Consider the following 56979-nt stretch of genomic DNA (forward strand, 5'->3'; position numbering starts at 1 on the left):
GGGAGGGACTTGGGAAAGCCTGTACTGGCAGGCATGTGCGGGCTTCGCGCTCCTGCTGGGGGTGGTCACGACGCTTGCCACACACCGGGTGTGGGGTGTCTGCGCCGCGGCCGGATACACCAGTGCGGCGGTGCTGGCCCGTCGGGCGCCGAACGCGTGGGGCCGGGGCAGCGCCATGGCCGCAGTGGCGGGAACGGTACTCGTGCCGCTGGCGCTGCTGATGCTGCTGAGGACAGCCCAGTCCGAAGTCGGCGTCGTAGAACGCTCCGCCGACCTGCTGCTGAGCAACGGCACACCCTACGCCTCGAATCCCGCCGACGTGGACGACTTCAATCCATATCTGCCCGGGATGGCAGTCTTCGGCTTGCCACGGGCGTTGTTGGGCGACATCCCGCTCGCCGATGCCCGGCTCTGGTTCGCTGCGGTCTTCCTCACGGCCATGGCCTTGGCCGCCCGGTACGTGAGGGACGTTCCCGAGAAACACCCGCGGGAGGGCCTCGGCCCGACGCCGTCGGGCAGCGCCGCGCTGCTGCTCGCGGGGTTCCCGGCCGTGGCTCTGCCCCTTGTGGTGGGCGGTGTCGATCTGCCGGTGATCGGACTGATGTGCCTGGGGCTGGCGCTCGCCGGCCGGGCCGGATCGGGGGCGGCGGCCGGGGCGGCCATGGGGGCCGCAGCGGCGCTGAAGTGGACCGCTTGGCCGCTGCTCGCAGTGGGTCTGGCCTTGATCATGGCAACGTCAGGTCGCCGGGCAGCGCTGCGGGCCGCCGGTACGGCCCTGCTCGTGTCCGCCGTCGCAGTGGTGCCCTCCATGCTCGTGGACCCGCGCGCATTCGTCGAGCACGTGCTGCTCTTTCCGCTCGGCGCGGCTGGTACCGGCTCCCCGGCGACCAGCCCGCTGCCCGGATACCTGCTCGCTACCTACGTGCCGGGAGGGCGGGGCATCGCCGTCGGGGCGCTGGTGGCGAGCGCCGTCGCCCTGGCAGTCTCACTGCAGGTGCGACCTCCGCGCACTGTCACAGCTGCCGCCGACCGGCTGGCGCTCGGCCTCGGCCTGGCCATGTGCCTGATGCCCGCCACCCGCTTCGGCTACCTCGTCTACCCCCTGGTGTTCGTCGCATGGTTCCGCCAAGGGCGGGGGGCACGCGTCGCAGGCCCCGGCCGAGCCGCAGAAGCAACCGGACAAAAGGAGAGAACCGACGATGTCCCAGTCGACGGAGCGCGAGGCGTGGCCGTGTGCGCGGACGGGCGCTGCACGTGCGAACAGGCACCTTGCCGTAGTTGCCGCGCTGGCTGCTGCTGCGCTGATCGCAGCACAATTCCTTGCCGCGGGCCAGGAATGTCCGCGGACCACAGGGCCGCAGCGATCAGCGGCAATCGAGGAACAAACCGGTCCGTAGCGGACCCTTTCCGCGCCATGGCCGTTCCTCTGCCCCGCGAGCTGGACAGGGGCGGTCGAGTATGAGGACCGGCGTGGTTCGCGTCGTCATCGTCGACGACCAGGACTTGGTGCGCTCGGGCTTCGCCGCGCTGCTGTCCGCGGAGAGTGACATAGACGTGGTGGGGGAGGCACCTGACGGCAAGCGAGGCATCGAGGTGTCCCGCAGCACGCACCCCGACGTGGTGCTGATGGACATACGGATGCCCGGGATGAACGGGCTTGAGGCCGCCCGGCAGCTGCTCGCTCCGCCGCCGGGAGTGGTGCACCGTCCGAAGGTGCTCATGCTCACCACCTTCGACCTCGACGACTACGTCTACGAAGCGCTGGACGCCGGAGTCAGCGGATTCCTCCTCAAGGACGCCCCGGTCGCCGAACTCCGCCAGGCGATCCGGGTGATCGCCGCCGGTCACGCACAGCTCGCCCCTTCCGTCACCCGCCGTCTCATCGAGGAGGTCACCCGACGCCGCCCCAGCCGACGCCCGGACGCCCGACTGCGGATCAACGGTCTCACTCCGCGGGAGACGGAGGTCCTGCGACTGGTCGCGCGGGGCCTGTCGAACACCGAGATCGCCGAGTCACTTGTCGTGACGGAACAGACCATCAAGTCGCACATGACCCGCGTCCTGGCAAAACTGTGCGCCCGGGACCGAGCCCAACTGGTCATCGCGGCTTACGAGTCGGGGCTCGTCAGATCCGACGGGCAGTTCTGACCGGACGGCGCACAGCACAGCTCCACCCAACTCGGTGCAGTCCGGAGCCCTCCACCGATTCCGGAGGTTCGGCTCTTCAAGCGTGCAGTGTGCGGCGGGTGAGAAGACCGCGGTGATCGCGAAGGACCTGCGGGTGAGTGTGGGGTCGGTGGAGCGCCGGCGTCGGCGTGGGACGGAGCGCGGCCGGGTCCCGGGCGCGGGCCCCGTGCCAAGCTCACCGACGCCGACCGCGTCATGGCCACCGTCCTCTACCTGCGCGAACTCTGCACCCAAGCCGCCCTCGGCGAACTGTTCGCCGTGGACCGAGGAACGATGACCAGGACCATGCAAGGAGCCCCGCCCCCTCCCTCGCCTTCCTGGCCAGGAAAACCGAAGCACCGACAGAGAACAACCCAGCGTGTTGATCCTTTGCGAGCCCGTAGTTGATGAAGAACTCGCGAGGACACTACTCACTCTCGCTCAGGGCTTCTTGACGATACGTCAGCGAAATCTGACGGACCTCATGCCTGCTTCGACGCCAGCTCCACCACCGTGATGTCCGACGGTGCCCCGACCCGCACCGGTGGTCCCCACGCGCCCGCGCCACGGCTGACGTAGAGCTGGGTGTCGCCGTAGCGCTCCAGGCCCGCGAGAGTGGGGTTGGTTGCGTCGGCGACGTACGTCATCGGCCACAGCTGGCCGCCGTGGGTGTGGCCGGAGAGCTGGAGGTCGACGCCGTAGTCGACGGCTTCGTGGATCTGGACGGGCTGGTGGGCCATGAGCACCACGGTCCGCGAGGTGTCCCGGTCCCCGAGCGCCTTGGCGTAGTCAGGGCCCTGGCCCTCGTCCTCACCGTCGAGGTCGTTCACACCGGCAAGGTCGAAATACGGCAGCTCGCGGCGGTCGTTCTCCAGCGGGGTCAGGCCCAGCCGCCGTACCTCCTCGACCCACTGCTCGGCTCCGGAGATGTACTCGTGGTTGCCGGTGACGAAGTAGCTGCCGTGGCGCGCCTTCAGTCCGGCGAGCGGCGCCGCCGCCGGACCGAGGTCGTCCACGTCGCCGTCGACCAGGTCGCCGACCACCGCGATCAGGTCGGGCTGCGTCGAGTTGATCGTGTCGACGACCTTCTGCGCGAAGCCCCGGCCCAGCAGCGGCGAGAGGTGGATGTCGCTGACCACCGCGATCCGGAAACCGTGGGCCGCGCGCGGGAGCTTCGCCAGCGGCACGGTGACCCGCTTGATTTTTGGCCCGCGTACGACGCCGTAGGTGCCGTAGCCGACGGTCCCTACAGCGGCGGCGGCGACTGCGCCGCCGACGACACGGGAGACGAAGAGGCGGCGGGTGGGGTCGGCCGGTGCGGGCGAGGAGGGGGGCTCCGTCGCCGCGGGCGGAGCCGGCTGTCCGGGCTCGGCGGAAGCCGGCTCGGTGGCCGCGGCCGGAGCGGTCGTGGGCTCGGCGGGCTCGGCGGACTCCGCGGACTGTGCGCCCGCCGGGACCGTCTCCGGTTCGAGCTCGCGCACCACCGGCACCGGCCGCTCCGCGGGAGCAGGGGCGGCGCGCCGCGCCACCAGGCGGCGTACGAGTGGCCGTACGAGCTCCCCCGCCAGCAGGGCCAGCAGCAGGTACAGCGAGAGGGCGAGCCACATGAAGCCCGGCCAGGTCAGGGTCTGCTGCAGCCAGAAGGGGGCGCTGGCGAGCTCGGCCGCGAAACCGGCGACCATCAACACCGGCCCGGCGATGAGCACCGCCGTGCCCACGCGTCTGGCGAGGCCCGGCCCGCGTGTCGTGTCGCGCACCAGGCGACGCCAGGCGTACCAGTGCAGAGCCCCGATGGCGCCCAGCACCAGCAGGGCGACAAGGGCGAAGACAATGATCATCACGTTGTACTCCCGATCACACGGTCCGGCGAAGTGCGCGCACTCCGCGCACCCCTATGACCCCGATGGCCGTCCCCAGAGCAAAGGAGACGACGGTGAGCGTCAGACGCACCCAGAAGTACGCCGTCGGATCGCCCGCGTCGTCGAACGCGAGCCCGCTGCCGTCCTGCCACAGGTTCAAGGGGCGGCTGAGCTTCATGCGCTCAGTATCGCCGCCGCCGGCAGTGTCCTCGCACCGGGGTGCGACCCGGCCGGCTCCAGCTACGGATGGGAGACCTCATCCAGGTCGAGAAGTCAGCCACGCTGCGGCAGAACCACAGCGAACTTGGCTGCCGGTGAACCTCTTTCATCCTGTCTTCCCGGGGTGAACGAGGCTGCTCAGGGTGGTGTGATGTGACGAAGCCCCTCGTCGTTGGTGTGGCGATCTCAGTCAACACGCCGACGGCCGGGGGGGCTTCGTTGGTTTCGTATCCTTCCACGCTCGATGTATCGCACGAACTGGTTGAGCACGTTTCCCGGCTCATTTACACGCGAAGGCGTGAACAGGGCGCCCGGCGGAGGAAGTTGGGCTGTTTCCAGCAGGCTCTGCTCGCCCTGGTCCACCTGCGCAGGAACGCGACCCGGGCCCAGCTCGGCGCCGGCTTCGGCGTCTCGGAAGCAACGGCCTGGCGGTACGTGGACGAGACCATCAGCGTTCTCGCAGCCTGGGCACCAGGCCTGCGGGATGGCCTGGCCGGTCGGGGCGAGGACGACTTCGTGGTCGTGGACGGCGCCCTCATCTCCACCGACCGCGTCGCGGCCGACGAGCCGTACCACTCCTGGGCATGCCTCGCGCCCGGGTGTACACCCCGAAGTTGGCACCTGGGTGTGACGTGCCGTCCCGTCCACGCGCCCTACCGTCACCGCGCACTGACCAACCAGAACCGGTTTCGCACGGAGCGCGCATGTACCAGACCATCGACATCGACCACATCATTCACCTGTACCGCACCTACGCCCACGACCTGGACCGGGTCCGGGAGAAGCAGCGGAAGCTGCTCGGCCCGCCGACCTCGCTGAAGGCCCAACTCGACGACATCGAGGCGGAGATCACCTATCTTCTGCTGCGTGACACACGGCCGGAGACGGTGGTGGAGATCGGCACCTTCCACGGCTGGTCCACCACCTGGATCCTCCAGGCTCTTCAGGACAACGACACCGGGCATCTGTACTCGTACGACATCGTGGACCACGTCGTCCGCAACGTCCCCGAGCGACTGTCGACCGGGCGGTGGACGTTCACGCAGGGGGACGCGCGGGAGAACCTGGAGAAGATCCCGGACACCGCGGACTTCCTCTTCATCGACGCGGCGCACTCTGCGAGTTTCGCCCGCTGGTACATCGGCGAGGTGTTCCCGCGCATGCGGCCGGGCATACCGGTGTGCGTCCACGACGTCTTCCACGGCAGCAGGCCGCTGCCGTTCACCGAGGGCGCGGTCGTCCTGCGCTGGCTCGCCGACCGGGAGAACGCCTGCTTCACGGCCTCCCTGGCCCGCGCACCCCAGATTCACGAGCGTCTGAACGACGTGAAACGCACCCTCGCCGTGGGCCACCCTCTGCGTGACAGCAGGGACAATCCCATGATCTTCTTCGCCCTGCGCTGACGTCGTCGGGTGCGCGCGGCCGCCGCAGCACACTGCGGGCCCAGCTCGGCCAGTGGTCGCACGGCCTGTGCGGCGAAGCCTCCAGCCCCTGGGACGTGGCGCTCGGACGCGGCGAGATGATCACCGCCCTCGGCAGCGTCGAGCACCCGGAGGGAGTACCTGGGCCGGTGCCGACGCCAAGGTTTCTGCTCGCGGAGGACCTGGACGCCTTCCTCCGTGACATCGAGCCATACACCAGGCGGATGGTCCCAGTCGGGCCCGCCCGCTTGGGCGCACGGGGCGGCCCAGGACTGCAACGGGGGAGTGTCAGGCGAGGCAGCCTGAGACTGTCGGTGGGGGATGTCGTCGGCCGGGGGCCGAGTCCGGATCCGGGGGAACTGGTCAGTAGTCCATCGCGGGCACTGAGAAATCGGGGAGGCACCCTGATCGCCAGCCCGTCGGCAGGCGCGCCCCGAAGACCTCGCGCTCGATCGGCGGCGGCGGATGTCCCACGTAAGCGGAGAACAGGCGCTGCAGGAGCCGTACGGACAGGCCCTCGGCGCGCGCGAAGTCGGTGACGCGGCGGATGGTGCGGTCGGTACGGATCCGGGTGACCAGGGCCATGGCGAGGTCCGCCTGGGGGTCGGGCTCCATGCGCTGGTCGTACTCCGCCGCTGCCGCCAGACCCATCGCGGACGATGAGGTAAGGGTCAGGTCGACGGAGAGGCCTGAGTGAACCAGCGGAACGTCTTTTCTTCGACGAGGCGGCGCACGGCGGCCTCGTAAGAGCCGACGAACCCCAATGGCGATGATGACCGAGCCGAAGCCGATAGCGCCGAAGACGGCCTTGCGGCCTCTCGTCCAAATCACGCGACGACGGCCGGGCCTCTGATCGCGCTTGGCCACTCGCAGGAGCCGCTGCTCGGCCGGATGTCATGGACGTGTTCCTCCGTCGAGCCTGTGAGCGCGTATCGCGCCGATCTCCTGGCCACGCTCGACTCCAGCTCGGTCGAGGGAGGACCGGAGGAGCGCCTCACCGCGCCGGAGCGGTTCGACTCGTGGGCGACGCCCGAGGTCTGGCCCGGCGGCTACATCGCCTCCTTGGACGTCCGCCTGGTCGCGCACCGCCGCGACCGCGCCGTACGACCGCCTGGGTCCCACACCGCTCGGTCTCGTGGTCGGCGTCCCAGCCAGCCCGCTCGCGTCGTATCTCGCCCTCGTCGACCCCGTCAACAGGATCGCCGTCCGGCAGCTGCCCAGCGCGTGGGTGTTCCCCAGCGTCGATCTGACCGTCCATCTTCACCGACCGCCGCGCGGTCCGTGGACGGGACTGGACACCACCGTCACCGTCGGGCCCTCCGGGCAGGGGCTGACCAGCACCGTCCTGCTGGCGTGTCGACGGGCGCGTCGACACGCCAGCAGACCCTCATGGTTCGGCCGCGACCGGGCCGATACCGGGGCTGGAGGTGTGGGTCGCTTCGGTCGCTGCCTCGGCAGGGCGGCGCGGGTGAGAGTGAGGGGTGTGCTTGATCGGGCCGACGTCGGCGTAGCGGTCGATGAGCGCGGACACCAGGGCCCCGATCAGGCACACGGGGATGGCGGCTACGGAGGCGGCCAGCGCCCACACGATCCAGGCGGGCGGGCCACTCACTTCGGCCGCCGTACGGTCAGGGCGGCCACGAACTGCGTCACGACGGGCGTTCCACCGCGCGGATCGTCGCCGTGACCCGTTACTCGAAGGAACCTGCCCGGCCACGGGCCCTTGACCTCGCGGACGGTGGCCGTACCGGAGCGCGCCGTTGCCCACTGGCGGCCGTACTGGCGGACGCGGGTACCGACGGGGTACGGGTGCTCGGCCACGGTCAGCCCTCCTTCGGCTGCTGTGTCTCGGTGGCGCGGGGCCAGTCGGCAGGGTGAGTGAGCGGAACGAACCCGTCGCCGGCGTCGGCGCACGTGCACCCGGCCGGGCATTCGCGTCCCGCAGAAACAGTGCTCGCCTTCCTCGTGAGAATCGGGCTTCGGGGACTGGTTCAGTCGTAGAGGGCCACTCTGGGTGCGACCGTGCTCTTGGCGTGTGGGGTGGCGACGGTGAGGCGGTAGACCTCGGTCAGGGTCTGGCCCGGGTGCAGGGTGCGTCGGGCGGTCGAGAGGTCGGTGAACAGGGTGCCGGTCTGGGTGCCGACCTCGACGGCTTCCCAGCAGCCGTCCGTCTGGCGATGCTCCAGAGTGATGTCCGAGGGGGACAGGAACGGGCCCGTGTCCGGCGAGACCACCAGGAGCTGTGGGGCTACCGTCCGGTCCGTGGCGGCGTCGTTGCGGTAGGTGACCGTGAATGTGTGCTGCCTGGTGTCGGCCGGGAGGGGTCTCGTACGCAGGTCGACGAAGCCGGTGGGTGAGACGGGCGGCTGCACCTGCACCTGTGTCCGCGTCTGCGTCTGCGTCTGCGTCTGCGAAGAGACTGACGCGGCCGCGGCCGCGGGCGCTGGCTGGGGGGTCGCCGTGGCGGCCCCTGAGGTGGCCAGGCCGGAGATCCCTACGAGGAGAGTCACGGAGGCGAGCTTGCGACAAGTGCTCTTCGACGGCACGATCGTTGATCCTTCGGGTTCGCTGGGGCAAAGCTGTGCAGCATAGGAGTCGGCGGATCGCCCGACCCTTCCGCACGCCAGGGCGGAGGTATGCGGGCTCCTGCTGGGTAACAGAGTCGCCGCGGGGGCCGACGCGATGCCATCGGTGGTTTTACGGATCCGCTTACGGATCCCCTGACCCGGCGGCTTACCGGTCGCCGAGCCTCATCTCGTCATCGTCGTGCATACCCGCAGACCGTGCGGGCGGCCTCCCTCCTCACCGCATGACGTCCGAGACTCAGATGCCGGGCTGGGGTACGTCGAGGATCTGTTCCGCCCAGATGGTCTTCCCGCCGTCGGCGTGGCGGGTGCCCCACCTGCGGGTCATCTGGGCTACCAGCAGCAGGCCGCGGCCGCCCTCGTCGTAGGTGTGGGCCCGGCGCAGGTGGGGGGCGGTGTTGCTGGCGTCGGAGACCTCGCAGATGAGGTGGTGGTCGTAGATCAGCCGTAGCTTGATGGGCGGGGCGGCGTGACGGATGGCGTTGGTGACCAGTTCGCTGACCACGACTTCGGTGACGAATGATGCCTCCGTCAGGGCCCAGGCGGCGAGCTGGGCGGCGACGAGCTGGCGGGCCTGGGCCACGATTGCCGGATCGGCGGGCAGGTCCCAGGCGGCGACGTGCCGGGCGTCGAGAGCGTGGGTGCGGGCGAGGAGCAGGGCTATGTCGTCAGCACGGTCCTCGGGCGGCAACGCGCCGATCACTGTGTCGCAAAGGACGTCCAGGTCGGCCGCAGGACGGCCGAGTGCTTTGCGCAGCCGTGCCAGCCCCTGGTCGATGTCCAGGTGGCGGGATCCGATCAGGCCGTCGGTGTAGAGAGCGAGGATGCTTCCTTCGGGCAGCGCGATCGAGGTGGCCTCGAACGGCAGGCCGCCCAGGCCCAGCGGAGGGCCGACGGGCGCCTCCAGCAGGTCCACGGTGTGGCCTCGGATCAGGGCGGGCAGGGGATGACCGGCGCTGGCCAGTACGCACGTTCGTGAGACCGGGTCGTAGACGGCGTACAGGCAGGTGGCGCCGAACCCCCCAGCGGTCTCGACGGCCGGGTCGGTCTGCGACATGCTGCCGGTGCCCGCCTCTGCCGCCAGCCGGATGACGAGATCGTCGAGGCGGGTGAGCAGTTCGTCGGGCGCCAGGTCGACATCGGCCAGCGTGCGCACGGCGGTGCGCAACCGGCCCATGGCGGCCGCCGCTTGGATGCCGTGCCCGACCACGTCGCCGACGACCAGGGCGACCCGTGCGCTCGACAACTCGATGACGTCGAACCAGTCGCCGCCCACTCCGGCGAGTGCACTGGCAGGCAGGTACCGGGAGGCGACCTCCACGGCCTGCTGCCGCGGCAGCTGTTGCGGCAGCAGGGTCTGCTGGAGTGCTGCCGCCATGTCGCGCTCGTGCGTGTACCGGCGGGCGTTGTCGATGAACACGGCGGCCCGGCCGGTGATCTCCTCGGCAAGCAGCAGATCGTCCTCGCTGAAGGACTCCTGCCGCTGATGGCGGACGAAAACGGCGATGCCGAAAGTGGTGCCGCGCGCACGCAGAGGCACGGCCATGACGGAGTGCATTCGCAGCGCGCGTACCGCGGCTTCTCGGCGCGGGTGCCCCACCGACCAGTCGATGTCCGACGGATCGAACTTCGCATGGAGCACGGCCCGGCCTGTGGCGAGGCACTCGGCAGTCGGGGAGTCGGCGGCGTAGACGTCCACCTCGCCGAGGGGGACGACCGCCTCAGGAGTGCCCGGGAGTACGGACTGGTGGGCCACACGGCGCAGGCGGACAGCGCCCGGTCTGGCGGATGCGGGCACCGGGCCGGGGGCTGGATCGGGGAGCAGATCAACGGTGGCGAAGTCGGCGAACTCCGGCACGGCCACCTCAGCCAGCTCTTGCGCTGTGCGCGCCACATCGAGGCTGCTGCTGATCCGGGCGGTGGCGTCGTTGAGCAGCTGCAGCCGCTTGCGCGCCCAGTACTGCTCCGTTATGTCGTGGCTGGCCAACGCCATGCCGCATACGGCGCCGCCCTCGTCCCGCACCGGATACGCGACGTGGGACCAGGCATGCTCCCGGCTCTCGCCGGGGGTCTTCGCGTAGGTCTCCACATGCTGCGGCTCCTGGCTTTCCAGCGCCAGGCGCACGGCCCGCTCCAGCCGTGCGACTTCCGAATGGAGGTCGCACTCCGAGAACCGCAACCCGCGCATCTCGGTCTCGGTGAGGCCCAGCGCGTTCTCCGCGAAGTTGCTGGCCCCGCGCACGCGCAGACGCGTGTCGAACACAATCGTCGCGCAGCTGGGCGACTGCTTGTGCATCCACTCCTCGAGCGCCTTGTCCTGCGGGGTCGCGGCCCCGGCTAGGGAACAGATCACAAGCCGGTCCCGGCCCGTATCCGTCATCGCCCGACGGTGAACGAGCAGACCGGCCTCCACCGGATGCCCGTCCCGGTGGCGCAGCCGCACCCGGCCGCTCCACCTCCACAGTGCCTGGATCTCGTGCAGCGTCTCCGAGGGGAGTTCTTCATCGAGCAGACGTGCGGCGGGCGTGCCGACGATGTCGTCCGGCGGATAGCCCAGCAACTGGCGGGCGCCTTCGTTCCAACCCGTCACGATGCCCCGCCCATCGACTACGGCCCGCGCCGAGCCACCGTCGCCGAACGCGTCGGCAGGCAGGTCCGGGTGTTCGGCGCTGCGAGTCCATCGCTGTTCCATCGCCGCCTCACTTGCACCTGGGGCGTAGGGGCCTTCGGCCGGGCGGAGCACCGCGCGTCGCCCCACCGGATATCCATTATTGCTACGCCGCCCACCGACGGCATCCAGTGAGCGCGGGAGAGGCTCCCACTGACGGTCGTATGAAGCCGAGTCCGGGCGTGCCGACCCTGTCCCGGGACAGGTCGAGGACTGCACGGGCCGGCCGGCCTGATGTGCACCGTTGCCGTGTCGGGAAGGGCCCAAGCCTGGCGAGCGCGGTGGTGACCGTTCCGTGCAGGGCCAGTGGTCTGGCAGATCACCGAACGGCAGCCGCAGCTTCTTGGACCCACCCCCGGATCCGATGCGTTTGTCGCCCCGGAAGTTCTCTCCTTCCGAACGGGAAACAGGCGTACTGACCTGGTCGCATCTGGCCGATTCGCTGCCCGCTTCTGGTCGCTGTGTGACGCAAGCCGAGTGCGGCGCCGTTTACGCAGGTCAACAACACCGTGCTACTGCTGTATCGCAAGAAGTTGTCCCGTCTCGCGGGCGCCCAACAGCGCGGCGACCTGAGTTCGGGAGGTGAAGCCGAGTTTGTTCAGGATGTTCTCGACATGTGTGTCGACGGTACGTCGTGTGATGAAGAGCTCGGTCGCGATCTCCTTGTTGGTCTTCCCCTTGGTCAGCAGGCCTGCCACTTCCCGTTCGCGGGGGGTGAGTGGCAGGGCCCCGTTCCCTGCCTGGCTGGGATCCGGTTCCTTGCGGAGTGCATAGGCGACGGCTTGGTCCTTGCTGAGACGGCGCCCGTCCTTCAGTGCCTTGTTGTAGGCACTCGGGCCGAGGCTCTCCCGGGCCTGATCAAGGTACTGGGCGCTACGGGCGATCCACGCCTCGAAGCGGTGGGGAATGTTGAACGCCTCACCGAGGGCGGTTGCCGCGCTCATGAGCCGCGTGGCGCGTTCCGCGTCGCCGCGATCCGCCTCGGCCAAGCCGAGGAAGTCCAGGGCGATGCATATCCCGAACATGTCATCAAGGTCGGATTTGCGGGTGAGTGCCTCGCTCAGCAGTGCCATCGCATCTGCGTGCCGGTGCTGGAGGAGCGCGGCGTGGCCCAGATGCATGACGGCCCAGGACAGCAGCCACTTCTCACCGTGGGCACGACAGTGACCGTAGGCCTCCTCAAGGACCGGGACGGCGCGGTCGGGTCGGCCGATGCAGCACCACGCCATCCCCAGGAACACCTGTGAGTGGGCGAGGTGTGGGGTGGAGCCGGTGGCCTGGCGTTCCCGTCGTACCGCTTCCTCGAAGCAGGCCACGGCAGCCTCGAGGTTCCCCTGGAAGAGGTGGGCGATGCCACGACTGAACGTCACGTTGGCGATGGCGGCATCGTCGTCGAACCGCTTGGCCAGGTCATAGCACTCGTCCAGTATCAGCAGTCCGGCGGGGATGGCGCCGCCGAGTACGGTGAAGTGGCCGTTGACCCACAGAGCGCCTACGCGTTCCCGGCTGGGCTCGGGGTCGGCGGCCAGGAGCCGGTCGATCCAGTGCCGCGCTTCGTGGTGAAGCCCACCGATGAACCAGGCAATTCCCAGGTCGGCGGCCATGCGGAGGCCCGCGCGGGCCTCGCCGGGCTCGGTGAGGCAGAACTTCAGGGCGACTCGGATGTTGGGCAGATCGGTCAGTACGGCACACAGCAGCGCGGTTTGATCGGCTCCGAACCAACCCGCTTCCATCCGGGCCGCGAGGCCGGCGAAGTAGTCGCGGTGCGCCTTTCGTGCGGCGTGTTCCCCACCGCTCGCCCTCAGACGACGGAGCCCGTACTGGTGGAGCGTTTCCAGCATGTGGTAGCGCGTGTTGTCGAAGCGCACGATCGATTTTTCGACGAGTTCGTTCAGCGCATGGTGCACCTCGTCGGACAGCAGTTCACCTTCGGTGCCCACCCGCTCGACGGCGTCCAGGCCGGCGCCGCCCGCGAACACCGACATCCGGGCCCACAGCACGCGCGCGGCCTCGGAGCACTGCTCATGGCTGTGGTCCACCGTTGCGAGCAGGGTACGGTGCCGTGGCGGTGCGGTGCGGCTGCCGGAGGTGAGGACCCCGAACCGGTCCTCCAGTCGCTTGAGGATCTCGGGGACGGGCATGCTGCGCGTGCGGGCGGCGGCGAGTTCGATGGCCAGTGGCAGCCCGTCCAGCCGTCGGCACAGGGCGAGGACCGCTTCCTGGTTGTCGGGGGTGAGAGAGAACTGGGGGTCGGCCGCCGAGGCCCGGCTGAGGAAGAGACGAACGGCGTCGTACCGGTCGGCGGCCTCTTTCGTCCGGTGCTGACCCTCTTCCGGTACGGACAGCGGTGGGGTGAGGAACACGCTTTCCCCGTCGATGCGCAGGGGCTCGCGACTGGTGACGAGTATGCGCAGATTCGGGCAAGCGCGCAGCAGATCGGGCGCCAGCTTCGCACAGACATCAATTATGTGTTCGCAATTGTCGAGAAGGAGCAGCAAAGATCGGTCGCCGATACTGTCGACCAATCCGGCGGTACCCGTTCCGGCGCGCATGGCCATGGGCAACGTGGACAAAACCTTCAGCGCGAGAAGGTCCTCCTCGATCACCTCGGCGAGGTCCACCAGCCAGGCACCGTCGGGAAGTGTCGCCTGTACATGGCGGGCGACGTGCAGAGCGAGCCGGCTCTTGCCGACCCCACCGGTTCCGACCACGGTCACCAGCCGTGAGCCCGACAGCAACCGCAGGACTTCGGCCGTCTCCTTCCGCCGTCCGACCGTGCTGGTCAGGTCGGCGGGCAAATTACCTGGATGCGCCCGAGTGTCACCGGCCATGAGGCTGTTCCTCAAATCGTTCTTAATACTACAAATGGAATCTCTAAACTACCTCAAGGTTTCCCCCGAACTCTGAACCGTCCTGCATCATCCCCGTCCGGTAGTGGTGAGAAGTACCGGCTGCTCGCGCCATGCGGCTGTGTCGGCCGGGTTGGCCGGTGCACCGTCGCACACCACATAGTGGTGCGGGGCCATCGCTGAGCGACGGCCGTGCAGAGCGTGGACGCAGGCGCTGTGCAGTTGTGTCAGTTCGGCTGTCGACCACGCAGCGCTCACGCCGGTCAGGTAGCACACGAGGCGATGTTCCAACCGGTCGTCGGGCTCGGGAATCACCTGGAAGACCGGCCGGCTCGGTTCCGCCAGTGAGGCCAAGGCGGTGGCGACCAGCTCATGCATGTCATCCAGGTTGATCCAACATCCGTCGGACATCAGCCATCGCGGGCTTCGGACCACGGCTGGGAGTCCGGTGATGGCCGGGATCTCGCCGAGAGGGAGATCATGCCGCGCGGCCTCGATCAGCAGTGCGGCGATTCCCCTGCCGAACAGCTCCGTGTCTTCGGACCGGAGCTGGGACGGGTCTGCCGACAGGGCGAGGTCGAGTTCATCCTTCATACGGAACGCCCAGAGTTCCAGGCCGCGGGTATAGGGCTCGGCGGGCAGCCAGTCGAGTTGGATCTCCTGCGCCGGATCGCGCGGGTCTTCTTGGCCGGCCCGCTTCCAATCATCCAGGCCCAGCGGGCTGATGTCGTTGAAGACGCAGTCGCGCGCGAAGCTGGTGCCGCGTTCGCATCCTATCCGCCATAGCATTTTCCGCAGCTCTCCAGCATCGAACCAACTGTTCGCATAGGCGAGTTCGGCACTTTCCCGGACGCGGTTCACAAGCCCGTCAAAGGTGGTTCCACTGGTGTCCACGGACAGCAAAGCGTCCTGGGCCACAGTGCCCACATAGTTTCTGACTTCGGGCAGACGACGGTTCCCGGAGATCGTCACGGCCACTGCCCTGCGCTGTCCGGCGAGGTGGGCGGTGAGGGCGCACAGGGCCGTGAGCACGATTTTGGACCGACTGGTGCCGGTGCGCTCAGCGAGTACACCAAGTGCTTCGGCCGCGCTGTGCGACCGGATGCGCAGTCGCCGTACAGAGGTCGGTGCGGACGGCGAGGTGGCGGACGAAGGTGCGGCAGGCAGGGTGAGCATCGCCTGCGGACCGCTGCGCAGTTGGCTCTCCCAGTAGCGCAGTGAGTCGGCGGAGCGGCGGCGTCCTCTGGGTGAGGCCTCGATGACCGCGAGGTCGACAGGATGCACCTCGGCCGCTTCGGGCAGTTCCTGCCCGGCGAGCAGACTCAGCCATTCGCGCTGCACAAGAGCGAGCGCGGCAGCGTCGAAAGCCACGTGGGAAACGGCGAGGACAAGGTAGGCGGGCATCTCGTCGGCGGTGATCACGGCCGCACGCAGCGGCCAGTCGACCGCCGGATCGAACCGCACAGCACGTAGCCGCGCGCCCAACGCATGAGCGCACGCCGCCGGATCGCCCTCGGCGGCATGAACTGCCACCGGCACCTCCCCGGTGCCGCGTACATGCTGATACGGCTCGGGTGCCACGAAGTAGGCGGTACGTAGTGACTCGTGACGCTCCATCAGCACGCCCAGAGTCCTCGTGACCCCCTCGACGCTCACCCCGGGCGGCAACTCCAAGACGGTGTGCAGGTTGATCTCGGCGGGATCTTCCTCAGCCGTGCAGAGCAGCACTTGGACCTGTGCCAGGGTGAGCGCTCCATACCGCTCCTGGCAGCCGGAGAATTTCGCACTACGCTTCATGGCTCCCTCAGCCCTCCGGACAACTGCCCGATCGACGCTGTCACGTCGTCAGGTGTATGGGTGGTGCATGACATCGGGGCAGCGCCGGAGTTCCGGTGAGCACCCCGGAAGGCGCGTACAACATCGGTGTTGATCGCGGGCTCGTGTTCACCGAGATCCGGGTTCATCCTTGGCAACGACTTCACCGGACAGCTCCGCTTCACTGGAAGGCCGGCATGACTTCCTTGATGAACAGCTCCAGGGACTTGCGCTTCTCCTCGTGCGACATGCTGTTGTCGATCCAGAAGCTGTACTCGTCGACGCCGAGTTCCGCATAGGAGCGCAGCCGCTCGATGACCTCGGCCGGGGTACCGATCATCGCGGTCTTGTGCAGTGCGTCCGGCTGGAACTCCGGCCGGCCTTCGAACTTGGATTCAGGGCTGGGCGGCAGGAATCCGTTCTGCGGGGTGGTCTTGTTGCCGAACCAGGCGTCGAAGGTCCGGTAGAAGCGGTTGATCGCCTCCGCGGCCGGGCGCCAGCCGTCGGGCTCGTCCGGGGAGTGGACATGCGTGTGTCGCAGCACCATCAGGTCGGGACGTGGCACCTCTGGATGGTTCGCCACGGCGGTGTCGAACTTCCGCTTGAGATCGGCGACTTCCTCGTCGCCCTTCATCAACGGGGTGACCATGACGTTGCAGCCCTGGGCCACCGCGAAGTCGTGGGAGGCGGGGTCGCGGGCGGCGATCCACATGGGCGGGGTGGGCCGCTGAACCGGCTTGGGCACGCTGGTCGAGGTCGGGAACCGCCAGATCTCGCCGTCGTGGGCGTAGTCGCCCTGCCAGAGGGCGCGGACGGCGGGCACGAGTTCGCGCAGGTGCTTTCCACCGTCCGCCGCAGGCAGTCCGTCCGCCAGCCGGTCGAACTCGAACTGGTAGGCGCCCCGGGCGAGTCCGATCTCCATCCGGCCGTTGCTGATGACGTCGAGCAGCGCACACTCACCGGCGACCCGGATCGGGTGCCAGAACGGGGCGATGACGGTCCCGGCACCCAGGCGGATGGTCGAGGTCTTCGCGGCGAGGTGGGCGAGCAGCGGCATCGGGCTCGGGGAGATCGTGTACTCCATGGAGTGGTGCTCGCCTATCCACACGGTGCCGAATCCCCCGGCCTCGGCCATCAGAGCCAGCTCGGAGAGGTTCTCGAAGAGCTGGCGGTGACTGACCTCCTCGTCCCAGCGCTCCATGTGCACGAACAGCGAAAACCTCATGACTGCTCCTTCGCGCCTGTTCCGGCGGCTTCTGTCGGTGCGGGGTCCATCTCGGTGAGGGTGACGTCACCGGTGGCCCAGTGCGTCCGGGGGACCTCGTGGACGACGACTCGGATGTACTCCGGCCGGGTATGTACGGTGCGCAGGACGGCTGCGTGCACCTCGTGGATCAGCTCCCGGATCTGCGCCGGGGTGCGGCCCTCGGCGAGGGTGATGGCGACCTGTGGCATGCCGGCTCAGCTCCGCATCGTGAAGGGGTCGGCCACGGGCTCCTCGCTCGTGTTGATCCAGACGCTTTTGAGCCGCGTGTATTCCACGATCGTCTCCGTGCCGTGCTCGACGCCCACGCCGCTGGTCTTGAAACCCTGGCGCGGTGACATCGGGGACATGGCGCGGTACGTGTTGACCCACACCGTCCCGGCGTCCAGGCGCGCCGCCATCCGGTGCGCCCGCGACAGGTTCGTCGTCCACACGCCGGCCGCGAGTCCGTACTCGGTGTCGTTGGCCAGACGTACGACCTCGTCCTCGGTGTCGAAGGGCATGACCGCGAGGACGGGGCCGAAGATCTCCTCGCGTACGACGCGCATGGTGTTGTCGACGTCCACGAGGACGGTCGGCTCGTAGAAGTACCCGCCGAGGCCGCCGTCGGTGGCTCGGCCGCCGGTCAGTACCCGGGCGCCTTCGTCGCGACCGAGGTCGACGTACCCGGCGACCTTGTCGCGCTGGCCTTCGAAGGCCAGTGGGCCGAGCTCGGTCTTCTCGTCCAAGGGGTCGCCGATGACGATGGTCCGGGCGCGTTGCGTGACCCGTTCGAGGAGTTCGTCGTAGACGGAACGGTGCGCGAACACGCGGCTTCCGGCGATGCAGGTCTGTCCGGCGGCGGCGAAGATGCCGGCGACGACGCCCATCGCCGCGTTCGGGATGTTCGCGTCCTCGAAGACGATGTTGGGCGACTTGCCGCCGAGTTCGAGCGTCGAGCCGATGAAGCGGCTAGCCGTGGCGGCGGCGATGCGTGCCCCGGTGGCGGTGCTGCCGGTGAAGGAGATCTTCGCGAGGTCGCGGTGGTCGACCAGGGCCTGTCCGGCCTCCGCGCCGAACCCGGTGACGACGTTCACCGCTCCCGGTGGGAAGCCCGCTTCCAGGGCCAGTTCGGCGAGCCTGAGCACCGTTGCCGAAGTGTGTTCGGAGGGCTTGATCACGACGGTGTTGCCGGCGCAGAGCGCGGGCGCCAGTTTGCTGCTGGTCAGCGTCAGCGGGGAGTTCCAGGGAGTGATCGCTCCGACGACGCCGAGCGGCTCGCGGGCCGTGTAGTTCAGCACCTGGCGGTCGGAGGTGGGGATGAAGTCGCCGTGGATCTTGTCAGCCAGTCCGGCGTAATAGTAGTAATACTCCGGCAGGGTGGCGAGCTGGCCGCGCATCTCGCGCAGCAGCTTGCCGTTGTCACGCGTCTCCATGCGGGCCAGGTCCTCGGCGTTCTCGGCGATCAGGTCGCCCAGGCGCCGAAGCAGATGTCCGCGCCGCGTCTGGCTGAGGTCGCGCCAGCGCGGGTCCTCGAACGCCTTCCGTGCGGCGGCCACGGCCTGGTCGATGTCGGCGGCGTTGCCGCGCGCGGCGCGGTACAGGACCTCGCCCGTGGCCGGGTTGCCGCTCTCGAAGTACTCGCCCGAAGCGGGCTCGGCCCATGCTCCGCCGATGAAGTGCCGCAACGTGGCGAGGCCGTTGATGTCAGACATGTGCGCGCTCTCCGATGAAGGTGGTGAGGCACTCGACGAACGCCTCGGGGCGCTCGACGGGCAGCATGTGGCGTGCCTGGGGGATGACCTGTGCACGGCAGTCGGGAAGCGCCGCGGCGAGTCGGCGGGTCATCTCGGGGGTGGACCCCGGATCGTCCTCACCCGTCACCGCCAGGGCGCGTACGCCGATGGCGCCCAGGTCCGCTGCGAGGTCGGCGTCCGCCGTGGCGAACACGCGGTAGCAGCTGAGGAAGGAAGCGACGTCGTTGGCGAGCAGCGTGGCCTCGGTGCGGGCCACCAGGTCGGGGGCGACGCCCGTGCCGTCGTACCACCGCTTGAGCGACGCGGCCGCACTCGCCGTGAAGTCGGCCTCGGCGGTGCGCAGCCGGTCGAGTACGGACGCCCGCTCCGCGGCCGTACGTTCGCATACCGAACTGACCGAACTCAGCGTGGCCACCAGGTCCGGACGGTGCAGCGCCACATGCTGGGCGACCAGGGCGCCCAGCGAGAATCCGACCAGGTGCGAGCCCGCCGGGATCTCGTCGCCCACCCCGGCGGCCAGCTCGGCGAGGGTCACTCCGTCTCTCACCGGCGGACGGGTGCCGTGCCCGGGCAGGTCGGGGGCGACCACGGTGAAACGGTCGGCCAGGAGCGCGGCGGCGGGCTCCCACATGGTGTGGTCGAGCCCGACGCCGTGCAGCAGAACCAGGGTCGGCTTGCTCATGGACGCGCTGCCTACTGCTCGGTCGAGAGCGCTGCCAGGCGCTGCTGGGGGCGCCCCTGGGCGGCCGCGGCGAGAGCGATGACGATCTCGCCCGGATGGGGGGCGTCGCTCAGCCTGACTTCGACGGTTTGGTGGTGCGAGCGGATCGTGGCGTCGGTGATGTGTTTCAGCGGGATGTCGAAGACCACACCGGCGGGCCCGCGCTTCTCGACCGCCGGCAGCAGGGTTGTGGCGTTCGCGGCCTTGCGGAAGTGGTCCCCGAACTTGAGCGTGTGGATCAGCGCCGAGCCGTGCTCGATCTCGCCGTCCAGACCGACGATGGCGGCCTTGCCGTACGCCTCCGCAGGGGCCTCCAGCGCGTCGAGCGCCGCCGGAGCGAGCAGCGCGCCGAGGTCGGAGGCGTGCGCGTCGATGCCGGGCGCGAGGTCCTCGACGAATCCCTGGCCGGCCCAGGGGTTCTCGATCACCGCCGCGACGACCGCGATCCTGGCGGGGCGGGCGAGTGGGCGGCCGCCCTCGGTGCGGATCTCCTCGACGATGGTCACGATCTTGCGGATGCTCATGGGGCGACAACCTCCAGGGTTTCGATGGTGACGACGGGGTCGGTCATACGGTCCCCGATCCGGGGATGCGGGCGCGGCCCCGTCGAGGCCGCCGCGATGACGACGATCTCGTCCGCGCGTGGGGCGTCGGAGACGCGGGCACTGATGGTCTGGTAATGGCTGCGCGTCGAGGCCCGCGTCTTGTGCCAGAGCGGTACTACCAGGGTCTCGCCCGCCTCGGCACGGGTGTCGGCGAAGCAGATGACCGACTCGCCCTGGAGGAACTCCCGCACCAGATTGCCGAAGTACGGGGTGTGAATGAGGGCCCCGGCGTGCTCGATCTCGCCGGCCGCGCCGACGATGGCGGCCTTTCCGAACGCCTCGATCTCGTCCGCGCCACCCAGGGAAGCGACGAGCCGGTCCGTCAGCAACCTGGCGAGCACCGGGGCGACGCGGTTCTGCTCCACGGACAGCTCGGCCGAGGGGCCTGTGCCCAGCCACGGGTTCCGTATGACCGCGGCGATGCTGGCTCTTCGCGTCGGGTGCGCGGGTGCCTTCCCCGCCTCGGTCAGCACGATGTCGCGGTAGAGAACGAGCTTGCGGAGACCGATGCTCTCGTCTGGGTGATCCAGCCACTCTTGCATGGCACAGGACGATAAGTGCCCTCTCTCGGGTCGGTCAAGAGGTTGAGGGAGAGGGTTCCCCAGCAGGTCGGCGACCTCTGCAGCAGGGTCGTGAATAGGATCTTGACCTGCGGATATGGTGTTTGCCGAAAGTCGTGACCTGATTACACGTCTCGAACCCTTGACGCTCCATCGACGTCATGCCTTACTCCTGCTTGTATGCCAGATCAGGTGGCCATCGGCCCCCGGACGCAAGGAGTTCCATGTCCAGTCATCTTGGAACGGACGCCGACACGATGCCCGCGACACCGTCGGGGAGCAGCGAGGCGAGCGCTACGGCAGGCCCGGACACCGGCGCAGGTACGGAGGGCGGCGGCAGACTCGGTTCGGTTTTCTGGACCTCCCTAGGCATCTCCGCCGTCTTCGTGGCCTGGGCGGTGATCTTCAGCGACAACCTCAACAAAGTCACGAATAACTCGCTGAACTGGGTGACAACCACCTTCGGCTGGTCCTATCTGGTGATCACGCTCGCCATCCTGATCTTCCTGGTGTTCCTGGCCTTCAGCCCCGCCGGCGACCTCCGCCTGGGCAAGGACGACGACCGCCCCGAGTTCTCGACGCTCACCTGGTTCGCCATGATCCTCAGCGCGGTCATGGGCATCGGACTGGTCTCCTACGGGGTCGCCGAACCGATCTCCCACCTGGCGTCGCCGCCGCACGGTCTCGCCCAGCCGAACACCCCGGCCGCGGCGGTGCGCGCGCTGCAGTACTCCTACTTCGACTGGGGTCTGCAGGCCTGGGCGATCTTCGCCGTTTTCGGTCTGGCCATCGCGTACTCGACCCACCGCAAGGGCCGGCGCACCCTGGTGAGCCAACTGTTCGTGCCACTGCTCGGCGACCGCGTGAACGGACCGATCGGCAAGACGATCGACGTGCTCGCCGTGTTCGCGACCCTCTTCGGCACCACGACATCCCTGGGCCTCGGAGCACTCCAGGTCAACAACGGTCTCGGCAGGCTGTGGGGGATGCCGGTCAACAACATCAACCAGGTGCTCATCATCGCCGCCGTCACCTCGATCTTCACGCTCTCGGCGGTGACCGGTGTCAGCAAAGGCATCAAGCTCTTGAGCCAGGGCAGCACCCTGCTGGCGATCGCGCTGTTCGTCTTCATACTGGTCGTCGGCCCGGCCGTGTTCATCGCGAACCTGTACATCGAGTCCGTCGGCCAGTGGGCCACCGACTTTTTCCGGATGAGCCTGCAGGGCACCGCGTTCGGCGGGCTTCAGTGGATGCAGTGGTGGACGTACTTCATGATGGCCTGGTGGGTCTCCTGGGGTGCCTTCGTCGGTGTTTTCCTGGCCCGGATCTCGCGGGGCCGCACCATCCGTGGATTCATCATGGGTGTCCTGGTCGTCCCCAGCGTGGTGTTCTTCACCTGGTTCACGGTCTTCGGCGGTACGGCGATCCACATCGACATGTTCGAGGGCGGCGACATCGCCAAGCAGACCGCGGCCGACATCAACAGCGCGTTCTTCGCGACCCTCGACCACTACCCCCTGGCTGACGTCACCTCGGTGGTCGCGATCATCCTGGTCGTGATGTTCTTCGTCTCCGGCGCGGACGCCAACACCTACGTGCTGTCCATGATGACCTCGAACGGATCGCTCACTCCGCGTCGTCCGGTACTCGTCCTCTGGGGCGTCCTCACCGGTGTCACCGCCGTCGTGCTCATGCTCGCCGGCGGGCTGAACGCCCTCCAGAACACCGTCATCGTGACGTCCCTGCCTTTCCTCGTGATCATCGCCGGTCTGGCGGTCTCCTTCTGGAAAGAGCTGAGGGCGGACAGGAAGGAGACGACCGGTGCCGCACTCTGACGCCCGTCGCGCACTCATCGAGAAGGCATGGGCCGCAGCCTGGGGCCAGGGTGACGTCGACGCCCTCGACGCACTGCTGAGCCCGGCGTACCTCCGCCGCCACGGCGACCCGCAACCGCAGGACCTGAACGCCTTCAAGGCCATGATCGTCTCGACCCGGGCGGCCTTCCCGGACCTGGTCACGACCGTCGACGACATCGTGGTCGAGGGAGACAGGGCCGCTGTCCGCTGGCACAGCAGCGGAACCCAGACGAACTCGTTCCTCGGAGTCCCTCCCACCAGACGGCGCGTGCAGGTCAGTGGCGCCACGTTCGCCCGCTTCGAGGGCGACCGGATCGTCGAGGAGCACGTGACGTGGGATCCACGGGCGCTGCTTTCGGCGCTGGGCATCATCCGGGTGGGACAGGACTGACGATCACGATGAACAGGAGCGGTACCGCCATGACCCCCCTCGCCTCGATGCCTGACCTCGGCGTCATGAAGCTGGTGAACCGGCAGTTCGTCACCGGTGTCACGGTCGTGACCGCGATGGACGGTGAGACCCCCAGAGGGCTGGCCGTCAACGCGTTCTCGAGCATCTCGCTCGACCCCCCGACCGTAATGGTGTGCGTCCAGCGCACCTCGTCCACTCACGACTGTCTGTTCGCGGCGGACCATTTGGCGATCAACATCTTGTCCACCGACCAGCTCGACGTCGTCGCTACGTTCGCGGGAAAGGGCGACGACAAGTTTCGGGACGTCGCATGGGAGAGCGGCCCGTTCGGCAGCCCGCTGCTCGCGCGCAGCAGCGCGCAGATGGAGGTGGAGATCCGCGAACGGCTGCAAGCCAGCACCCACACCGTGTTCATCGGCCGCGTGGTGCACGCCGCCGTCGCCGGGAACCATCCGATGGTCTACAGCGCGGGTAAGTTCTTCGACGGTGGCGCGCTCGCGCCGCTGGGATCGACCGACCGAGCGGCGGGCGGCTCGGGGTGACGGAGGAGGGGCCGGTGAATCGCGCAAACAGCGAACGGGCGAGCGAACCGAAGAACGGATCGATGCAGGCCAGGGTGATCGCCGAAATGCGCTTTCGGATCATCAGGGGAGACATGGAGCCCGGGGCTCCGCTCTCGGAGCTCGCCCTCGCGGAGGAGTTCGGCGTCAGTCGTACGCCGGTGCGCGAAGCCCTCAAGCAGTTGCAAACCGAAGGCCTGGTCGAAATCCGGCCCCGCGTCGGGACGTTCGTCACCACTCCCTCCCGTCGCGAGATCACGGAACTCTTCACGATGAAGGAGCTCCTTGAGGGCGCGGCCGCCCGCCTCCTCGCCCGGCGCGGCCGAGTCGCGGAGATCGACCTGCTCGAACGGAACCTGCGCGAGGCCGATGAGGCGGTGAAGCGGGACAACCGGGAGCGGTACGCGGAGCTGGTCCAGGACTTCCACGACCTCCTCATAGCGGGTGCCGACAACAGCAAACTGGAGGCCCACTACCGGATGCTGATGAACCAGCTGGCTTATCCCCGGCTGGTGAACACCTCGCTGAGCCGGCCGGGCCGCGCCCTGCAGTCGGACCGCGAGCACCACCTCGTCCTGGAGCTGATCCTTGACAAGGACGGCGACAGCGCCGAGCAGGTGATGCGCGAGCACGTCCGGGCCAGCCGCCGCGCACTGCTGGCGGGGCTGCCCATGGGCGGTTCGAACGGGGGGGTCGGCGTGGTGGGTTCCTGATACCGGGAGGGCACTGTGTCGGACGGGTTCCGCCTTTTCGGAGGCGGGGCCCGGCTTTCGGATTACGGGGACCTTCCACGGCGGAAATCTCTCCGCGGCATTGTTCAACTCGTCCAGTCTTTTCGTGGGGTGAGGGTATGTCAGGGCGTGGTGGGGCGGGTTGCGGCTGTGTGCCCAGGTGGTAGTGGGCTGGCCTGTGGTGCCGGTGACATGTCCCAGACGGCGTCGAGGCGGAGGCGTCCTGCTTGGGCGCGTCCGCCACGTGGATCGTGACGGGGCGGGTGGTGCCGGAGTCCAGGTCGATGCCGAGGAACATCCGTTGGGGTTGAGGTCCTTCTCGGTGCGCTACCGCACTCCGCGTCGTACGCCGAGGACTTCCCTGGTCCGGTATTCGACGGCGCCGCCGCGTCGGCGATCCTCGCCCCCATCTACGCTCGGGAACCCCACGAGATGTCCAGTAGCGGCCAAGGTGACTCCGACGGTGAAACGACAGCTTCCAGGCGATCTGTGTGCGGTACGTCAACGGGCGAGCGCATCGCCGAGCCAGCGGGACATGGCGATGATGGTGAGCGCGGGGTTTGCCGCGCCGGCCCGGGAGAAGTTTCCGGGGCCGGCCAGGTGGACGCCGGGCAGCCCCTCGACTTGATAAACCGTCATGAGACGTTACTGAGAAGGCTCCTCTGGAGGTCAGGGAGCGACCTTGATGAAGACGTCGTCAAACGGATTGGTGCTCTTGGCGGGGGTGGCGGACAACGGGACGTGATAGGCGACGTTGTTGAATCCCGCCTTCTCGCCGCACACTTTCTTGGTCCCCAGGCTGAAGAGGCTTGCGCCACTGTTGATTGCGACGGCGTTGATACCGGTGTTGTTGCCTGCCGCCGGTCGGGTGTAGACCGCACTGCCACTGTCACCGGGTTCCGAGCACAGATCGCTCTGGATCAAACCACTTACCTGTGTACTCGGCAGGGTTATGTTTCCTGCCGAGTCCCTCTGCGCTGCATAGGTGACCCGGGTGTTCACGAGAGTCACCTTCCCGCAGGACGTGCCGGAGGTGATGCCGTGCATGCAGATCTCCGTGCCGACCGTCGGTGCGGTGATTCCCCGGACCGGGTGGGTCCCGTTGTCGTCAACGACCTGGGGCAACGCGTCGTTGCTGTTGGGGCTGCCGTCGAGGGCGTAGATTCCGTAATCGGACGGGCCGAAATTGAATGAGACCCCGGTTGCCGCCACCGATCCGATCCTGACGGTCTGCTGATTGGCGGCTGGCTGGGGGCTGAAACAGTGTCCGGCTGTGAGGAATCCCGACTGCCCGTTGGCGAGCCCGACAGCGAAAGCAGCCGTGCAAGACGCAGAACCCACGGCGCCGATCGATGCACCGCCGCTCACGTTGATGTGCGCGTGCGGCGCCGAAGCTTCCTGGACGGTTACCGTGACATCGTCGCCGAACTTGAGCGCCGCCTTCGCAGCGGTTGGCAGCCCCTCTGGGGCGAAGAGGTGCACACCGATCTTGTCCGCTATCGGATCGATGCCGACTGAGAAGGCGTCCAGCCCAGGAATGTCTGCGGATTCAATGAGATCGAAGACCTCGTCACGCCGGCCCGAGTCAGCAGCCTTTACCGGGTTAGCGGTATTGGTACTGCCGCTGTTGTCGTTGGCGACACCGATGCCGGCGATGCTGAGGACGGTGAGCAGCCCGATACCGAAGGCGGCGGCCTTGAGAGGTCGAGGACGCCGAGCGAGAGAGCCTTTGGGGGACATGAGTGGTTGCACTCCTTACAGGAATTGGCGCGGACCGGAATGATGGGTCCTGAGGCGGATGGCTAGTTGGAGTTGGGCCCGGTGGTGGAGCCCATAGCGGCATCGAAGACCGCGTCGGCCATGGCCGCGTGGCCGTTGGCGTTGGGGTGGTAGGCCGCCCCGGTGTCCAACTGCGCGACCCCGTCGCTCACCTGATTGATCCACCGATCGCCGGAGTCACACACCCGGTGGCCTTCGAAGAGGCCGTCCGGATCGGCGTACTGAACCCGCTCGCTGGCCCCCGCCACCTCACGAATCAGGTCGTTCATCGAGTCTTGAAGGCCCCTCATACGGTCCCGGTTGTCTTCCGAGATGGACAAGATGCCGCAGTCTCCGGTATCGAAGATCTTCGGATACCCGGAAATGACGATGTTGGCGATCGGCGCCCTCTCGCGGATCTGGGCGAGGAGGTCGGTGAGCGGCTGCCGCAGCGGCGAGATTTTCGGAGCGAGGTTGTTCAACGCCGCTGTGCAGGCCGGTGAACTGGACAGGACGCAGGTGGTCCCGGCGGCGGCGAAGTTCACATCATTCCCGCCAATAGTGATGGTCACCATTTCGACCGATCCTGTTACGGAGCCGAGCTGGTCGTCAATGACGTCCTGTATCTTCGACCCGGTGCACGCCCGGTTGAACATGCTGGACGACTTGGACGGCTGCAGGGCTGCCGCATACTTCGCGAAGAATTGATTCGGATAGGCCAAGTCGTTCCTCTTGCAAGTGGTGTTGACGGCCCCGTTGTAGGTGCTGCTCGCGCCGTGGCCGGAGGAGTACGAATCTCCGAGTGCGATGTAGTCGAGCGTGCCGTCTATGGTGCTGTCGGCGGCATTTGCCATGAACACGGTGACGCCCGACAGTCCGACTGCCGCCAATCCTGCGAACAGCCGGATCTTGAATCGCCGCTTATTACGTGATCTGTAGCCTGCCATCGGTGATCTCCTTACTTTCTCAACGGGACTGTCGACCCGCGATGTTGGTGTCCAACCGATGCCCGTGAGGGACATCGGGAACATGGCGACATGGATGCCGGGCGTATGAGGACTTGCAGTACCACGCACGCGATCTGTGGCAGGCAGTTGACGTGTCCCGGCCTTTCTCGTTCCGAGAGGGGGCAGCGGTACGTCCTCAGCTGTGAGCAGTCAGAAGACTGGGACGGGCGCTCGGTGTCTGACGGTGTGTCATATCGTGGGTAGGTGCGGCAGGATCCGTGGTCATGTCGTTGGGGCTGGAGTCTGCGTCGCGGGAGGATCTGCTCGCGGTGGTCGGACTGCTCCAGCAGCAGAACGAGCAGTTGACAGCGGCCAATGAGCGGTTGACTGCGGGGGTGGCTGAGTTCGAGCGGCGTCTTGGCCGCGACTCGGGCAATTGCTCAATGAAGTCTTCTCGGCAACGTGACGGTTGCGGTGTGTGATGATGCCGGACGGCGGGATGTGACTCGGCATCAGGCCTGGGTGAAGCCCCCGAGAGAGCTCGGACCCGCAACGGCACTCGCGCGCTGGGCGTCTTCAAGCAGGCGGTGCTCGTGCTGCGCTGGTTCGTCGACGGTACCCGGCTGGTCCAACTCGCCCGGGACAACGGCATCTCGGTACCGACCGCCTACCGCTACCTGCACGAAGGGGGCTGACCGTGCTCGCCGACCACACGCCCGATCTGTCCACCGCCCCGGAGAGGGCGACGGCGGCCGGGTACACCCACCTCAACCAGGACGGCGCGGTGATCCGCACCGACCGCGTGGCCACCGTCGGCTCCAGCGGCACGGACCCGTGGGGGTCCGGCAAGCACAAGCACCACGGAGGAATGTCTCTCAGTCCGGAACGACAGGCAGCTCGACCCACGCTGCGTTGCCGCCGGTGTGCAGGGACACTTCGCCGCCGGTGCGGCGGTTCTCCGGGGTGATGTGCAGGAAGGGGAAGGCACGGAACACATCCCGGGAGGCCACCTCGACTACAAGACGGTGACCGGCCTCGAAGACCGTGCTGGTGGGGCCGACCGCGATGTCGATCTGCACGGTCTCGCCCGGCGCGGGCGGATCTTCCTTGTCCTGCCGGTGCACCGGACGGTGCAGCTCGGGCCTCGTGCGATCGCCGTCGAGGGCGCGACGGGACAGCCGCCCCCAGCCGACGCTCACGGGGGTTTCGGGGTTGTCCAGTCCGTAGTACACGACCTCGGTACCGTCCGGGGCGATGTCGCGCAGGCAGACGAACAGGTCGGTGTCACCGGCCGAGGCGGAGACGGTCAGGTGCAGGGTGACCGGACCGATCAGCCGCAGGTCCGTCTCCAGGGGCAGGGAAGCGAACGTCGCGTTCCACGGCTGCTCGCGGGGTTGGTCGACGCCGGCGGCGATGTACGCGCGGACCACGGCGTCGTTCATGTGAACCGCCTGGTGCTCGCCGGCGTCTGCTGAGGGCTTCTCGAACCTCGGCGGTTGGCCCATGGTCGCTTCGAAGGTGACGGCGGAGTCCTCTTCCGGGGACCGTGGTGAGATGGTGTTCGTCCGGCCGTCGAGGTACCACTTGGTCCACCGCGTCCTGGCGAGCGGCCACTCGTGCTCGTGGATCCACTCGATACCGTCCGGCCTGCGCACGGCCAGCTTCAGCGGCGGAACGTCGAGCATGCCGTTGTCGGCGTCCTTGAGCCAGTAGTCCATGAAGCGCTTCTGCTCAGCGAAGCCGTCCTCCTCGTAGTAGGGCTCGATGTGACCGCCGGAATGGGCGCGCAGCCACTTGCGCTCCGAGGCGGCCTGGTCGAACAGGTCGAAGTGCTGTTGCAGCGACAGCATGGCGCTGGTCCAGTTGGCAGCGGTGTAGAACGGCACCGTGATCTGCGACAGGTCCGGCGCCCGCTCGGCCCAGAACTCGTCGTAGAGCGGGTGCTCGGCGGCGACGCTCGGATAGTCGGTCAGGTCGGCCTCCAATGCCTCAGGGGGGAGCCTGTCGCGTCCGTACTGGTTCGGCACGATCCAGGCGTCGAACCACGACCCGAGGAAGAACGTGTTCCTGATGCCTTCCTGGTACACCATGGTGTAGTTGTCGCCGCCCACCTCCCACGGGATGATGCAGGTCAGGTGAGGCGGGCACATCGCGGCCACCGCGATCTGCGTGGCCGAGAGGTAGGAGATGCCGGTGAGACCGACGCGCCCGGTGCACCATGGCTGCTCACCGATGAACTCGATGGCGTCGTGGTAGTCCTCGATGTCGCGCTTCGACCATACGTCGACCACGCCGGGAGAGGCGCCGAGTCCTGCGGCGTCGACGACCACGACCGCGTAGTCGTCAGCCACCCACCGCATGATGTCGGGGGCCTCGTAGACGGCGTAGTCGTTGGTCATCGCGATCTTCTCGTAGACCGCCGGCTCTTTGACCGCGAAGTGGATGTCCTTGCCGTACGGGGTGAAGCACATGACTGCCGGGTGCGGCCCTTCGCCGACGGGGCGGTAGACGTCGGCCATCACGACGCGCCCGCCGACCGTCCGGATCGGTACGTCCTTCTCCACGTACATGTCGCCGTCGGTGAACGAGGTCCGGGGTGCGGGCGTGCTCGGGACAGGTGGCATCTGGATCTCCTTGGATCAGACGATGAGCAGGCAGGGCGGCTCGCTGAGATGTCAGGGCTCGAGGAAGGGTCTGCCTCATCCGGCATGGCGGGAGAGTGGGTAACTGCTGCGTGGGGACGCGTGGCGAGATCGTGCCCAGCAGATGTCGGTAACCGACATGCGATATTGCAGTACTTACTCTGTGGCTGGAGATTAGAGTGCACACTCTATTTCGTCAAGGGAGGTGTCCTCGCCATGCGTGGACCAGTACAGCGGCGTAGCGAGGACTCGACGGTCCGGATGCTCGATGCCGCCCTCGAACTCGCGGCGGGGGACGGCCTGGGTGCCGTCACGATCGCCGCCGTGGCCGAGGGGGCCAGTACCTCGAACGGTTCGGTCTATCACCGGTTCGGCAGCCGTGCCGGGCTCCTGGTCGCGATGATCGACCGATTCCTCGGCCGCGTGGAGAGCGAACTCCGCGGCGAACTCGCCAATGCCACGGCCGAGCCCGACGACGTGGTGGCGCTGGAGATGCTGATCGGCGCCCACATGCGGATCTTCGAGCGCGAGTCCGCACTCTTCTGGGCGTTCATGGTCGAGGGACGCAACGACCCCGCCCTGCGAGAGCGCGGCTTCCAGGCCAGCGGCATCCTGTCGACGGAGATCGCTTCCTGGCTGCGGACCCGCTTCTCCTGCGATCCGGGCCACGCCGACACGGTGTTCCGCATCCTCTTCGGGCTCGGGGTCACGCGCGTCATGTTCGGCGATAGCGAGCTGACCGCGAACTCGTCCACCCCTGACGAGCAGGTGAAGATGGCCCGCGACATCGTGATGGGCCAGCTCGTTCGCGCCCAGGCATCACGGCCGCCGAGCCGGCACCCTCGTCGCAGCCCGCCGTCAACATGATGGTGGTACGGGATCTCGGCGCCCACCAGTAGGCGGCTGCCGACTCGGCATCGCGACGGGCGCTTTCGACAGCCGGATACGCTGCGGGGTACTCGCCCCCAGCTTGCAGCGCCTGGTAGGTGATCGAGGCAAGGCAGGAAGACCTCCCGACGACGGCCGAACGCTACGATTCAGCCGACGCCGACAAGGCCGCCAACTGCCGCAGGCCCCAGAGGCGGCCGCTCGGCCGGGCGGGCGGGTGGATTGGCCGGCCACCCCTGCAGCAGTTCCGCAGGACGTCACCGGGAACGCGCAGCAGGACGCGGTATCCCAGGCAGATCAGCGCTGTCTCGACGGCTCCAGCATCGCCGGGGGCGCCGCCCTGCCGCACCGAGCGTGGCCCTTGCCCACCGGTGGACATGGAACCTGCTGTGGTGTCTGCCGCAGCCAACTCGGTGGACGGGCCGGCTGCACCGCGCCGGTCTTGGCGGCAATTGCGGCGCTACCCACTTCACCATCTGCGGCGCCGCGCCGGTCAGGTCGTGGAGGCACCCGCAGCGGGCGGCGGGTGGGCCGTCATGATGGGTTTCGCCGCCGAACGTGGCGGACTGTCCGGCCTCGTCCGGGTGCAGTTGCCGGCGCCAGACCTCGTCAGGGCCGCGCGCCCGAGGTGGTCAGCATGAGTCGGGCCTCGCTTCCTAGAACCTCCGGCGGGATTGCTCTGGGCCTTCTCCAGTGCCGCCAGAGCTGCCTTGCTGACCTGCGCGCGTCGACCGAGTTCCTCCAGGGACAAACCCGCCAGGGTGCGGGCCGCCCGTAGGTTGTGCGCGACCGTCCGCAGGTCGCGTCCCCCTCGATCATCTGGCCCCCTCATCAGCCACTGCCCACCTCAATGCACCGTGGTCGTTTGATTGAGACATCACGCACCGGCAGGCCTGCGGGGACCGGAGGCGTCAGCGCCCGGCTGACCCGCCGGGCCACGGGGGATCCGTACGGGGTCCGTAAAACCACCGATGGCGCCGCGCGGACCCCTGCGGCGACTGTGTTACTCAGCAAGAGCCAGTCAGGGCCAGCTGAAGCGACCGTCTGCCAGACCCGGCGGTCGTGCGGTCACGGTCTGCGCTTTGCGCACCAGCAGCGGCGTCCCCATGACGTCGGCCGGGCCTGGACCGGCCGACTGCGGACAGGTCCCGTGCCGCTGGGTGCACGCGCCCTGTGATCCGGCCGAAGACCCCTTCCATGCCTTCTCGGCATGCCCCGCTCAAGCCATCGCTGTCCGACCAGTCATACCTATCGCACTTCAGGAGGCACACCATGAGTGTCATCGCACTGCTGACGGGGAGGGCTCCGTGAAACCGTCGCGGATCGTGGTCACCGGGCTGGGGGCGGTGACGCCCCTCGGTGCCGACATGTCCTCCACTTGGGACGCCCTGATGGGCGGGGAGTCAGGGATCACCAAGCTCGATACGCCGTGGGCACCGCAGGCCGCTGTCAAGATCGCCGGACTGGTCCAGCACGATGTCGAGGCGGCCATCGGCCGCGTGAACGCGCGCAGGCTCGACCGTTCCCAGCAACTGGCGGTGCTGGCGGCGCGCGAGGCGTGGGCGGATGCCGGGCTCGGCACTGGGGGTGTGGATCCCGAGCGGGTCGCGGTCGCGGTCGGCTCCGGCGTCGGCGGTGCCCAGACTCTTGAGGACCAGCTCGACGTGCTGGCCCACAAGGGGGCGAGTGGGGTCTCGCCCTACACCGTGCCGCGGATGATACCCAACGGGTCGGCCGCCGCGGTCAGCCTCGACCTGCGGGCGCGGGCCGGGGCACACGCCCCGACCAGTGCCTGTGCCTCGGGAGCCGAGGCACTGTGGCTGGCCGCACTGTTGCTCCACACCCGCCGGGCCGACGTCGTCATCGCCGGTGGGACGGACGCGTTCATCTCCCCGATCAGCATCGCCGGCTTTGCCCGCATCGGTGCCCTGTCCCGGAGCGAGGTCCCCGAAGAGGCGTGCCGCCCCTTCGGCCGATACCGCGACGGGTTCGTGATGAGCGAAGGGGCAGCCGTGCTGATCCTGGAGCGCGAAGAGGATGCCCTGGCCCGTCGGGCCCACCGCTACGCCGTGCTGGCCGGGACTGCGGTCACCTCGGACGCCCACCACATCACCGCCCCCGCACCGGAGGGACAGGTGCGCGCGATTCACCAGGTGCTCGCCGACGCCCAACTCGGCCCAACCGACATCGCGCACGTCAACGCGCATGCCACCGGCACCCCGGTCGGCGATGCCGTCGAGGCCCAGGTGCTGGCCGAGGTGCTGCCGCACCGGCCGAGCGTCACGGCCACGAAAGCCTCCACCGGACATCTGCTGGGCGCGTCGGGTGCGCTGGAGGCCGCCTTCGCCGCCCTGACCCTGACGACCGGCACTGTCCCGGCCATCCGAAACTTCACCGAGCCCGGCGACGGCATCGACCTCGATCTCGTCCACGGCCGCCCGCGAAAGCAGCAGCCGGACGTGGTGCTCTCGACAAGTTTCGGCTTCGGCGGCCACAACGCGCTGATCGTGCTGACCCGTCCCTGACCCCGCCACGCCGTCCGCCCTGCTGCCCCTGTTGGGAGTTGTCCCGTGAACCAGAATGTCGCCCGAAAACTCAAGCCCGTCGGCACCGACGCCTCCGACAACCACTCCCGGCTCGCTGTCATCGATGGGGGCCGGGCCGCATACGTGCCCGGCGTCGATTTCATCGGCCGGCCGTGGAAGCCGCACCAGTCGTCGGGCAGTCCCAAGATGCGCGCCGCACTCCGCAGGGCGTCGGCCACCGAGGACAGCCTGCCCACCCATCGTTCCAGCGTAGACACCCACTTCGGGCAGGACGGTCCCGGGGGCGAGTGGGTGAGCCGGTGGATCGCGCAGGAGGACGGGGACCCCTGCAGCCTGCGGCCGTTCTTGTGTGCGACCCGCTCCGTGAGAGCAGCCGGATCCCCGGCAGCCATATATAGACCCCAGGAAAGGACCGTGGTGATGGACACCGTCACGACAGCCGGGCCTCAGGACGGCCCGACCGACCGCCCGTCATCCAGCGCCTGCGAGGTGCGCGGCGCGGACGACGGCGACCGGTGCATCTACCTGACGTTCGACGACGGCCCCAATCTGTTCTGTACGCCGCAGATTCTCGATGTGCTCGCCGAGCACCGTGCGCTCGCCACGTTCTGCGTGATCGGTGAGTATGCCGCAGGTCATCCGGAGTTGATCCGCAGAATCGTGGCGGAAGGCCACGGCCTGGCCAGCCACACCATGACACACAGGGATCTGTCCCACTGCGCCCCCGAGGAGATCCAGCAGGAGATCTCGAGGGCGAGCGACGTCATCACCGCCATCTCCCCGCAGACGCCACTGCGTCATCTGCGAGCGCCGTACGGGGTCTGGACCGGCGAGGCCCGCGCCGCGGCGGCAGCACTCGGACTGGCGCCCCTCGACTGGACGGTGGACCCGCGCGACTGGTCGCGCCCTGGAGTGGACGCCATCGTCGAGACGGTACTGACCCACATCCGGCCGGGCGGAGTCATCCTCCTGCATGACGGATGCCCGCCGGACGAACTGCCGAGAGGTGACCGCACCCACCTGCGGGAACAGACGGTCGCCGCGCTCCGCCGCCTGATCCCGGCGCTGCGAGACCGCGGATTCGTCTTCCGGACGCTTCCGCTGCCGTCCGCCGCGTCGGCAGCCGAGCTGTCCGCCGACATGCCCGGGGTCCGATGATGGCGGCAGTGACCAGCATCCTGTCCACTGCCGCGTTGACCGTCTCCGTGGCCTATGCGGTCCTCGTGGTCGTCTATCAGGCCGTGCAGGCGCGGTACGTCTGGCGTGCCGACCGCCACAGCCCCACTCCCGTGGACCCCATGGGCGCGCTGCCCAGTGTGGACGTGATCATCCCCTGTTACAACGAGGACCCACTGCTGCTGGCGGAGTGCCTGCGCTCGGTGCTGGCGCAGGACTACGAAGGGCAGCTGCGGGTCTACCTCGTCGACGACGGCTCGGACAACCGCTCCCGTCTGGAGCCTGTGCATGCCGCCCATGCCGACGACCCGCGGTTCACGTTCGTGCCGCTTCCGCACAACGTGGGCAAACGCAAGGCACAGGTCGAGGCGATCCGCCGGTCAGGCGGTGAGCTGGTGGTCAACATCGACTCGGACACCACGATCGAACCCGGTGTCGTGCGAAAGCTGGCCGCGAAGATGGCCGATCCGGCCGTCGGCGGAGCCATGGGCCAGATGGTGGCCCGCAACCGGCACGCCACCTGGCTGACCCGGCTGGTCGACATGGAGTACTGGATGGCCTGCAACGGTGAGCGGGCGGCCCAGTCCGAGTTCGGCGCCGTCATGTGCTGTTGCGGGCCGTGCGCGGTCTACCGGCGCTCGGCTCTCCTCAAAGTGCTCGACCAGTACGAGACCCAGTACTTCCGGGGACAGCCGAGTGACTTCGGTGAGGACCGTCATCTGACGGTCCTCCTGCTCAAGGAGGGCCTGCGCACCGAGTACGTACCCGACGCGAGGGCGGCGACGCTGGTACCCGAGCGTCTACGGCCCTACGCGCGCCAACAACTCCGGTGGGCGCGCAGCACCTTCCGCGACACGGCGCTGGCCGGGCGCCTGCTGCCCCGCCTCGGCCGCTACCTGCTGCTCGACGTGGCGGGTCAGAACCTCGTACCCCTGCTGCTCGTCCTGACCGTACTGACCGGATGCGCGCAGATCGCCACGGCGACGGTTCCATGGGCACCGATACTCGCGATCACCGCGGCGACCACGAGCAACTGCGCGTTCGCGCTCTGGCGCAGCCGAGAGGCGAGGTTCTTCGGCTACGCGCTCCACACAGCCCTCAACATCTTCCTGCTGCTCCCGCTCAAGGCCTATGCGCTGTGCACCCTGAGCGACGCCAGTTGGGGCTCACGCATCCTCCCCGCCATCGCTCCCCGCGGGCACGGCAATGACCTGCCAGGCACCCCGCCACCGGCGCGGGCGGTCACCGGTCCGTTTCCCGCAGTCCGCCCTGGCATCCCACGCCAGGCAAGTGCGCAGCCGGGTGACGAAGCGAGCGAGAGGGGCAGGGCTGAATGGACAGCGGAATCCGCATGGAAAATCTGACCAAGAGCTACGGCTCGGTCCACGCCCTGGAGGGCGTGAGCCTGGACGTGCCGACCGGGAGCGTACTCGGGCTGCTGGGCCCGAACGGGGCCGGCAAGACCACTGCCGTCAAGATCCTTACCACACTGGCCAGACCCGACGACGGCATGGCCTGGGTGGGGGGATTCGATGTCGCCCGCGAGCCCTGGCAGGTGCGTCGCCGCATCGGCGTCTCCGGCCAGGAAACCGCGGTGGATCCCCTGCTGACCGGCACGCAGAACCTCGAGTGGTTCGGCCGGATAGGTCGCCTGAGCCGACGGCAAGCACGTGACCGGGCCCGGCAACTGCTCGAGATCTTCGATCTGACGGAAGTGGCCGGGCGACTCGCCCGGACCTACTCGGGAGGGACCAGACGCCGTCTCGACCTCGCCGTCAGTCTGGTCAGCAGGCCCGAGATCCTCTTCCTGGACGAACCCACGACCGGACTCGATCCGCGCAGCCGTACCGCCACCTGGGACATCGTGAGGGAACTGGTCGACGGCGGAACGACCTTGCTGCTCACCACTCAGTACCTGGAGGAAGCGGACCGGCTCGCCGACCGCGTCGCCGTGATCGACCGGGGCCGCCTCCTGGCCGAGGGCACCGTGGAGGAGCTCAAGACCCGAACCAGCGACGACCGCATCGAGATCGTCGCGAGCAGCCTCGAACTCGTGCCCAAGGCCAGGACCGTTGTCTCCCGCTTTTCGACATCCCCCCCCGTCGTCGTGTGGTCGGAACGACGGATATGGGCCATGGCGCCACATGAACGGGGCCTGCTCACTCGGCTGATGCGCGACATGGACGCCGCAGGAATCGAACTGGATGACGTCGAGCTGCGCCGACCGACCCTGGACGATGTCTTCCTCCAACTCACGGGCCGTCCGGCCGAGGCCCCTCGTCATGGAGAGGACGTGGTCCGATGACTCAGCACCCGCTCCCCGAGTACCTCGTGGAAACGCCGAGCGGCGATCAGGCCGTCATAGTCCGTACCGACCGAGCCTCACCCGCCACGCCGCGCCGAAAGAGGAAACGCCCGAAAAGCCCGCCGGTCGAATTCCTCATCGACGTGCACATGCTGACCGTGCGCCTGCTCATGCGCATGCGCCGCGAGACAGATCAGCTTGTCTACGGCATCGTCCAGCCGGCCGTCTTCACCCTCATGCTGACCTACGTACTCGGCAACGCGGTCAAGCTTCCCCCCGGTACCCGTTACGCCGACTACGCCATCTCCGGCCTGCTGGCCCAGACGGTCGTGACCACCGCCATTGTCACCGCCACCGCGGTCGCGTACGAACTGTCGGAGAAGATGATCGACCGGCTCCGTACGCTCCCGGTGTCCCGACTCAGTATCCTGGCGAGTTGCACCAATGCCAGTCTGGTGAGGTCGCTCATCACGGTGGTCGTCACGGCGGTCTGCGGCTTCGCCGCGGGGTGGCGGACGCACAACGGGGCCGGCGGCCTGTTCGCCGCCTTTTTCGTGCTGCTGTTGTTCGGGCTGGCGATGGGCTGGCTCGGAGCCCTGATCGGTGTGTCGGTCAGCAGCCCCCAAGCCGCCGCAGGTGCGGCAACGGTCTGGCTCCTTCCGATCATGTATGTATCGAATGCGCTCGTCCCCGTGGACAGCATGCCGGGCTGGCTGCAGCCTGTCGCCGAATGGAACCCGATGTCCGCCGTCACCACAGCCAGCCGCCAATTGTTCGGAAATCCCGCGGCGCCCGGCGCCGAGGGCATTTGGCCTACCGAGCATCCCGTCATGGTGTCGCTCTCCTGGTCGCTGGTGATCATTTTGGTCACCGCCCCGATAGCCGTCAAAAAATTCCTTCGCCACACCGCCCCATGACACCGCAGCCGCGAGAATCGGGACAGTCCGTGCCCGTTAAGGCGCTGAAGCAACGAGCGGAGAACGACTCATGAAGTCACAGGTTCAGTGGAAGACGTACTGGGAGCATGAGCTCAAGCCGAGTGACCACGCAGAACTCGCCGAGTACTTCCGAACCCTGTATGGAGAGGTCAATGCGTGGGCCTTCGAGGGCAACCGCAGCTTCGCTCTGGGAGGAGCGAGGCCAGAATTCAGAATCATCGGGTACGACGACAAGGGGGTGGCGGCGCACACCGGCGTACTGCGCCGATTCCTCAGAGTAGGAACAGTGGACCAGCTCGTCGCCGACTGTGGCTTGCTCGGGGTGCGGCCGGATCTCCAGCGATCGAGAGTCAGTTATGATTTGTTGGTCGCGGTTCGCTCGGCGGTGATGGAGCTGAAGGTCCCGTTCGCGTTCGGAGCCATGCGAGAGGAGTTGCGTAGATTGGTTCTGAGGGCCAACGCGACCATCCTGCCTGATGTCCAGGTACGAGCCACCAGCCAGTGGGACCCTGCCGAGATGGTTATCGAGGACCACTTCGTCTACATCGATCCCATCATGCAGCCTGTGGAAGAATGGCCCCCCGGGAAACTCATCGACCGTAACGGTCCTCCCCTCTGACGCGCCTTCAGGTTGAGATCCCCCCGAAGTCTCCGGGCGAGTGATCCCTTGAGATTCCTGAGCGTATCGATGAGAGAGACGTCCGTACGGAACCTACCCACGACCAGGCTGTTGGCGACTCACAGCCGGCACTCCTGGACGAAAGGAAAGCGTCACTCACTCGCGAGTGATCGCCTATATCGGTTTCCGGTCAGGATCCGTTGTCACAACGTCCTAGGTTTCCGGCAGTTGCTGCCGGTACTGCTCGACACAACCGGACTCAGATGATGGCCGCACTCTCGGTCAACGGTGGATTCGGTTGCCGTAGCGGGCGGGCGAATAATCCGTCGCCGCGCCTGCCGCGTAGTAGGCGTACGCGGTGCCATGGTGGGGAAGCCGTGCAGGAGGTATTTCCAGGGAATTCTCGTGCAGTTGACGCCGACATATATTATTGCCTCTTTGAGTGGTAATCCCTAGTTTTCCCGCCATGTCGCTCGGCCTGCTTTCGATCACCTCGGAACTCGGAGCCCAGATACCTCTCGGCAACCGGGGACATAACGAATTTACAGTCGCGTGCCTGCGGGCGTGACGGGTATTCCGCGACACTGGACCGCGATGTCGCGGTGACGAATTCCGAAATCTTGCGAAGGAATTGACTAAATGGAACAGAATTGCGCCCCTCGTCCAACCAGGCGGCTGATCGCCGATCTGGAAGGGCTGCTGGGAGATCCGCTCGCCCCCTCCGGTCCCTTCTCCTTCGCCGAGACCGTCGCCCACGAGGAGCGTGACGCGCTACCGCCCGGAGCCGTCGAGGCCCTGCACGAATGGGGGCTGACAAGCTGTCTTGTCCCGCAGTCCGTGGGCGGCAGGCTGCTCAGCGGGGAGGCGGCGCAGGCACTGATCCGCTCGGTGGCGCGCCGCAACCTGACGATGGCGGTGAAGTACGGCTCGTCCTGGCTGGGCACTGGCCCGGTGTGGCTGTGGGGCACCCCCGCGCAGACCAAGCTCGTGGCCGAGGGCGTGCTGGCCGGTGACGCGGCGTGCTTCGGCGTCTCCGAGGCGGACGTCGGCAGTGACTTGATGGCTACCGCCACCACCGCCCGCCTGGACGGCGACCACTACATCGTCGACGGCGAGAAGTGGCCGGTGGGCAACGCCACGCAGGGACGCTTCGTCACCCTACTGGTCCGCGGTCCCAGCGGCCCGGTGGTGCTGCTGGCGGACAAGGAGGACCTGCCGCCCGGCTCCTGGACGCCCAAGTCGGCAGTGCGCACGGTCGGGATGCGCGGCCACGACCTGAGCGGTATCGCCCTCCACGGCACACCCGTCCCCGCCGACGCCGTCATCGGCCAGCCCGGCCGCGGCGTCCGCGACATGCTCCGCTGTATGCAGATCACCCGGACCATGATCGGCGGGATTTCCATGGGCGCGATGGACGCGGCCCTGCGGATCGGGCTCGACTACGCGCACCAGCGTGAGCTGTACGGCCGGCCGATCCTCCGGATCCCGGTGGTGCGCGAACACCTCGTCGGCGCACACCTGGACTTGCTGGTGGCCGAGTGCACGGCGATTCCGGCGGCGCGGGCATTCAGTGTCGTACCGGCGCGCATGGCCCTGTGGTCGTCGGTCGTGAAGTACCTCGTGCCGGTGATCGGGGAGGAGGTACTCGAGCACGTGGCCAAGGTGCTCGGCGCCCGGAGTTATCTGCGGGAGCTCGTCGCCTCCGGTGCCTTCCAGAAGATCCGCCGGGACCACCCCATCACCACGATCTTCGAAGGCACCACGCACGTCATGCTCCATCTCATCGCCACCCAGTTGACGACACTGGCCAAGGTGTACGACAGTCCCGCCCCCGGATCGGAACAGGTGCTGAGCGAGCTGTTCGACCTCTCCCGTGAGGCCCCCCTGTGGGTGCCGGACGGTGACGAACTCGGGCTGACGACGCGCGGGCAGGACGAGATCACCCGGTCCTGGCGCGGCGCACTCACCGAGCTGGCCGGACTTGCCGCGACACGCTGCACGCCGCAGCAGGCCGCTGATCTCGCGGAGGTGACGGCCGCGCTGGACCGGCGGCGCTCCGCGCTGTACGACGGACTGTCCGAGCGCGGCGTGGACGCCCGCTCGGTCATCGGCTCCCGGGCGGCGGCCGAGCACTGTGTGCACCATGCGGCTGCCTCGTGCGTGCAGGTCTGGCTGCACAACCAACAGGCCGAACCGGACATCGGTTGGCTGATCCTGGTGCTGCGGCGGCTGCTGCAGCGGCTCGACCCCGCTGTGCTCCTGGACGAGCAGGAGCACCATCTGCCCCGGTTCGAGGCTGTCATCGAGCGCTGCCGCGCCGAGAAACGTTACTTCTCGCTCGACGCCGTGCTGGAGTGACGCCGGACATGATGGGGCCTCACCAAAGCGCACATCTTCTTCCACAGCTCCCGGGTGACGGACGACGGCGTACGCGCCGTCGAGCCAGTGGGTCCTAGCAGTTGAGCGGTGCGGAGGTGTCGGCGCGTCCAGCGCGTCACAATAGATGCCCTCGATCTTGGTGTTGTTGTGACCGGTGTCGATGTACGCGGCGATCTCAGGCACCAGCGGTCGACGGGGTGTCGAGACAGGGCGATTGCAACGTCCCGGTGGCTCGGAGTGCGTAGGTCAAGGCGGTGTGACGATGCGATGTGGCTGCGCGACCGGATGCTACGACGGTGTCGCGGGCTCGGTAGGGCTTGGGGCGCGGCGCCGGGCCGATCTCGGCGGATGCTTCCCGAGACGCCGCCCACGGCGGTCGCGGCCGAGACCAACGGCCGTCCCGGTCGAGGCGCCGGCGGTCCACTCCCCGGACCCCGAATTCTCTCCCTGAACTGATGTGAGAAAGAGGTTGCAATGACTTCCAGTCACTTCGCGGCGGACCCCGGCAGTCTGGCGAAGACCGCACCCAGTGTGGGGGCATACTCCGACCTGATGAGGCAGGTCGTCTCCCGACTGCAGTCGCGCCTCGCCGAACTCGGCGACTGCTGGGGCGACGACTCGATGGGAAAGCAGGGTGACTCTGCTGCGCAATTCCGTGCTGGGTGACGGCCCTGGGGCTGCCGATCGGTAAATCGTCGATCCTGGTGGGGATTACGGGAGGGTGGGGCCGTGCACGGCGATCGCGGCGAGTTGTGGTGCCGTGGTCACAGTGAGGGTGCCGGCGGGGACCTTGTCCCCGAGCGCGGTGAGCACGGGGGCGACCTCATGGAGGCTCGCGCCGATTCTGCTCTTGGCCAGGCTGGTCCACCTCGGCGAGAACGGCGTTCGTGATGGATCAGCCCTTCTTGAGGAGGAAGTCGACAAGCTCGTCGGAGACAGAGAGCCGCCCGCCGTCGCCGGGACCGCCGTCGGGCCGGTCATGAGGTCTATGCCGCCAGCGCGTTGTCGGTGGTGGCGACGGTACTGCCGGCGCGATGGTGCCTGGCGGGCCGACGTGGCAGGCCGCGCACTGTGGGCGTATCCCGCTGTGCCTCGCGCCGGACGGCGCTGGGGGATGGTCGGGGCACGGGCTGCGCCGGGTGCACCGGCTGGGCAGGGCCTGTCGATGGACCTGGCATGCACTCAGCGGGCGGTGCGCGAGGCTGAAGGCATCGTGCACGGTCACTGGCGCCGGCTCGGTTCCCGCCACCCGTCCCAGCGTGATCACTGTCAGCACTGAGCCGGTCGGTCAGCGCAGCCGTTGAGGGCGCTGAGGTCAGACGCTGAGGGCTTGGTGGAGGGCTTCGGGGCAGTCGAGGATGGTGTGCGGTTGACGATCGATACCAGCACCGACACCTACGAGCGGGCGGTCGGGGCACTGCCGCCTGAGTCCCGGTCCCTTCCGGCTGACGGAGGACGGCGCTGTCCCCGAGAGGGCCGGGACGGTGTCGAGTTGGCGATCGACACACAGACACCTACGAGCGGGCCCCTCCCGCGCCGGTGCCAGCCGCGTATGGACGCGGATCACAGGCGTGAGCGACGCTGAGCCTCTCCTGTCCCTCCTGATGGGCCGTCTGCTCGGACGGGCCCCGCGGGCCGGCCTCGTTCGGGTCACGCGATGAGCTTGAGCTTGTGAGAGATGACGAGTCCGGCGGCGCCGAGCACCGTGGCGTGATCGTTGGCCTCGGCGAGGACGATCCGCGGGGGACCGGCCGCGTGTTGCAGAACTCGTGATTGCACATGGTCTTCGATCTTGCGGCGGAAGGTGTCGCCTCCGGCGATGGCATGACCATGCAGGATGAACAGGCCAGGTGCCAGGATCTGTTGGAGGTTGACGATTCCCAGCGAGATGTTGTGGGCGAATCGGTCGAGCAGGTCGTCGGCGCCGGTGTGCTGGCGGGCGGCCAGGCGGGCGAGTGACCCGGTGGTCATGGTCTGGGCGGCGGGCAGGCCCAGGGCTGCGGCTTCGTCGCGCAGCCATGCGTCGGTGGCGATGGTCTCCCAGCATCCTTGCTGGCCGCAGGGGCAGTTGCGGCCGTCCATTTGGACGACGGTGTGCCCGATCTCGCCGCCGGCTCCGGCTTGGCCGCGCTGTACGGCGCCGTCGATCACGAGTCCCACGCCCAGTACGTCGGCGAGGTAGAGCGAGGCGAACGACTGGACGCCGCGAGCCTGCCCGAACCAGCGGTCGCCCAGTGCCTGAGCGCGGGGGTGGTGATCGAGGTAGACCGGCAGGCCGATTCTTTCGGACACCAACGGTCCCAGGGGCAATCCGCTGAGCACGGGGGCCAGGTTGGCTTTGATGATCGTGCCGGTGTCGGTGTTGACCATGCCGCCGACCGCGACGCCAACGCCCAGAGGCGGTGCGCCCTGTGCCGGTAGCACGCTGTTCAGGCAGTCCACGACACAGTCGATGACGGCATCGGCGTCCTCGGTGTCCGGACGGAACGTGCCGGCTGATGTCGACAGTACGTCTCCCGCCGTGCTGACCAGGGCGGCGTCGACTTGTCCGGGCATGAGGTGGACGGCGGCGATGGGCGGCCCGGAGGGCGAGAACCACAGGGGGCGGGCGGGCTTGCCGCCGGTCACACCGCTGGACCGTGGATCCCCCTCGACGAGGATGCCGCTGTCGATCATCGGCTGGACGATCGTGCCGATCGTGGCCCGGGTCGTGCTCGTGAGCCGGGCCAGATCCGAGCGGGACAGTGGGCCGATGTCGTAGAGGGACTGCAGCACCCGGGAGCGGTTGACCTGGTGGGCCAGGCTCGGGGAGATCAGCGGGGTGGCCGCGCGCTCGCGCCGGGGCGGCACCGCACGGGCGCGGGAGTCCTGGCGATCGTGGACGGACGTCAAGGCTGCTCCATCGGTTCGATTCCGGTAGGCCGTTTCTGGCAACCCAGTATAGATCACATACAAACCTCTGTCCCGTGTGGGTGCTCGACGTGGCCGGCTTGACTCCACGCGGTTCGACGAGGCGCCGATTATTGGGGCTTTGTTCGGCGATGTGCACCCTTGTGCTCGTCGAGGTCGGCCCTTGACAACCTTCTAGGTTCGTATCGAGACTGTACAAACCTCGGCGGGGATGACGCAGGTCACATCGAGCAGTGAGCCCCTTCCCCGCCGCAGTCTCCAACTTCGCTGGTGCACAGGAGGTCTTGATGTTGAACGTCGGCATTGTCGGCGGGGGGATTCGCGGGCACATGTACGCGCAGTCGCTGGACGGTTTCCCGGACGTGCGCGTCCGTGCCGTCTGCGACCTGAACCCTCAGGCCGCGCAGAAGGTGGCGGACGAGTTCGGCCTCGTATCCTTCATCGATCACCGCACGATGCTCGAGCGGGCAGGGTTGGATGCGGTGATCGTGGCGACGCCCGATTTCGCCCACCGTGAGGTCGCTGTGGACGCTGCGGCCAGCGGCGCGCACCTGCTGATCGAGAAGCCATTGGCCACGACTGCCGAGGACTGCGCGGCGATCAGCGATGCGGTGCAGCGGGCCGGGGTGCAGTGCATGGTCGGATTCGAGAACCGGTGGAATCCGGCCATCCGCCGGATCCACGACTTGTCGGCCTCCGGCGAACTGGGAGATGTGCTGACGCAGAACATCCTGCTCAGCAACACCTACTATGTGCCGACCACGATGATTCCGTGGGCGGCGAAGTCCTCGCCGGCATGGTTCTTGATGAGTCACACCGTCGATGCAGCGGTCTGGGTGGCGGACAAGCGCGTGACATCGGTGTTCGCGGGCGGCTCGCGCGGTCGTCTGGCGGAGCTGGGCGTGGACACCTGGGATGTCATCCATGCGCTGCTGAGCTTCGACGACGGCACCACGGCGAACCTGACCTCCACCTGGGTGCTGCCCGACTCTTCGCCGTCGGTCGTGGATTTCCAGTACAAGATCGTGGGAACCAAATCCGCCGTCGATGTTGACCTCCAGGACCACGGCATTCGCCACGCGGGCGAGGCATACAAGTGGCCCGGCCTGCTCGGCGGCGAGATCGACGGGCGCCTGCAAGGCCCGCCCACCTGGATGGTGCAGTCCTTCGTCACCAGGCTCAATGCCGGTGAGCCCGTCGGCCCCGGCCTCGACCAGGGAGCTCTGGTCACCGACATCGTCCTGGCCGTCCTGGAGTCCCTGCGCACCGGCGAGGTCACATCGATCAACCGGAGGCCGGCCGGTTGACCGCCGGCCGATCCGCAAGGGACATCCTGCGAGAACGAGGATAGACATGACACCGAATGTGACTGCTGTGGCAGAGCGCCCAAGCCTGCGCGGTGCCGTGGCCAAGCAGGGCAACCGTTACCGCGACTACGCCCTCGTGGCCGTCTTCACGGGCGAGGTCCTCTTCTGGACGCTGCAGAGCCCGGCCTTCCTGACCCTCAACAACCTCCTCAACATCGCCAGACAGGCGTCGACCATCGGGATCATGGCGGTCGGTATGACCTACGTGATCCTCATAGCCGGGATCGACCTCTCGGTCGGCAGCCTGGTGAGCTTCACGGGCATGCTGATCGCCTCGACACTGATCGGGGCCGACAGCCTCCTCGCCGCCCTCGCCGTGGCACTCGGCTTCGGCGCCGTGTCGGGACTGTTCAGCGGCTACCTGGTGTCACGGCTTCACGTGCCGGCCTTCATCGCCACGCTCAGCCTGATGCAGGTCTACCTCGCCGGCGCGCAGCTGTGGAACGACGGCGGGCCTCTGTCGGTGACCAACTCCGCGGTTCTCATGCTGGGATCCGGCTACATCGGCCCGGTGCCGGTCCCGGTGGTGGTCTTCGCAGTGATTCTCCTGTGCGGCCACTGGGTCCTGTCCCAAAGCGTCTTCGGCCGGCACGTCTACGCGATCGGGGGCAATCCCGAGGCGGCACGTCTGGCCGGTATCCCGGTCCGGCGGGTGACGCTCGCCGTCTACGCACTCAGCGGAGCCCTCGCAGGGCTGGCGGCACTGCTCTTTGTCGGCAGGCTGGCCACCGCCAGTCCGCTCACCGGCACCGGCCTGGAACTGCAGGTCATCGCCGCCGTGATCGTCGGCGGATGCAGCCTGTTCGGAGGCAAGGGAAACCTGCCGGACACCCTGCTCGGCGTGCTTGTCCTGACCATGCTCCAAAACGGGCTCACCCTCGTGGGCGTGTCCGGCTTCTGGCAGAACTTCGCCACCGGCGTCGCTGTGCTGCTCGCCGTTCTCCTCTCGGGGGACGTCCTGGCCAAAATGCGCAAGAAAGAGGCATGACCATGAATTCGATGTCCCAGCGCCGTACCACGCGGCTGCCTTTCGCAGGACTGACCGTTTCGATGTGCGTGGCCGCGGCGGCCTGCAGCGCAACGGGCCCGGGAAGCTCGTCGGTGAAGGACACCTCCGACAAGCAACTCATCATCGGTCACAGCTACCAGGACCTCTCCAGCCCGTACTTCGCCGACGAGCGCAAGGTGGAGAAGGCACTGGCTGCGAAGAACGGCTACAGCTACGTCGCCACCCAGGCATCAAACAATCCGGCCACCCAGCTCACCGACATCGAGAACCTCATCTCCCGCAAGGTCAACCTTCTGGTGATCGACGCGATCGACCCGAACGCGGTGGTACCCGGGATCAAGAGCGCGAACAGCGCCGGAATCCCGGTGGTCATGCTGATCCGCAAGCCCGCGGGCGGCAACTACAAGAGTCTTGTCTACCTCGACAGCATCAAGGACGGGGCCAACGCCTGCGCCGCGGTCGCCACGCGTCTGGGCGGCAAGGGCAAGGTCGTCAACCTGACCGGACCGCTGGACATCCTCGCCGCGAAGGAACGGTCCACCGGCTGCACGAACGAGCTGAAGAAGTATCCCGGCATCACGGTCGTCGCCAGCCCGCAGACGGACTTCACCCAGCGGGACGCCGAGCAGAAGATGACCGACGTCCTGCAGGTGCACCGTGACGTCGACGCCGTCTTCGGCGGCAACGACGACATCGCCCTCGGCGCCATCCGCGCCTTCACTTCCGCCGGCATCGACCCCAAGACCAAAGTCGTGATCGGCATCGACGGTACCCAGGCCGGGCTCCAGGCCGTCTGCAACGGCACCTATACCCAGTCCCTCGCGACTTTCCCCGTCAAGGAGGCCGAGATCGTCATGGACATCGCCGCCAAGATCCACACGGGCAAGCCCGTGCAGAAGGAGGTCCTCTTCCCGGCCGTGCCGGTCAACGCGGACAACATCAAGGCCGCGGTGAAGACCGCCGGGTATCCCATCTCGTCCTGTCCTGCCGCCAAGTGAGGAGCGACGACCCGCAAAGGAGGGCAGCCATGCAGAAACTCGAACAGCACCCTGGTGGCGAGACGGGGCCGGCCCCCGCGGTCTCGGCACAAGGGATCATCAAGCGCTTCGGTGGTGTGGTGGCACTGGACAACGTGAGCTTCTCAGCCCGGGCAGGAGAGGTGACCGCCTTGGTCGGAGACAACGGCGCAGGCAAGTCCACCTTGATCCGGTGCCTGTCCGGTGTGCACTCACCCGATGAAGGAGGGCTATTCGTCAACGGGGCGCCGGTGACCTTCTCCGGCCCCAACGACGCACGGCTTGCGGGCATCGAGACGGTCCACCAGAACCTTGCCCTGGCCGACAACCTGGACGTCGCGGCGAATCTCTTCCTTGGCCGGGAACTGTCCGGCGGCCCCCGCTCACTGTTCCGCCTGCGGAAGAGGCCCATGGAAGCCAGGGCCGCAGAACTGATCGACGAGTACGGGATCCGCATGCCCAACATCAAGGCGAAGGTGGGCGCCATGTCGGGCGGCCAGCGGCAGGGCATCGCCATCGCCAGGGCCGTCGGCTGGGGCAGCGAGGTCGTGCTGATGGACGAGCCCACCGCCGCACTGGGCGTGAAGGAAACCGGGCGGGTGCTGGACGTCGTCAGGTCCCTCGCCGATCGCGGTCTGGCGGTCGTGTTGATCAGCCACAACATCGAGCAGGTCATGCAGGTGTCCGACTTCGTGTGGGTGCTGCGAGGCGGGCACATGATCGCCGATCTGCGGGCCGAGAACACAAACACCCAGGAAGTGGTCCACTACATCACCACCGGCGTAGGTCTCGGCGCATGACAGCCGGGAGCCAAGCTCCCCGGTCGACGCCGCACCGCTATCGAAGGCGTACAGGGGCAGAAGCATCCGCTTCGAGATGACCGGCTACGCGGGGCTTTGAGTGGCCAAGAAGGGCTCGAAGGACAGGACTTCAGGTCGGAATCCGGGGAACGATGGACGGCTTCCGCCGCCGGAAGCGCCCCCGAGTTCGCGCACTTCGCCGGCCAGCGCCGGGACGACTGCTCGATCCGCACCCCCGGCGCGATGATCAGGTGCATCTGCCCGGTGGCCGCACACTGCGACGCTTTCCTCCCCGCGTACTGCTCAGGCCAGTAGCCACCCTTGGCCACGATCCCGGCCACAGGGGCCCGACCGACGTCACGGTGCGACATCCCTGCCCCCGACCAGGACGACAATTCCGCCCACAACCCCAACTGGCAACCTCACCCACTACCAAGTTCACCGGTCCTTTGTGACATGGACGGAAGGCCGACATCACCTCAGCAGACCCCCGCGCCACTCCCAGACAAGGTAAGAGGAGGAAACGGCAGGCACGGGCTGGTGCGCCTCAGCGGCTCGGGGCGCACCGGCTACCGGTTGCGCGTCGGCGGGGCCTCCGTGCCTCAAGCGCCGGGCAGAAGCCGGCGCAGCGAAGAAACTGGCTCCGGGGAACAGCCGAGCCGCTGCGCACCACCGCACCCCATTCACCGACCATCAGCGAGGCCGAGCTCCAAGGCCTGAGCCGCGCCTGGGCGTCCCCTTCGTCGACCTCGACGCCGACACCCCGCCCGGGACCACCGCACCCCAACTGCGTCAGTGCACCTCGAACATCGAAGGCGTCCGCATCCTGTACTTCCTCACCGCCCTGCGCACCGTGGTCGTCACCCGGCCCGGCTGACCTCTGACCCCCGCCGATGCCTTCGAGGCATGTCGTCGAACCCCAATGGGTCTTCGACGGCAGCAGCGCGCGTCACCAGAATGCGGGCACTACCCCTTCGTGTTCCCGAGGAGTTCACTGTGTCCGTCTTGTACGCCCGGCGCTGTTGTACCGTGCTGGCTTTCCTCGTACTGGCTCTGGTCCTCGTGCCGTTGTCGCCGTTGACGGCGAGACCCGCGTACGCCACGACCGCCGTAGCCAGTGATCCGCTCACCGGCAGCGGCGCCGTGACCAGGAAGGTGCTGACCGCCGCCGACCTGACCAGCGGCGCGGGCACCGGCACCGTCGCCAACGACGCCTTCGCGCTGCCCGCGGCTGCCGCCGCCCCGACGCGCACCTTCGAAGGAACCCTGACGCTCAACGGCGTGGCCACCGCAGGCGGATTCCGGACCGTCAAGGACACCTACAACTACGCGGCCACCGCCGCGCTCAAGCACCTGCCGCCGGTGAGCATCGACCTCGTGCAGAGGGGCAGCCACGTCATCCCTGCCGTCCGCGGCCTGCAGATCACCGGGAGCGCGTACTGGAACGTGATCGTCGGGGGTGGCCGCGCCTGGAACGAGTACGGCGACGGTGGCCGCACCCGCGTCTCGCTGCCCTTCGCGCTGGTCGAGCGCAACGCGAACTGCGTGCACAACGGCCTGCTGACCTTCCTCTTCGGCGGCAGCAAGATCTCCAAGGTCCGCTACCAGATCACGCACGAGACGTGCCAGTACTTCCAGTTCGACATGTGGGGCCAGGTCGGCGCGACCTACTCTCGGCACGCCGTGACCGGTGACACCGACCTGAAGAACGCGTACGCAGCCGAGGTCGCCCACCGCATCCCGACCAAGCCGATCAGCGCGCTGCGCACCGACTACCCGAACGCCGGCATCGACACCAGCGCGTTCGGCAGCGGCGTCACCGCCTCGGCGCTGAGTACGTACGGCGTGTCCTACGGCGGGGTGAACTATGTCGGCGCGTGCCAGACCCGGCAGGGCGCGTACCCGTACTGCAACCAGATGGTGCTGCCGTCGTACTCGCTGGCCAAGACGATGTTCGCCGGCATCGTGCTGATGCGGCTGACGCAGGTCTACGGCTCGTCCGTGCCGTCGCAGCCGATCCGCGACTGGGTCAGCGAGGCGGACACCTCCGCCTGGAGCGGCGTCACGTTCCAGGACACCGCGAACATGGCCACCGGTAACTACCTCTCCAGCGCCTTCGAGGCCGACGAGTCCGGCGGCGGCATGACGGCGTTCTTCGACGCCGAGGCGTACGGGCCGAAGATGAGCGCCGCGCTGGCCTTCCCGCACGCCGTCGCACCCGGCACGAAGTGGGTCTACCACTCCTCCGACACCTTCGTGCTGACTCGGGCGATGCAGAACTACCTGGTGTCCAAGGCCGGCGCCGGCAGCGACATCTACCGCTGGATCCGCGACCAGGTGCTGGTCCCGCTGCACCTGAGCCCGGACGTGCTGACCACCGTGCGCACCGACAACAGCGCCACCGGGCAGCCGTTGGGCGGGTACGGCCTGTTCTACACGCAGGACGACATCGCCAAGGTCAGCCGATTCCTGAACGCCGACGGCGGGAAGATCGACGGGGTGCAGAAGCTCGACGCGACGATGCTCGCCGACGCGATGCAGCAGAACCCGGCGAACCGCGGCATCACCACGACCGCCGGCACGACCGGCAAGACCTACAAGTACCAGAGCGGCCTGTGGGCCCGGCAGTTCACCTCGGCGGACAACCCGGTGTTCACCAGTTCGGTGTACGTGCCGTTCATGTCCGGCTTCGGCGGCATCACCGCGGCGATGCTGCCCAACGGCGCCACGTACTACTACTTCAGCGACAACGACGAGTTCGGCTGGTCGGCGGCGGCCGCGCAGGCGTACAAGCTGCCCGCCACCCGCGGGGGCGGCGGGACGTGCACGGCCGGCCAGCCGCTCGGCAACGACGGCTTCGAGACCGGGGAAATCGAGGGACGCAGGGCGGTCGGCGGCAGCGTGACGTCACCCCTGGCCAGAAGGGCCTCCAAGGCCCGGAACATCATCCGCGGTTGACGTCCCCCGATGGCGACTCGTGGTAGGGAGTTCGGCAGATGCGGGCCCCTACCACGTTCCTCTGCGGTCCAGAGCCGTCCGTCCGCCTTGGCGAGGGGTGGGGAGCTCGCAGGTCACACTCCGGTCCTGCTCCTGATCCGCGCCTTCTCGAACTCGGACGCCGGGTCGCCGCCGATGCTCCAGGGCCAGGACACGACCGTACTGTTGATCGCCTCGAAGACCGCACTGGCCTCGCCGCGCCGCTGGGCGGCCATCAGCGCGTGGGCCGGCAGGTACAGGTCGGCCAGGGCCGCCGCGTGGTGGAAGAACCGGGGCCAGGCCCAGGTGTGTGTGCGCCGCACGGTCGAGGGCCTGGGCGGCCGATGCGTGGGACCAGTGGTTGCGTGCCACCAGTGCTTCGACTCCGGCCTGGGTGAGGACGGAGTGGTACTGCAGAATCCGTGTCGTCGCCTGGAGGGGATTCAGCAGTCTGCTGAGGGCAGCATCGTCGAGCATCAGGACGAGACGTGTCCGTCTGCGGCGACTCGACATAAATGCCATGCACACCTCGTCAAGGACCTGGTCGTGCCCGCTAGCGTTTCCAAGGCCGCGGCGACCATCCTGCGCACGGCCCGCGAGCTGCTGCGCCAGTCGCCTCGGGCTCGCAGCTGATGCGGGGTATCGCCGCGTGGTGGGGCGCGGTCGACGTGCGGCCACGCCTCGCGCCGTGGCAAGGGCCGTGGTCTGGAGTCGTCGCTGCAGTTCACAGGCGGGCGGCGACCTGTGGCCCGTACCGCTCGACACAAAAGCGTGACAACCCGGCCGCGAATGCCTCGATGCTGTGCAGCGCATAGTGGCCGGCGTCCCATGCCGCGTGCAGGTGGATCTGCAGCGGTTCGCCCGTGCTGTCGAGGATCAGCAGCGGGTGCAGGTCGAAGCGGGGATCGTCGGAGACCACGGCGACACCATGGCCCGAAGCTGCCATGGCTTGTGCGACGTGCGGGGTGTCGCATTCGAGCACGATGTCGTACGAGGCGTCCGCATCCTGTACGGCATGGTCCAGGATGCGGCGGGTGCCGTGCGCCGGGGTGAGGACGATGAGGGGCTCCGCGGCAAGTTCCCTGATGGTGACGTGGTCCCAGTCCGCCCAGGCATGGTCGGCACGGACGTAGGCCCACAGCGGCAGTCGGGCCACCGGGAGTCCGGCGAAACGGCGCCTCGGCGCTGCCGAGGAGATGGCTACGTCGGCGCCCCTCGCAAGGGCCTGGTAGGCATGTGCCGGAGTCTCCGCCTGCACGGTGACGAGCGGATCCTCCGGCCCCCAGGTGGCCAGAAACGGCGCGATCACGTCGGTGATGGTGGTGGCCGGCGCCGCCACGGTGATTCGCATGGCACGACCGGCAGCCAGCGCACCGACCGCGGCCTCGGCAGTGTCCGCGCGGGCGACCAGGTCCCGGGCCAGGGGAAGGAAGCGCCGGCCGGCCGCCGTCAGGACCATCTGCTTGCCGCCGCGGTCGAAGAGCGTCATCCCCAAGGTCCCTTCCAGGCTGCGCAGTTGGCGCGACAACGAGGGCTGGGCGACGCGGACCACCTCGGCAGCCTTGGTGACCGAACCGGTCTCCACGATGGTCAGGAAGTAGCGCAGCACTCGGAGTTCCATGGGGGTGATCCCTCTTGAGACGGAGAGGCTCTCATGCCTCAAAGGCATGATAGTCAACCCTTCCAAGTATTTGAGGCTATGGCTGACGGGCTGCATTCTTGGACCACCGTAACTTTCGGTTATCGGCGTCCGAACCCCCGTCGACGTCTCCTCATACAACAATCCTTCGATTGGCTGGTTCCCGCATGGCCCGCCCCCTGCCCCTGATCCTCGCCCAGGCGCCCGGCCGCCCGGCCGACGACCTCGCAGGCTTTGCCACCGACGTGGAGCGGCGCGTGAAGCCGCACGCACCCGGAGCCCTCGTCGTCTACCCCGAACTGCACCTCGGCGAGAGCGCCCCCGGAATCCCGGCCGCCCCGGAGAAGGCCGCCGAGCCGCTCGACGGCAAACGCGATGCGGCCTTCGCCGAGCTCGCGGGGGATCTGGGCATCTGGCTGGTACCCGGCAGCGTCTACGAGCGAGGCGCCGGCGATCACGTCCACAACACGACACCGGTCTATTCACCACGGGGTGAGCGCCTCGCCGCGTACCGCAAGATCTGCCCGTGGCGCCCGTACGAGACGACCACCCCCGGAAACCGGTTCGAGGTCGTCGACCTCGCCGGGGTCGGCCGCATCGGACTGTCCATCTGCTACGACACCTGGTTCCCGGAGATCTCCCGTCATCTGGCCTGGATGGGCGCAGAACTGATCGTCAACGTGGTCCGCACGCCGACGAGCGACCGCGCGCAGGAAGTCGTCCTCAGCCGCGCCAACGCCATCACCAATCAGGTCTTCGTCGCCAGCGTCAATTCCGCCGCCCCCTCCGGGATCGGCCGCAGCCTCGTCATCGATCCCCAGGGCACGGTGCGCGCCGAAACCGTCGACGCCGGCGACTCCACTCTCACCGACGTGATCGACCTCGACGAGGTCGGCAACGTGCGCCGCTACGGCACCGCCGGTCTCAACCGGATCTGGGACCAGTTCCGCCCCGGCGACCCAGCCCTCGAACTCCCGCTGTACGGGGGCCGCATCGACCCCGCCACCTGGAACCCCGCCCACACCACCGAGGAGCCACCACGATGAGCAGCGAGACCACACAGAGCACCATGAGACTGAAGGGCGACCTGAGCCTGCTCTCCGTCGTCCTGTTCGGCCTGGCCTACATCTCCCCAGGCATCGTCGTCACGATGTTCGGCGTGGTCGCCGCCACCAGCGGCGGCGTGGCCCCTACCGCGTTCGCCGTCGCCACCCTCGCGATGCTGCTCACCGGGCTGAGTTACGCGAAGATGGCGCGCGCCGTGCCCGGCGCGGGGTCGGTCTACACCTACGCCCGCAAGATGCTCGACAGCCGCATCGGTTTCCTGTCCGGCTGGGCGATGCTGCTCGACTACTTCTTCATCCCGATGGTCGGCTGGCTGATCACGGCGATCTACTTCCACGCCCAGTTCCCCGAGATACCCAAGTGGGTCTGGCTGATCGTCTCGGTGGGCATCACCACCGCCATCAACGTCTTCGGCATGAAGCTCGCGGACCGTGTCAACAAGGTCCTCATGTTCATCGCTCTGGGGTCGCTGGTCCTCTTCGCCACCCTGTGTGTCGTCTTCCTCGGCAAGCACGGCTCCTCCGCGCCCGCCACGGACGCCCTGTGGAACTCCGGCACGTCGATCGGCGCGGTCACCGCGGCCGCCGCCATCGCCGCGTACTCCTTCCTCGGCTTCGACGCCGTCTCCACGCTGGGCGAGGAGGCCAGGGGCGGGGCGAGGACGATCGGCCGCGGCATCATCGGCTGCGTCCTCGCCGCCGGAGCCATCTTCATCGTGCTGTCCTTCGTGATGCAACTGGTCCACCCCGGCGCGCGGTTCGCCGACGTCGACGCGGCCGCCTATCACCTGAAGGTGCAGGTCGGCGGCGAGACGTACGCTGAGCTCATCAACTTCGTCACCATCGCCGGATCCATCGCCTCCTGCATCGCCCTGCAAGCCTCCGCCGCCCGCCTCATGTATGTCATGGGACGCGATGGCGCACTGCCCAAGGCCGTCTTCGGCAACTTGTCCGGGAAGACCGGCACGCCTGTCCTGAACCTGCTGCTGACCGCGGCCGCCGGTGTCATCGCCATGAAACTCGACCTGACGACAGCCACCTCATTCATCAACTTCGGCGCCTTCCTCGGCTTCACCCTGGTGAACGTCTGCCTGATCGCCCACCTGGTCCGCGAGCACAGACACGGCCGCACCCCCCACCTCTTCTCGTACCTGGTGATGCCGGCCATCGGCGCCGGCGTCTCCCTCTACCTGCTCACGAGGCTCGGTGACGTCGCACTCCAGATCGGCGGCGTATGGCTGGCGATCGGCGTCGTCTACCTGGCCGTCCTGACCAAGGGCTTCCGCCGGCCCGCACCGGAGATGACCTTCGACGACGACGCCGCGGCCACGGACCGAGTCCCCGCGTAGCTCCCCTCCCGATGCGAGGAGACGAGGGTGGCCCCAACAACTGGTGACGGTGCGTTCTCCTCAATGCAGGTGGATGCGGTGACGGAGGAGGTCGAGTCCTGTTCGGCCGTGCATCTGCCGCATGATCTTCTCGGTTCGGGTATTGCCGCCCTCGGTCCGGCCGTTGTGGTGGGGCCGGATGAGGGGCCGGCGTTCACGGCGGCGCGGTCGAGTTCGAGGCCGTTGCAGAAGTTGTGCAGGCGGGGGGAGGGGGAGGCCAGCGGTGCGGACGGCGGCGATCCACTGGGTGAGCTTGTTGTCGTTGCCCTGGGCCGGCGTCAGGAACGCGGCGAACTCGTTGGTGCCTCGGGCGAGTTGAATCATCTCCGGTCACGCCGCGGCGAGGAGGCCGAGCAGGTCGGTGTCCTTGGTCCACAGTTGCTCGGGGTGGGTGAGCAGGAGCCGGGCGACGCGGCGGGGGAATGTCACGGGGCGGTCGCCTTCAGCGCGGCCCTGATTGCGGTAGCGGACCAGCAGATTGGCACTGCCGGTAGCCGTGCACCTTTCCCGTCGGGACGTTGACATCACGCATACAACATCAATGACACCCGTCACCAGCCGTCACCACCGACTACGGAACAGAGCCACTCGTTTGACAGTCCCCCACCCCGCCCAGCCCCGAGATAGTGCCGGGCGTACCGCAACGCCTCCCCAGCAGGCAGCGTTTCAGTCCTCCACACCGTCTTCATCGGCGAGCCGCAGGTTCGTCGCGCGCAACTGCCACCGGGTCCAGTAGCGCAGCCGTGCCACGTCCGCGGGGGACAGGCGGTCGCAGGCCCAGTCCCAGTGCAGGGCCAGCCAGTCCCCGGGGCCGGCATCCGGGACGAAGCCGGCTCCCTCCACCACGATGCGCACCCGTTCGCGTCCAGCGGGGGACAGCCCGAGGCGCCGGCCGTTCCACGTCAACCGCCGCGAGCGGGCGATGACATGGTCGCCGTCCCGTGCCACCACACGGCCCCAGCGAATACGGCAGTTGTCCAGCACGTACAGCGGTTGTTCGGCCGGTCCGGAGCTCAGCAGCCGGGTCCACGGGTAGACGCCGAACACATGGAAGCCGTGGGTGGCGCTGGCCTCGGTCACCAGTGAGTCGGTGAGGTGCTGCCAGTAGTGGCCCGCCTGCGAGCCGATGGTCGCGAGCAGCCGTTCGCCGAAGCGCAGCTGGTCCACCTCGCGCAGGAGGGGGCCGCCGATCCAGTACGCACGCACGACCCGCTCGTCGAGCGGGTCGTCCAGACCGGCCAGCTCGGCCAGGGTCGTCAGGTAAGGCCACGCGCCATGGAAGCGGCGTGCCAGTGCTACGACGTCGGCGCCGGTGCTCCCGGTCGCGCCGAGCTCGAACATGCTCGCGGCCTCAGCGGGGCCGCAGTAGCCGAGCTCGTTCGGCGCGTAGGCGTACCGGGCGAACAGCTTCGGACCCGGGCCGGACGGTGCGTGTGTCACGGCCGACGGGCCTGCCCGACGAGCAGTGCGGTCTCGCGGTGCAACCGTCCGAAGTTGTAGTAAGCCGCGCAGGCCCCCTCGGGGGAGACCATGCAAGTGCCGATGGGGGTCTCCGGTGTGCACGCCGTGCCGAACACCTTGCACTGCCACGGCTTGAGGACACCTTTGAGCACCTCACCACACTGGCAGGCCTTGGGGTCGGCGACCCGTATCCCCGGCATGTTGTAGCGCAATTCGGCGTCGAAGTCGGCGTAGCGCTCATGCAGCTTCAGCGCGCTTTGCGAGATGAACCCCAAACCGCGCCATTCGAAGTGCGGGCGCAGTTCGAAGACCTCGGCCAGCAACTCAAGGGCATGCGGGTTGCCTTCCTCACGAACCACACGCGAGTACTGGTTCTCGACTTCGCAGCGGCCCTCCCGGATCTGCAGCAGCAGCATGTGCACCGACGCCAGGATGTCCAGTGGCTCGAAGCCGGCGACCACGAGGGGCTTCTTGTACACCTCGGACACGAAGCGGTAAGGGCGGTTGCCCACGACCGTGGAGACATGGCCGGGGCCCAGGAAACCCGAAAGCCTGAGATCCGGCGAGTCCAGGATGGCCTTGATCGGCGGCACGATCGTGACGTGATTGCAGAAGACGCTGAAGTTCCGCACACCGAGTTCCTTCGCCCGGACGAGTGTCACCGCGGTGGACGGTGCCGTCGTCTCGAAGCCGACGGCGAAGAACACGACCTGCTTGTCGGGGTTCTCGACGGCCAGGCGCAGTGCGTCGAGCGGAGAGTAGACGAACCGCACGTCCGCGCCGCGAGCCTTGGCCTCCAGCAGGTTTCCCCGGCTTCCGGGGACCCGCATCATGTCGCCGAACACAGTGAAGATGACGTCCGGCTGCTCGGCGAGCCACATGGCGTCATCGACCCGGCCCATGGGGATCACACAGACCGGGCAGCCCGGCCCGTGCACCAACTCGATGTTCGACGGCAGGATGTGTTCCAGGCCGTGTCGGTAGATCGTGTGAGTGTGCCCTCCGCAGACCTCCATGAACTTGAACTCGTCGTCACCGACGAGGTCGCCGATCGCGGCGACCAGGGCGCGCGCGGCGGATGGGTCGCGAAACTCGTCAACAAACTTCATCGCACATCCCCTTGG

Annotated in this window: 47 protein-coding genes and 9 pseudogenes (1 of these 56 only partly in view); 28 read left to right on the plus strand and 28 right to left on the minus strand. The window is 67.9% G+C overall.

Features of this window, described 5'->3' with window-relative positions; all coding sequences use genetic code 11:
• Positions 1–61 precede the first annotated feature (61 nt).
• The 3 genes and pseudogenes from STRBO_RS40385 to STRBO_RS46005 all read left to right on the plus strand — a co-directional run.
• Entirely contained in the window at positions 62–1462 is a 1401-nt protein-coding gene (locus STRBO_RS40385; protein ID WP_158690941.1) for a glycosyltransferase 87 family protein, read from the plus strand.
• Positions 1459–2148: a response regulator gene (locus tag STRBO_RS0123150; RefSeq protein WP_005476154.1), complete on the plus strand. Its 690-nt coding sequence runs from the start codon at positions 1459–1461 to the stop codon at positions 2146–2148. The genes STRBO_RS40385 and STRBO_RS0123150 overlap by 4 nt, the downstream gene beginning before the upstream one ends.
• Before the next feature lie 91 nt (positions 2149–2239).
• Positions 2240–2377, plus strand: a pseudogene (locus tag STRBO_RS46005) (IS630 family transposase); the annotation flags it as partial.
• Positions 2378–2648: 271 nt separating this feature from the next.
• Here the strand turns inward: STRBO_RS46005 and STRBO_RS0123155 are convergent.
• Both STRBO_RS0123155 and STRBO_RS0123160 read right to left on the minus strand, forming a co-directional pair.
• The gene (locus tag STRBO_RS0123155; protein ID WP_020114845.1) at positions 2649–4004 is read right to left on the minus strand and encodes a metallophosphoesterase; all 1356 of its coding nucleotides are present in this window, start codon (positions 4002–4004) and stop codon (positions 2649–2651) included.
• Between the two features lie 16 nt (positions 4005–4020).
• Positions 4021–4182, minus strand: a pseudogene (locus STRBO_RS0123160) (SCO4848 family membrane protein); the annotation flags it as partial.
• Positions 4183–4421: 239 nt separating this feature from the next.
• Between STRBO_RS0123160 and STRBO_RS44790 the strand changes: the two are divergent.
• Both STRBO_RS44790 and STRBO_RS0123165 read left to right on the plus strand, forming a co-directional pair.
• Positions 4422–4823, plus strand: a pseudogene (locus STRBO_RS44790) (helix-turn-helix domain-containing protein); the annotation flags it as partial.
• Positions 4824–4948: 125 nt separating this feature from the next.
• Complete coding sequence (locus STRBO_RS0123165) at positions 4949–5647, plus strand: class I SAM-dependent methyltransferase (RefSeq protein ID WP_005476157.1); 699 nt, start codon at positions 4949–4951, stop codon at positions 5645–5647.
• Between the two features lie 477 nt (positions 5648–6124).
• Here STRBO_RS0123165 and STRBO_RS41930 read toward each other — a convergent pair.
• Positions 6125–6277 (minus strand): annotated as a pseudogene (locus tag STRBO_RS41930) (AraC family transcriptional regulator); the annotation flags it as partial.
• A 306-nt stretch (positions 6278–6583) separates the two neighbouring features.
• Here STRBO_RS41930 and STRBO_RS44795 point away from each other — a divergent pair.
• Positions 6584–7066 (plus strand): annotated as a pseudogene (locus tag STRBO_RS44795) (thioesterase family protein); the annotation flags it as partial.
• Here the strand turns inward: STRBO_RS44795 and STRBO_RS44800 are convergent.
• The 12 genes from STRBO_RS44800 to STRBO_RS0123230 form a co-directional block, all read right to left on the minus strand.
• The gene (locus STRBO_RS44800; RefSeq protein ID WP_005476159.1) at positions 7053–7277 is read right to left on the minus strand and encodes a hypothetical protein; all 225 of its coding nucleotides are present in this window, start codon (positions 7275–7277) and stop codon (positions 7053–7055) included. The pseudogene STRBO_RS44795 and the gene STRBO_RS44800 overlap by 14 nt on opposite strands.
• The gene (locus tag STRBO_RS0123180) at positions 7274–7486 is read right to left on the minus strand and encodes a hypothetical protein (protein WP_005476160.1); all 213 of its coding nucleotides are present in this window, start codon (positions 7484–7486) and stop codon (positions 7274–7276) included. The genes STRBO_RS44800 and STRBO_RS0123180 overlap by 4 nt, the downstream gene beginning before the upstream one ends.
• A gap of 170 nt (positions 7487–7656) precedes the next feature.
• Positions 7657–8037, minus strand: coding sequence for a signal peptide protein (locus tag STRBO_RS0123185; protein WP_334661997.1), 381 nt, complete (start codon positions 8035–8037; stop codon positions 7657–7659).
• A gap of 451 nt (positions 8038–8488) precedes the next feature.
• A complete protein-coding gene (locus tag STRBO_RS0123190; protein ID WP_005476162.1) occupies positions 8489–10942 on the minus strand; it encodes an ATP-binding SpoIIE family protein phosphatase in 2454 nt (817 codons plus the stop codon).
• Between the two features lie 488 nt (positions 10943–11430).
• Positions 11431–13749, minus strand: coding sequence for a LuxR C-terminal-related transcriptional regulator (locus tag STRBO_RS44805; protein ID WP_237547636.1), 2319 nt, complete (start codon positions 13747–13749; stop codon positions 11431–11433).
• 87 nt (positions 13750–13836) lie between these two features.
• The gene (locus STRBO_RS0123200; RefSeq protein ID WP_020114848.1) at positions 13837–15564 is read right to left on the minus strand and encodes a condensation domain-containing protein; all 1728 of its coding nucleotides are present in this window, start codon (positions 15562–15564) and stop codon (positions 13837–13839) included.
• A gap of 199 nt (positions 15565–15763) precedes the next feature.
• Complete coding sequence (locus tag STRBO_RS0123205) at positions 15764–16807, minus strand: LLM class flavin-dependent oxidoreductase (RefSeq protein WP_005476165.1); 1044 nt, start codon at positions 16805–16807, stop codon at positions 15764–15766.
• Entirely contained in the window at positions 16804–17037 is a 234-nt protein-coding gene (locus STRBO_RS0123210; protein ID WP_005476166.1) for a tautomerase family protein, read from the minus strand. The genes STRBO_RS0123205 and STRBO_RS0123210 overlap by 4 nt, the downstream gene beginning before the upstream one ends.
• Positions 17038–17043: 6 nt before the next feature.
• On the minus strand, positions 17044–18540 hold the full coding sequence (locus STRBO_RS0123215) for an aldehyde dehydrogenase (protein WP_005476167.1): 1497 nt from the start codon (positions 18538–18540) through the stop codon (positions 17044–17046).
• The gene (locus STRBO_RS0123220; protein ID WP_005476168.1) at positions 18533–19264 is read right to left on the minus strand and encodes an alpha/beta fold hydrolase; all 732 of its coding nucleotides are present in this window, start codon (positions 19262–19264) and stop codon (positions 18533–18535) included. The genes STRBO_RS0123215 and STRBO_RS0123220 overlap by 8 nt, the downstream gene beginning before the upstream one ends.
• Before the next feature lie 11 nt (positions 19265–19275).
• Positions 19276–19827, minus strand: a complete 552-nt coding sequence (locus STRBO_RS0123225; RefSeq protein ID WP_005476169.1) for an amino acid synthesis family protein — start codon at positions 19825–19827, stop codon at positions 19276–19278.
• Complete coding sequence (locus STRBO_RS0123230; RefSeq protein WP_005476170.1) at positions 19824–20450, minus strand: amino acid synthesis family protein; 627 nt, start codon at positions 20448–20450, stop codon at positions 19824–19826. Before STRBO_RS0123230 ends, STRBO_RS0123225 begins: the two co-directional genes overlap by 4 nt.
• 242 nt (positions 20451–20692) lie before the next feature.
• Between STRBO_RS0123230 and STRBO_RS0123235 the strand changes: the two genes are divergently transcribed.
• The 4 genes from STRBO_RS0123235 to STRBO_RS40390 are packed head-to-tail and all read left to right on the plus strand — an operon-like array spanning position 20693 to position 24009.
• A complete protein-coding gene (locus tag STRBO_RS0123235) occupies positions 20693–22303 on the plus strand; it encodes a BCCT family transporter (RefSeq protein ID WP_005476171.1) in 1611 nt (536 codons plus the stop codon).
• Positions 22290–22715 carry an ester cyclase gene (locus STRBO_RS0123240; protein WP_005476172.1) on the plus strand — a complete coding sequence of 142 codons (426 nt, stop codon included), beginning with the start codon at positions 22290–22292 and terminating at the stop codon, positions 22713–22715. Before STRBO_RS0123235 ends, STRBO_RS0123240 begins: the two co-directional genes overlap by 14 nt.
• 29 nt (positions 22716–22744) lie before the next feature.
• Entirely contained in the window at positions 22745–23278 is a 534-nt protein-coding gene (locus STRBO_RS0123245) for a flavin reductase family protein (RefSeq protein WP_020114850.1), read from the plus strand.
• 14 nt (positions 23279–23292) lie between these two features.
• Positions 23293–24009, plus strand: coding sequence for a GntR family transcriptional regulator (locus STRBO_RS40390; protein ID WP_020114851.1), 717 nt, complete (start codon positions 23293–23295; stop codon positions 24007–24009).
• Between the two features lie 519 nt (positions 24010–24528).
• On the opposite strand, the gene STRBO_RS43830 is transcribed toward STRBO_RS40390, so the two are convergent.
• The 3 genes from STRBO_RS43830 to STRBO_RS0123270 form a co-directional block, all read right to left on the minus strand.
• Positions 24529–24666 (minus strand): hypothetical protein, encoded by a 138-nt coding sequence (locus STRBO_RS43830; protein WP_005476175.1) that lies wholly within the window; start codon positions 24664–24666, stop codon positions 24529–24531.
• A gap of 30 nt (positions 24667–24696) precedes the next feature.
• A complete protein-coding gene (locus STRBO_RS42965) occupies positions 24697–25767 on the minus strand; it encodes a S1 family peptidase (RefSeq protein ID WP_005476176.1) in 1071 nt (356 codons plus the stop codon).
• Between the two features lie 62 nt (positions 25768–25829).
• The gene (locus tag STRBO_RS0123270) at positions 25830–26732 is read right to left on the minus strand and encodes an SGNH/GDSL hydrolase family protein (protein ID WP_158690942.1); all 903 of its coding nucleotides are present in this window, start codon (positions 26730–26732) and stop codon (positions 25830–25832) included.
• Positions 26733–27016: 284 nt separating this feature from the next.
• Between STRBO_RS0123270 and STRBO_RS0123275 the strand changes: the two genes are divergently transcribed.
• Together STRBO_RS0123275 and STRBO_RS40395 are read left to right on the plus strand one after the other, a co-directional pair.
• A complete protein-coding gene (locus STRBO_RS0123275) occupies positions 27017–27214 on the plus strand; it encodes a hypothetical protein (protein WP_020114855.1) in 198 nt (65 codons plus the stop codon).
• 57 nt (positions 27215–27271) lie between these two features.
• Positions 27272–27600 (plus strand): annotated as a pseudogene (locus STRBO_RS40395) (IS5/IS1182 family transposase); the annotation flags it as partial.
• 7 nt (positions 27601–27607) lie between these two features.
• Here STRBO_RS40395 and STRBO_RS0123285 read toward each other — a convergent pair.
• Positions 27608–29356 (minus strand): CocE/NonD family hydrolase, encoded by a 1749-nt coding sequence (locus STRBO_RS0123285; protein WP_005476179.1) that lies wholly within the window; start codon positions 29354–29356, stop codon positions 27608–27610.
• Between the two features lie 234 nt (positions 29357–29590).
• On the opposite strand from STRBO_RS0123285, the gene STRBO_RS0123290 reads away from it, so the two are divergent.
• Entirely contained in the window at positions 29591–30241 is a 651-nt protein-coding gene (locus tag STRBO_RS0123290; RefSeq protein WP_237547637.1) for a TetR/AcrR family transcriptional regulator, read from the plus strand.
• A 596-nt stretch (positions 30242–30837) separates the two neighbouring features.
• Here the strand turns inward: STRBO_RS0123290 and STRBO_RS44810 are convergent.
• Positions 30838–31094, minus strand: a pseudogene (locus STRBO_RS44810) (helix-turn-helix domain-containing protein); the annotation flags it as partial.
• Between the two features lie 475 nt (positions 31095–31569).
• Here STRBO_RS44810 and STRBO_RS0123295 point away from each other — a divergent pair.
• From STRBO_RS0123295 to STRBO_RS40400, 8 genes are all read left to right on the plus strand, one after another.
• The gene (locus STRBO_RS0123295) at positions 31570–32787 is read left to right on the plus strand and encodes a beta-ketoacyl-[acyl-carrier-protein] synthase family protein (RefSeq protein WP_005476193.1); all 1218 of its coding nucleotides are present in this window, start codon (positions 31570–31572) and stop codon (positions 32785–32787) included.
• Positions 32788–32832: 45 nt separating this feature from the next.
• Positions 32833–33966, plus strand: a complete 1134-nt coding sequence (gene nodB / locus STRBO_RS0123300) for a chitooligosaccharide deacetylase NodB (RefSeq protein ID WP_005476195.1) — start codon at positions 32833–32835, stop codon at positions 33964–33966.
• Positions 33966–35348 (plus strand): chitooligosaccharide synthase NodC, encoded by a 1383-nt coding sequence (gene nodC, locus STRBO_RS0123305; RefSeq protein ID WP_037627508.1) that lies wholly within the window; start codon positions 33966–33968, stop codon positions 35346–35348. The genes nodB and nodC overlap by 1 nt, the downstream gene beginning before the upstream one ends.
• Positions 35318–36289: a daunorubicin resistance protein DrrA family ABC transporter ATP-binding protein gene (locus STRBO_RS0123310; protein ID WP_005476199.1), complete on the plus strand. Its 972-nt coding sequence runs from the start codon at positions 35318–35320 to the stop codon at positions 36287–36289. The genes nodC and STRBO_RS0123310 overlap by 31 nt, the downstream gene beginning before the upstream one ends.
• Entirely contained in the window at positions 36286–37206 is a 921-nt protein-coding gene (locus STRBO_RS0123315) for an ABC transporter permease (RefSeq protein WP_020114860.1), read from the plus strand. The genes STRBO_RS0123310 and STRBO_RS0123315 overlap by 4 nt, the downstream gene beginning before the upstream one ends.
• Positions 37207–37276: 70 nt before the next feature.
• Positions 37277–37846, plus strand: a complete 570-nt coding sequence (locus STRBO_RS0123320) for a NodA family N-acyltransferase (protein ID WP_005476203.1) — start codon at positions 37277–37279, stop codon at positions 37844–37846.
• Positions 37847–38485: 639 nt separating this feature from the next.
• A complete protein-coding gene (locus STRBO_RS0123325; RefSeq protein WP_005476205.1) occupies positions 38486–40204 on the plus strand; it encodes an acyl-CoA dehydrogenase family protein in 1719 nt (572 codons plus the stop codon).
• Positions 40205–40699: 495 nt separating this feature from the next.
• Positions 40700–40891, plus strand: coding sequence for a WXG100 family type VII secretion target (locus STRBO_RS40400; protein WP_020114861.1), 192 nt, complete (start codon positions 40700–40702; stop codon positions 40889–40891).
• A gap of 45 nt (positions 40892–40936) precedes the next feature.
• Here the strand turns inward: STRBO_RS40400 and STRBO_RS44815 are convergent.
• Both STRBO_RS44815 and STRBO_RS0123340 read right to left on the minus strand, forming a co-directional pair.
• Positions 40937–41210, minus strand: a pseudogene (locus STRBO_RS44815) (ISAzo13 family transposase); the annotation flags it as partial.
• A 665-nt stretch (positions 41211–41875) separates the two neighbouring features.
• Positions 41876–43117, minus strand: a complete 1242-nt coding sequence (locus tag STRBO_RS0123340; protein WP_020114863.1) for an ROK family protein — start codon at positions 43115–43117, stop codon at positions 41876–41878.
• 305 nt (positions 43118–43422) lie between these two features.
• On the opposite strand from STRBO_RS0123340, the gene STRBO_RS0123345 reads away from it, so the two are divergent.
• The 5 genes from STRBO_RS0123345 (at position 43423) to STRBO_RS0123365 (ending at position 50285) form a co-directional block, all read left to right on the plus strand.
• Positions 43423–44442, plus strand: a complete 1020-nt coding sequence (locus STRBO_RS0123345) for a Gfo/Idh/MocA family protein (RefSeq protein ID WP_078531376.1) — start codon at positions 43423–43425, stop codon at positions 44440–44442.
• A gap of 67 nt (positions 44443–44509) precedes the next feature.
• The gene (locus STRBO_RS0123350) at positions 44510–45490 is read left to right on the plus strand and encodes an ABC transporter permease (RefSeq protein WP_245170608.1); all 981 of its coding nucleotides are present in this window, start codon (positions 44510–44512) and stop codon (positions 45488–45490) included.
• Between the two features lie 113 nt (positions 45491–45603).
• Positions 45604–46509 carry a sugar ABC transporter substrate-binding protein gene (locus STRBO_RS0123355; RefSeq protein ID WP_005476217.1) on the plus strand — a complete coding sequence of 302 codons (906 nt, stop codon included), beginning with the start codon at positions 45604–45606 and terminating at the stop codon, positions 46507–46509.
• A gap of 29 nt (positions 46510–46538) precedes the next feature.
• On the plus strand, positions 46539–47327 hold the full coding sequence (locus STRBO_RS0123360) for an ATP-binding cassette domain-containing protein (RefSeq protein WP_005476218.1): 789 nt from the start codon (positions 46539–46541) through the stop codon (positions 47325–47327).
• Positions 47328–48323: 996 nt separating this feature from the next.
• Complete coding sequence (locus STRBO_RS0123365; RefSeq protein WP_020114864.1) at positions 48324–50285, plus strand: serine hydrolase domain-containing protein; 1962 nt, start codon at positions 48324–48326, stop codon at positions 50283–50285.
• Between the two features lie 113 nt (positions 50286–50398).
• On the opposite strand, the gene STRBO_RS0123370 is transcribed toward STRBO_RS0123365, so the two are convergent.
• Together STRBO_RS0123370 and STRBO_RS0123375 are read right to left on the minus strand one after the other, a co-directional pair.
• Positions 50399–50626: a hypothetical protein gene (locus STRBO_RS0123370; protein ID WP_005476221.1), complete on the minus strand. Its 228-nt coding sequence runs from the start codon at positions 50624–50626 to the stop codon at positions 50399–50401.
• Positions 50627–51027: 401 nt separating this feature from the next.
• Complete coding sequence (locus tag STRBO_RS0123375) at positions 51028–51912, minus strand: LysR family transcriptional regulator (RefSeq protein WP_245170609.1); 885 nt, start codon at positions 51910–51912, stop codon at positions 51028–51030.
• 197 nt (positions 51913–52109) lie between these two features.
• Here STRBO_RS0123375 and STRBO_RS0123380 point away from each other — a divergent pair, with 197 nt between their 5' ends.
• Both STRBO_RS0123380 and STRBO_RS0123385 read left to right on the plus strand, forming a co-directional pair.
• On the plus strand, positions 52110–52988 hold the full coding sequence (locus STRBO_RS0123380; protein WP_005476223.1) for a carbon-nitrogen hydrolase family protein: 879 nt from the start codon (positions 52110–52112) through the stop codon (positions 52986–52988).
• On the plus strand, positions 52985–54355 hold the full coding sequence (locus STRBO_RS0123385; protein ID WP_020114865.1) for an APC family permease: 1371 nt from the start codon (positions 52985–52987) through the stop codon (positions 54353–54355). Before STRBO_RS0123380 ends, STRBO_RS0123385 begins: the two co-directional genes overlap by 4 nt.
• A gap of 60 nt (positions 54356–54415) precedes the next feature.
• Here the strand turns inward: STRBO_RS0123385 and STRBO_RS41945 are convergent.
• The 4 genes and pseudogenes from STRBO_RS41945 to STRBO_RS0123405 all read right to left on the minus strand — a co-directional run.
• Positions 54416–54886: pseudogene (locus STRBO_RS41945) on the minus strand (transposase); the annotation flags it as partial.
• Between the two features lie 174 nt (positions 54887–55060).
• Positions 55061–55834: a DUF6390 family protein gene (locus tag STRBO_RS0123395; RefSeq protein ID WP_005476243.1), complete on the minus strand. Its 774-nt coding sequence runs from the start codon at positions 55832–55834 to the stop codon at positions 55061–55063.
• Positions 55831–56964, minus strand: coding sequence for a hydrogenase formation protein HypD (gene hypD, locus STRBO_RS0123400; RefSeq protein ID WP_005476245.1), 1134 nt, complete (start codon positions 56962–56964; stop codon positions 55831–55833). The genes STRBO_RS0123395 and hypD overlap by 4 nt, the downstream gene beginning before the upstream one ends.
• Positions 56961–56979: the end of a HypC/HybG/HupF family hydrogenase formation chaperone gene (locus STRBO_RS0123405; protein WP_020114867.1), read on the minus strand. 269 nt of this gene lie beyond the right edge of the window; the window shows 19 of its 288 coding nt (coding positions 270–288); its start codon lies beyond the right edge, outside the window — the gene reads right to left on this strand; it ends in the stop codon at positions 56961–56963. Before STRBO_RS0123405 ends, hypD begins: the two co-directional genes overlap by 4 nt.

Source organism: Streptomyces bottropensis ATCC 25435, assembly GCF_000383595.1.
Classification (GTDB): Bacteria; Actinomycetota; Actinomycetes; order Streptomycetales; family Streptomycetaceae; genus Streptomyces; species Streptomyces bottropensis.

Coding starts and splice junctions, on each gene's coding strand:
- STRBO_RS0123275 (WP_020114855.1), top strand. CDS start 27,017: ATGTCGTTGGGGCTGGAGTCTGCGTCGCGGGAGGATCTGCTCGCGGTG.
- STRBO_RS0123165 (WP_005476157.1), top strand. CDS start 4,949: ATGTACCAGACCATCGACATCGACCACATCATTCACCTGTACCGCACC.
- STRBO_RS0123225 (WP_005476169.1), bottom strand. CDS start 19,827: ATGAGCATCCGCAAGATCGTGACCATCGTCGAGGAGATCCGCACCGAG.
- STRBO_RS44805 (WP_237547636.1), bottom strand. CDS start 13,749: ATGGCCGGTGACACTCGGGCGCATCCAGGTAATTTGCCCGCCGACCTG.
- STRBO_RS0123245 (WP_020114850.1), top strand. CDS start 22,745: ATGACCCCCCTCGCCTCGATGCCTGACCTCGGCGTCATGAAGCTGGTG.
- STRBO_RS0123380 (WP_005476223.1), top strand. CDS start 52,110: ATGGCCCGCCCCCTGCCCCTGATCCTCGCCCAGGCGCCCGGCCGCCCG.
- STRBO_RS42965 (WP_005476176.1), bottom strand. CDS start 25,767: ATGTCCCCCAAAGGCTCTCTCGCTCGGCGTCCTCGACCTCTCAAGGCC.
- STRBO_RS40400 (WP_020114861.1), top strand. CDS start 40,700: ATGACTTCCAGTCACTTCGCGGCGGACCCCGGCAGTCTGGCGAAGACC.
- STRBO_RS0123220 (WP_005476168.1), bottom strand. CDS start 19,264: ATGAGCAAGCCGACCCTGGTTCTGCTGCACGGCGTCGGGCTCGACCAC.
- STRBO_RS0123210 (WP_005476166.1), bottom strand. CDS start 17,037: ATGCCACAGGTCGCCATCACCCTCGCCGAGGGCCGCACCCCGGCGCAG.
- nodC (WP_037627508.1), top strand. CDS start 33,966: ATGGCGGCAGTGACCAGCATCCTGTCCACTGCCGCGTTGACCGTCTCC.
- STRBO_RS0123155 (WP_020114845.1), bottom strand. CDS start 4,004: ATGATCATTGTCTTCGCCCTTGTCGCCCTGCTGGTGCTGGGCGCCATC.
- STRBO_RS0123285 (WP_005476179.1), bottom strand. CDS start 29,356: ATGCCACCTGTCCCGAGCACGCCCGCACCCCGGACCTCGTTCACCGAC.
- STRBO_RS43830 (WP_005476175.1), bottom strand. CDS start 24,666: ATGACGGTTTATCAAGTCGAGGGGCTGCCCGGCGTCCACCTGGCCGGC.
- STRBO_RS0123235 (WP_005476171.1), top strand. CDS start 20,693: ATGTCCAGTCATCTTGGAACGGACGCCGACACGATGCCCGCGACACCG.
- STRBO_RS0123345 (WP_078531376.1), top strand. CDS start 43,423: ATGTTGAACGTCGGCATTGTCGGCGGGGGGATTCGCGGGCACATGTAC.
- STRBO_RS0123205 (WP_005476165.1), bottom strand. CDS start 16,807: ATGAGGTTTTCGCTGTTCGTGCACATGGAGCGCTGGGACGAGGAGGTC.
- STRBO_RS0123385 (WP_020114865.1), top strand. CDS start 52,985: ATGAGCAGCGAGACCACACAGAGCACCATGAGACTGAAGGGCGACCTG.
- STRBO_RS0123150 (WP_005476154.1), top strand. CDS start 1,459: ATGAGGACCGGCGTGGTTCGCGTCGTCATCGTCGACGACCAGGACTTG.
- STRBO_RS0123230 (WP_005476170.1), bottom strand. CDS start 20,450: ATGCAAGAGTGGCTGGATCACCCAGACGAGAGCATCGGTCTCCGCAAG.
- STRBO_RS0123360 (WP_005476218.1), top strand. CDS start 46,539: ATGCAGAAACTCGAACAGCACCCTGGTGGCGAGACGGGGCCGGCCCCC.
- STRBO_RS0123310 (WP_005476199.1), top strand. CDS start 35,318: ATGGACAGCGGAATCCGCATGGAAAATCTGACCAAGAGCTACGGCTCG.
- STRBO_RS0123325 (WP_005476205.1), top strand. CDS start 38,486: ATGGAACAGAATTGCGCCCCTCGTCCAACCAGGCGGCTGATCGCCGAT.
- STRBO_RS0123290 (WP_237547637.1), top strand. CDS start 29,591: ATGCGTGGACCAGTACAGCGGCGTAGCGAGGACTCGACGGTCCGGATG.
- STRBO_RS0123215 (WP_005476167.1), bottom strand. CDS start 18,540: ATGTCTGACATCAACGGCCTCGCCACGTTGCGGCACTTCATCGGCGGA.
- hypD (WP_005476245.1), bottom strand. CDS start 56,964: ATGAAGTTTGTTGACGAGTTTCGCGACCCATCCGCCGCGCGCGCCCTG.
- STRBO_RS0123190 (WP_005476162.1), bottom strand. CDS start 10,942: ATGGAACAGCGATGGACTCGCAGCGCCGAACACCCGGACCTGCCTGCC.
- STRBO_RS0123200 (WP_020114848.1), bottom strand. CDS start 15,564: ATGAAGCGTAGTGCGAAATTCTCCGGCTGCCAGGAGCGGTATGGAGCG.
- STRBO_RS0123270 (WP_158690942.1), bottom strand. CDS start 26,732: ATGGCAGGCTACAGATCACGTAATAAGCGGCGATTCAAGATCCGGCTG.
- STRBO_RS0123320 (WP_005476203.1), top strand. CDS start 37,277: ATGAAGTCACAGGTTCAGTGGAAGACGTACTGGGAGCATGAGCTCAAG.
- STRBO_RS0123315 (WP_020114860.1), top strand. CDS start 36,286: ATGACTCAGCACCCGCTCCCCGAGTACCTCGTGGAAACGCCGAGCGGC.